This is a genomic window from Paenibacillus sp. RC84 (assembly GCF_041260495.1).
In the GTDB taxonomy this organism is placed as follows: Bacteria; Bacillota; Bacilli; order Paenibacillales; family NBRC-103111; genus Paenibacillus_F.
The window spans coordinates 288358-332140 of sequence record NZ_JBGBYL010000010.1 but is presented as its reverse complement, the minus strand read 5'-3'; the positions used below and the strand labels follow the sequence as shown (position 1 = coordinate 332140).

Genomic DNA, 43783 nt, shown 5'->3' with positions numbered 1-43783 from the left:
AACCACGCGTACCCATCCCGAACACGACCGTTAAGCCTTCCAGCGCCGATGGTACTTGGACCGAAGGGTCCTGGGAGAGTAGGACGTTGCCAAGCGATATTCCCTGATAGCTCAGTTGGTAGAGCACTCGACTGTTAATCGAGTTGTCACAGGTTCGAGTCCTGTTCGGGGAGCCACGCTTCCATAGCTCAGTAGGTAGAGTGCTTCCATGGTAAGGAAGAGGTCACCGGTTCGAATCCGGTTGGAAGCTTATTAAGGCCCGTTGGTCAAGGGGTTAAGACACCTCCCTTTCACGGAGGTAACAGGGGTTCGAATCCCCTACGGGTCATTACTGGGCGGACGCTTAGCTCAGCTGGGAGAGCATCTGCCTTACAAGCAGAGGGTCGGCGGTTCGATCCCGTCAGCGTCCACCATCATGCCGTTGTAGCTCAATTGGTAGAGCAACTGACTTGTAATCAGTAGGTTGGGGGTTCAAGTCCTCTCGACGGCACCATGTTTTATTGGGGGTTAGCCAAGCGGTAAGGCAACGGACTTTGACTCCGTCATGCATAGGTTCAAATCCTATACCCCCAGCCATTTTTAGTACGAGCCATTAGCTCAGTTGGTAGAGCACCTGACTTTTAATCAGGGTGTCGAAGGTTCGAGTCCTTCATGGCTCACCATTTTTCCAACTTGCGCGTGTGGCGGAATTGGCAGACGCACTAGACTTAGGATCTAGCGTCTTTGACGTGGGGGTTCAAGTCCCTCCACGCGCATCAGTTTTATGCGGAAGTGGCTCAGCGGTAGAGCATCGCCTTGCCAAGGCGAGGGTCGCGGGTTCGATTCCCGTCTTCCGCTCCATAATTTCATATGTGCCCTTAGCTCAGCTGGATAGAGCGTTTGACTACGAATCAAAAGGCCGGGAGTTCGAATCTCTCAGGGCACGCCATTCATATTTCGGGACGTAGCTCAGCTTGGTAGAGCACCTGGTTTGGGACCAGGGGGTCGCATGTTCAAATCGTGTCGTCCCGACCATATGTATGCGGGTGTAGTTCAATGGTAGAACTCCAGCCTTCCAAGCTGGTAGCGTGGGTTCGATTCCCATCACCCGCTCCATACATAACCAACAAAGATCTCATAGAGATCTTTTTTTTATTTATCCGGAACCGGGCTTGAGTTAAATCTTACTCGGCTTTCCTGTAATTCTCAGGCATGTTTCGTCAAAAATAGCTATAATGCAACGCGTGAATGTGGTAAAATATTCTGAAATGAGTATGAAATCAGATGAAATTTGGTGTGATTATCAGTAGAGAGAAGAGGCGAGGACATGTCGGATAACGAAACAATCGTTCAGAAAAATTCTACTAACAACTTGCTTCGCAGAGATGTGCGGTTTCTTGGGCATATACTTGGGGAAGTACTGGTCCATCAGGGAGGCAATGAGCTTCTGGCAGTCGTAGAGAAGATCCGCGAACTGAGTAAATCCCTTCGGGCTCAATATGACCCAGCCATCTATGCGGAGTTTAAAGCGACGATTGACGGGCTGCAGCCTGAAATTCGTCACCAGGTTATTCGTGCTTTTGCGATTTACTTTCAACTCGTTAATATTGCCGAGCAAACCCACCGTATTCGCAGAAAACGCGATTATGAGCGTTCCTCGGGAGAAACGGTTCAGCCTGGCTCAATCGAAAGCATCGTTCAGCAGTTGAAGCAGAATCAGATCTCCTATCGTGAGGTTCAGGAAATTTTGCAGACGATCTCGCTTGAACTCGTTATGACTGCCCATCCTACAGAAGCTACACGCCGTGCGGTTCTGGATATTCACCAGCGTATTTCCCAGGACGTGATGTACCTCGACAATCCGACGCTAACCTACCGGGAGAGAGAGCAGCTTAGAGAAAAGCTTCTGGCTGAGGTTATGACGCTTTGGCAAACCGATGAACTACGCAACCGGAAACCGACTGTTATCGACGAAGTTCAGAATGGCCTTTATTATTTTGATGAAACCTTATTCGATGTTCTTCCTGAGGTTTATCAAGAATTGGAACGTTGTTTGGATAAATACTACCCGAATGAGACTTGGCACGTACCTAGTTTCCTTAAATTCGGTTCCTGGATCGGCGGAGACCGTGACGGCAACCCTTCGGTTACCTCTCATGTCACGTGGGAGACGCTGGAGCTGCACCGCGGCCTTGCTTTAAAGAAGTATGAAACAATTCTCGTGGATGTCATGTATCACTTAAGCTTCAGCAAGAATCTTGCTGAGATCAGTGATGAGCTGCAGAAATCTATTGAGGCCGATCATGAAGTTTTTGGTCCCCACAATGATTTCTGGAGCAATGACGACGAGCCGTACCGCACGAAGCTTGCCTACATGATCGAGAAAGTCAGAAACGCGGGGAACTCCCAAGTAGCGAGTTTCCAGAAGTATACCTCGCCGGACGAAATGATTGCGGATCTCTATGTGATCGAAAGAAGCTTGCGGAGCCATTTCGCCGATTATGCGGCGGACCGGTATATTAAGAAGCTGATTCGTCAGGTAGAATTATTCGGGTTTCATCTGGCTACCCTCGACATTCGTCAACATAGCCGCGAACATGAGCTGGCCATGACGGAAATCCTAAACCGGATCGGTATCGTGGAGGATTACAGCACACTCCAGGAAAATGAGAAGATTGAGCTGTTGAGCAAGCTTCTCGATGAGCCGCGTCCGATTACATCCCCATACATGAAATACTCCGAGTCTACTCAGGAATGTCTGGATGTATATAGAAATATTTATAAGGCCCAGCATGAGTTCGGACGCTACTGCTTGAACAGCTATCTGATTAGTATGACTCAGGGCGCGAGCGACATGCTGGAGGTTATGGTTTTTGCCAAAGAAGTAGGACTTTATCGTAAGGAAGCCGACGGTACGGTTGTGAGCAACATTCAGTCGGTGCCGCTTTTTGAAACGATCGACGATCTGCATGCGGCTCCGGAAATTATGGATACTCTTTTTAAAATTCCGGCTTACCGTGCAAGCTTGAATTCTGCGGCGCCTATGCACGAAATCATGCTGGGTTATTCCGACAGCAACAAAGACGGCGGCGTTATTACCGCTAACTGGGAGCTGCGCGTCGCGCTGCGTGCCTTGACGGATACCGGAAACAGAAACGGCGTGAAGCTGAAGTTCTTCCATGGACGGGGCGGTTCGCTCGGACGCGGCGGAATGCCGCTGAACCGGAGTATTCTGGCCCAACCTGTGGATACGATCGGCGGCGGTATCAAGATTACGGAGCAGGGCGAGGTGCTTTCATCCCGCTATTCGCTTCAAGGTATCGCGTACCGCAGCCTTGAGCAGGCAACGTTTGCTTTGATTAAAGGAGCGGTGCTGGCACGCAACCCGCAAAAACACCCGCTTGAAACCGAATGGGAAAGCATTATGAAAGGAATTTCGGAAAAAGCGCAGAATAAGTATCAGGACCTTATTTTCCGCGATCCGGATTTCATGACTTTCTTCAAGCAGTCGACGCCTCTTCCGGAGGTCGGAGAGCTGAATATCGGTTCGCGTCCTTCCAAGCGGAACAACAGCGACCGCTTTGAAGATCTGCGCGCGATTCCGTGGGTATTCGCCTGGACGCAGAGCCGTTATCTGCTGCCGGCATGGTACGCTGCGGGTACGGCGCTTCAGGACTTTTATCAGAATAAGGCCGAAAATATGTCGGTTCTTAAGAACATGTATGAGAACTGGCCGTTCTTTAAATCCATGATCGACGGTTTGCAGATGGCACTAGCCAAAGCGGACCTTCTCATCGCCAAAGAGTATGGCAGCCTGCTTAAGGAAGACAGCATCGCAAAGCGCATTTACGAGCTGATCAGCGCGGAATACGACCTGACTTCCAAACTGATTCTGGATATTACCGGGCAGCAGGAGATTCTCGACAACGTGCCGGTTATTCAAGAATCGATCCGGCTTCGCAATCCGTACGTCGATCCGCTGAGCTACCTGCAAGTGGATTTGCTCAAAGAACTGCGCGGGGCACGCGAGAATAACGAAGACGATAGCTTCCTGCTGCGTGAAGTTCTTCTTACGATCAACGGCATTGCAGCCGGACTCCGCAATACAGGCTGATAACGGACAACATCGCATAGGCACTGAAACAAAGAGTCAAGCCGTCCTTCCGGGCGGCTCGACTTTGTGTGTTTTACCGAACATAAGTGAAAAGAAGCCCCGTACTTCCTAGGGTTGGAGGAGTTATCTTGAATTTAGTAGAAACACGATTAGCCAAGCTTGCAAGGAATGGAGATCGTGGTGCTTTTGAGGAACTGGTGAATTTGTATAAAGATAAAATATTTCACCTGGCCTACAGAATGCTCGGTAACAAGCAGGAAGCCGAAGATGCTGTGCAGGATACTTTCCTGCGCGTATACAACAACTTAGACCGTTACGACGAGAACCAGAAGTTTTCTACCTGGATCTTCCGTATCGGAACCAACTTATGCATAGACCGGCTGCGCAAACGCAAACCGACCTATTCCCTCGACGCCGAAATGCCGGACAGTGAAGGAAACGATTTTTACGCCATGCTTGCGAGCAAAGATGAGCTGCCCGAGGACCAGATTGTTCTCTCGGAAACACAGCAGGTAATTCGCAGAGCCATTCAAACCTTGCCTGAAAAATACAAATCCGTCGTGATCCTGCGCTATCTCCACGATATGTCGCTTCAGGAAATCGGGGATGTACTCGGCATGCCCGTTACGACCGTCAAGACACGTGTTCACCGCGGCCGGGAGTATTTACGAAAGAAATTAGACACGGACGCAAATTTTTCTCTGTAAGTCCGATTTTTTTGAAACATCTTCTCCTGCCATACGTATGGTATTACACTATCGGCCAAGAACGAGAAAGGAGTGGCTTCGATGAATTGCAAACAGGCCCTCCCTTTGATGCACGAATATTTGGATGGGGACTTGCAGGGGGCCCAGGCGCTGGAGCTAAAGCAGCACCTTTTGTCATGTCCGGAATGCAACTCGCTGTTCCGGCAGATGGAAACGACGGATGCGCTCGTTCGTTCCATCCCTGCACCTACCGTGTCAAGTGATCTCACGAACCGTATTATGGGCAGTCTCCCTCCCGTTAAGAAGCGGAAGCCGTGGACGCAGTGGATCCGCAGACATCCTGCGGTTTCGGTAGCGGCTGTTTTTCTGTTAACGATGGCGGGCAGCTTTATGACCCTGTGGAATAACAACACCGAGTTAATGGTACGGGGTGCAGACCTGGAACGGGTAATCATCCAAGGCGATAAAGTGATCGTGCCCAGAGGAGAGACGGTAAAAGGCAATCTGGTGGTCGAGAACGGCCAACTGGTTGTAGAAGACGACGCCAATGTGGAAGGAAACCTGGTGGTTATCGACGGAAACATGAATTTGGCATCGACTGCTCACATATCCGGGGATAAAATACGCATTGACGAAGCTTTAAGCTGGATCTGGTTTAAACTGAACGATCTCATGCATTGACCTGCTTAAACAAAACAGCATGCATATCTCATACAGCTAAAGTCCTCGAGGGGTACCCCGGAGGGCTTTTTTCTTTGGAAACCGGGAAATGGGTAGAATAGAAGAATTGTTCGGATTGTGGTATTATCAAGGAATAGACAGATAAAGATAAGAAAAAAATCCGGATTTTTACGCGTTGATTTGGGGGAACTCCAGTGGAATTATTCGCAGATATTTCCATCACAGATATTATAGATATCTCGATTGTAAGCTATGTGGTTTATAAATTAATTATGCTACTGCGCGGGACAAGAGCCGTACAGCTCATGAAAGGGATCATCGTCGTACTGGTCGCTTGGGCGCTCAGTGTTGCTTTCAACCTGAATACGCTGCAGTGGATCATGAACCAGATGTTTACGGTGGGTCTGATCGCCATTATTATTATTTTTCAGCCGGAGCTTAGAAGAGCCCTGGAACAATTGGGTCGCGGCCGGCTTTTCTCACGCAGCTCGATGGACGTGGACCAGGACGTCAACATACGGATCGGCGAAGTGATTAAAGCGATGAATTACTTGTCCCGGCGTAAAATCGGGGCTTTGATCGTCTTTGAAAAGGAAACGGGCCTGACTGATTACATCGAGTCGGGAATAGCCATAGGCGGACGGATCAGTTCCGAGCTGCTTATTAATATTTTTATCCCGAACACGCCTCTGCACGACGGTGCGGTTATTATCCGGAACAACCAGCTGATGGCGGCGGGTTGTTATTTGCCCCTCTCGGAGAATCCTTTTATCAGTAAAGAGCTTGGGACCCGGCACAGGGCGGCTATCGGAATGAGCGAGGTTTCGGATGCCGTTTGCTTGATCGTGTCCGAGGAGACGGGACAAATCTCACTGTCGCTGAACGGGCAGGTCGTTCGGGATATCAAGGAAGAATCTTTGATTTCGAAGCTTTTTGATGAATTGAAGCCTAAGGCCAAAGACCGTCAAAACCCTTTCAAGAAATGGTGGGAGGGACGCAAACGTGGATAGATGGCTGAGAAATACAAATGTCGTCCGGGTGATCGCGGTCATTATCGGAATTCTTCTGTGGGCGGTTGTCCGGATGGAAGGCACTACCGTGACCAATTCGACTACGGGGGGAATTAAAGAGCTGCCGATCAGCAATGTGCAAATTACGCCGAAATACGATTCGGATAAATATTATATATCTTCGATTGAGCCCAGCCGGGTACAGGTGATTTTGAAAGGGAAAGATTCCGCGTTGAAGCGGGTGAGCACGAGTGAGTACAAAGTCGTGCTGGATTTGACCAAGGCCGGCGGTAAAGGCGAGTATGTCCTTCCGTTGGAAGCGGTCGGCTTCCCGTCATCTTTGCAGGTGGACATCGTGCCGCGGAACGTCAAAGTGGTCGTCGAGGAGCAGGAGATGAAGGAAGTCCCTGTGAAGATCAATGTAAAGGGAACTCCGCAGCCCGGGTATAAATCCGGCGACCCTATCGCCAAACCGAGCAAGGTGCATGTATCCGTTCCGGCGAGCAAAGCGGACGAGGTGGCGACGGTTCAAGGGGAAATCTCGGTAGATAAAGCCGATTCGGCGGTAACCAAGCAGGTGAAGCTGAAGGTCTATAACAAAGAAGGCCGCGAGCTGCCTTACGATATAAGGCCGGCCGTAGTGGACGTGGATGTTCCCGTCACGAGTCCGTTTAAAACGGTGCCTCTGCAGATCCAGCTGACCGGCAGTCTGCCTCCCGGTTACAGCATCGGTTCGATCAAGCAGAATCCGGACAAGATCATGGTCTACGGGCCGCAAAACGTGCTGGACGGCATGGACTTCTATTCGGGAGTTACGCTTAAGATCGACGGGCTCAAGGAAACGAAAGAATTTACGCTGGACATTCCTTTGCAAAAAGGGGTGACTCAGATTGAGCCGACGAAGGTGCAGGTAACCGTCGAAATCGTCTCTTCCATCAAAAAGGAATATCCGGGAATCCCCCTGAAAATAGTGGGACAGGCGGAGGGAACGGAAGTGAAGTTCACGGATCCTTCTAACGGCAGCATTACGCTGACCCTGGAAGGAGCGGCGCCTCAAATGGAGGCCGTTAAACCGGAAGACATCCAGGCTATCGTGGATGTGAGCAATTTGCCTCCAGGGACGCACGAATTGCCGATTACCCTCAATCTGCCGCCGTACATCAAAGATGGCGGGACACAGGTCACGAAGGCCAAGGTCGTCATTTCGGCGGCTCAGACGCAAACCGAGTCGAAAAATCCGAGTCCTACACCGATTCCGACTCCAACTCCAACCCAGAAACCGGATGCCGTGGGAGAAACGGTCCCTAAAAAGGAGCCGTAACCCCCTAAACGGGAATTTTCCTTCGTAAGTTATAAGGGATATGTTAAAATCATGACAAGTTACCAGGATTTATAAAGAAGCCGATCTGGCATTCACGTGCCGTTTATGAGAAGAGGGGAAGAGAACGATGGGGAAATATTTTGGAACGGATGGAGTTCGCGGAGTAGCCAATAAGGAGCTGACACCGGAGCTGGCTTTTGAAATCGGACGCTGTGGAGGCTATGTGCTGACACGTCAGGCTCAGCATCCGAAGGTAGTCATCGGCCAGGACACGCGTATTTCGGGTCCTATGCTGGAAGCGGCGCTGGTCGCAGGTCTCCTGTCGATCGGAGCGAACGTGATCCGCCTAGGCGTCGTATCTACGCCTGCCGTCGCGTATTTGACGCGCGTGCTTGGCGCCGACGCCGGCGTGATGATCTCCGCCTCGCATAATCCCGTGGAAGACAACGGGATCAAATTTTTCGGCGGAGACGGGTTTAAGCTGCTCGATGAGACGGAGCTCGAAATCGAGCGCCTCCTCGACGCGGACGACGACGAGCTGCCGCGGCCGGTGGGCGGCGAGATCGGTTCCGTGTCGGATGATCCGAAGGCGAAGTTCCTGTACGCCGACTTCGTCAAGTCGACCGTGCAGCATTCGTTCGGCGGCATGAAGATTGTGATGGACTGCGCGAACGGGGCCGCTTACGAGCTGGCGCCTAAGATTTTCCGCGAGCTGGGAGCGGAAGTGATTACGCTGGGAGCGGAGCCAAACGGGCGCAACATCAATGAAGGCTGCGGTTCGACTCATCCGGAGAATCTGCAGAAAGCCGTCGTGGAGCACGGCGCCAACCTCGGTCTTGCGTTCGACGGGGACGCGGACCGGCTCATCGCGATTGACGAGAACGGGGATGAAGTCGACGGCGACTTCATCTTGAGCATCTGCGGCGATGCGATGAACCGTGCGGGCAAGCTCAATCACAGCACGATTGTAACGACCGTGATGGCTAATATCGGCTTCTTTAAGGGAATCGAGGGCCATGGCCTGAAAGCGACGCAGACGGCCGTAGGAGACCGTTACGTGATGGAAGAGATGCGTAAGGGCGGCTACAACCTGGGCGGCGAACAGTCCGGCCATGTCATTTTCCTCGATTACAATACGACCGGAGACGGTATTCTTACAGGTTTGCAGCTCGCTGACACCCTCGTGGCGGGAGGTCGTCCGCTTAGCGAAGTGAAGCGGATAATGCGGAAGTTCCCGCAGGTGCTCGTCAACGTGCGTGTAGCGGATAAAAGCAAGCTGCAGGACAATGCAGCCATTGCCGGCGCAATCAGTGCCGTAGAAAGCCAACTGGGCGACAACGGCCGTGTGCTGGTGCGTCCGTCCGGGACGGAGTCTCTTATCCGCGTCATGGCGGAAGGGCCGGACAAGGATACGGTGGAAGGCTACGTCAATGACATCGTGGAGGTCGTGAAGCGGGAGCTCGGTTAATTCCGGGCGCGTTTTGCGGGCTTGATTTTGCCTGATCTATAAGGTTATAGACTGCTGTGTTGATCGGTTTGTGCAGGCCGCTTTTCTCTTAAGAGAGGAGCGGCTTTTTTTGCATGCGGGTGGGAGGGACAGAGGGATGAGCGGTATAGGAGAGGGGGAGTAAAATGGAGTAGAGGGTTGTGGGAGGGGAGATAAGAGGAGTGAGTTCAAGGAAGCGGATATAGATGCGCAGAAGGCCTGAGCTAATGGGCGGGCTCGTGATGGTTTTTAGAAGAGTAGAAAGTCCTGTGGAGTTGAACCCCGGTGCGGGAAACAGCGTTTGTTGAAAATCAGAGGCACCGCTAGCCGCTAGCTCCCGGAGCGCGGCGAGGCGTCGCATGACGGGGGGCAACCACACGTATAAAAGAAGAAACGAGCCTGCCGCCATGCAGTCGTACCTAGCCGAAGGGAGGCTCATACCGCGAATTTACACAAGATTTAACCGCCTATTATGGGGCTTGTATCTCATTTTGTATCGTGAGAGTTGCAAAGCGGGGCTAAAATGAATATGATGGGTATATGTTTTTTTACTCATGCAGAGAAAGGTGGATAGTGTTTCAGCAACAACAAGCGCCAGAACTTGCGCGGGAAGCGTCTGAATTGTACATGCGGGTTAATCGACCCGGTATGGCCAAGATAACGTGGAGCCGGCAAGTTGACGAGGTGAAGGTGTTCGAATTTTTCGGCGGGGACCTTCCGGTAGTTCATTCCTACCGACAAGCTGGAGAGCAAACTGTCCGGGTGACCGGGCACACAAGAATCCAGCCGAATGATTCATAGCAAGGAATCAGGGCCGCATGCTTGGATTTTAGAAGCAGCGATGGCTCTGGTTGAGGCTGCAGACGGGTCGTACGGAAACCGCTTAGGCGGACGAACGGAGCAGTCGTTTTTAGACAGGCAGAAAAGATCTTTGCCGAGCGGTGACGTTGGTTTAAGGATCTGTGCAGCATAGGGGCTGTATTGCGGCGCTGTTGGACGGGTGACCTCGGATATAGGGGTCTGTTTCTTCAGTTCTGTTTTTCGCGGCGAAGACGCTGCTTGGGCAGCTTGAATCGTTGCGTGTCAGGCGTCCTTTTATACTCGTTCCGGCTTATACGAGTGAGCCGCATTGTTTGAAAAACGCGAGCTCGGAAGCCTTTTTTAAGTGCGCCTGTTAGAAGATTTCAGGGCATTTAGGAGGAATATGGGTGTTATGTAGACACTTGTAAAAGACAGGTCTTGATACGAAATGTATCAAATGACTTCGCTAGTTAATCTAACCGTACATCAATGCGCTAGTTAACCTAACCGGACATCAAGGTGGAAGAACAGCTGAGGTGGTTTTGGTGTTCCGGTTTTGAAATCATTCTTTTTAGACGAGATAAGGAATCGCAAATATATAAGCAGGGCAGACGGTAGGAGTTTGAATTCTGGAGTGTGGCTCCGTTCAGTGTTCCGCCGATCTTTGACAAATAGCCTATGAACGTTATCCGCGGGATGCGGAGCGGGTCATGGAGCTCAAATAATGGGGGTATTTTTGTATGTGTGGAATCGTTGGATATATCGGTAAACGTGATTCTCAGGAAGTGTTGATCGAGGGATTGAAAAAGCTGGAGTACCGCGGGTATGACTCGGCAGGCGTGGCCGTTTACACGGAGGGCGGGCTTCAAATCAAGAAGTCGAAAGGCCGTCTGGCTGTGCTGGAATCGCAGCTTAGCGATGCGCCTTTGAACGGAACGGTAGGAATCGGTCATACGCGCTGGGCGACTCACGGCAAGCCATCGGATGAGAATTCACACCCGCACACGGACAATTCGATGAAATTCTCGGTTGTTCACAACGGGATTATTGAAAATTACATGACGCTGAAAGATGAGCTGATCGCTAAAGGGCACACGTTCGTTTCGGAGACGGATACGGAAGTGATCTCCCATTTGATTGCCGACCTGTATGAGGGAGATATCGTCAAAGCAGTTCAGCAGGCGGTTAAACAGATGCGGGGCGCTTTTGCTCTCGGCGTGCTGACGGAGTATGAGCCGGACCGGCTGGTGGCTGTACGTTTGGCGAGTCCATTGATCATCGGGGTAGGCGAAGGAGAGAACTTTATCGGCTCGGACATTCCGGCGATTCTGGAATATACGCGCAACGTGTATATCCTGAACGATGGCGAAATGGCGCTGCTTACGCGGGACGGTGTCGAATTGATGACAATCGAGGGGAATTTTATTTCTCGGGAAATGTTCCGCGTGGACTGGGATCTGGTAACGGCTGAAAAAGCGGGCTTCGATCACTTCATGATGAAGGAAATTTATGATCAGCCGAAAGCTTACCGCGATACGATCGGCAGCCGTATTTCCGAAGCGGGCGACCGTGTGATTCTGGATGAAATTTCGATGACGGCCGATCAAATTCGGAATATTCGGAATATCCAGATCATAGCCTGCGGAACCGCGTATCATGCCGGGCTTGTCGGTAAAAGCGTCATCGAAAAGCTGGCGCGCATCCCGGTTGAAACGGATGTGGCTTCGGAGTACCGTTACCGGTCGCCGATCATCACTCCGAAAACGCTGGTCATTGTCGTGAGCCAATCCGGTGAAACGGCGGATACGCTGGCCGCGCTGCGCGAGGCGAAAAGAAACGGAGCGCGCGTGCTGGCGATCACCAACGTAGTCGGCAGCTCCGTATCCCGGGAAGCGGACGACGTGATCGTGACGTGGGCGGGGCCGGAGATTGCCGTGGCTTCGACGAAGGCTTACACGACACAGTTGATGGCGTTCTATCTGCTCGGCCTGTTCCTCGCGCAGACGCTGGAAACCGTGGAGCCGGCGGAAATCCGCCACACTTTGGCGGCTATGCAGAGCCTGCCGGAGCAGGTGGAAAGCATTCTGGCGCGCGGCGAAGAGATCCAAGCTTATGCGGAGCAGATTGCTCCGAAGGAGCATTTGTTCTTCATCGGCCGCGGGATCGACTATGCCGTTGCGCTGGAAGGCTCGCTTAAGCTGAAGGAGATCTCGTACATTCACTCCGAAGCTTATCCGGCGGGCGAACTGAAGCACGGAACCCTCGCGCTGATCGAGGATGATGTGCCGGTGATTGCTTTGGGATTGCAATCCGACCTTCAGGAGAAGACGGTGAGCAACGTCAAGGAAGTCACGGCGCGCGGCGGCAAAGTGCTGGGAATTGCTTACGAGGGAGACGCCGAGTTCGCAAAATCGGTGGACCAGACGTTCAGCATCCCGCGGACGCTGGATGTGCTGTCCCCGGCTCTGACCGTGATTCCGCTTCAGCTGCTTTCGTACTATGCGTCGCTGGCACGCGGGAACGACGTGGATAAACCGCGTAACCTAGCGAAGAGTGTGACGGTGGAGTAAGGCGGAAGCGTGTAGACAGCAATTGAATGTGTTAAATTTAGTATGTAACTGAAAAATTAACATTGTAACTGATAAAAGAAGTATGCAACTGAATAATATTGATTGTAACTTCTTAACTAAGCAACAAAGGAGCTCAGACTTGTCTGAGCTCCTATCTTAATAGACCGTTCTTTAAAGGACAACTTACCAGACGAACAGTACACGCTAATAGATAACTCTTGTTTACTTTACCGAAACGCGTTGCGCTAACGAGGAACGATAGCCCATAAAGAAATGCGAGCAGCCAACCATGATCTGCTCCCCTTACGGTAAACAGGTGAAATAATATAACCTGCTACTGTGAGGGGAGATTTTACATGTCTAGGGGATAATATAATGCTTTTTAAATCTCTGTGCTGGAATGCGGCACTTGCTGAATCCTGCAAACTGTGATATTTTAGTTTCAATGTAAACAATATGGAGTGTGAACCGGAACATGGATTATCCTGAAAGTATCAAGGCGTTAATTTATAAGCAATTGCTTCATTTATTCCATTTGCAAGAACAGCGGCTGGAGCTGGAACTTAAAGAAATCAAAGAGTTGGTGCAGCTTCATCAGCTGAAAGGCGTCCCTGGAAGTTTATCGACCATCCATGTCCTCGATTGCATCGGCAATCACGAACCGATCAATCATTCCGCGATTGTGGATAAATTAAGTTTGTCGAAGGCGAGTATTACAAAGATCAACAAGAAGCTGCTTGCACTTGGCTTCATTAATCGGACCCAGCTCAACGATAACCGCAAAGAGGTGTATTTTCGGCTAACGCCCCTAGGGAAGCAGTTGTTCGAAATGCATCGGGCTTTGCATGAAGCGGAGGAGCAGAGCTTTATCCGGTTTTTGGACAGTTACTCCGATAGTGAGCATCAGACGATTTTGAAGTTTTTTCAAGGCATGACCCGGTATATTGGCGAGAGATAAGCTAAATTTTTTTATTATTTTTGTTTACTCATAAACTATATTCGCGAGGAGGGATTATGTTGGATTTTTCCCAAACGATTAGAGAACGTAGAACCATCCGGAGATTCAACGCAACACCGGTAGCGCCGGAACTGCTCGTATACTTGCTGAACGGAGCGGCAAGCCTGTACGAGGCCGAGGGTACGCCGCGCTGGCGTTGTATTTACGCCGGCACGTCGGAGTCGCGTCAAAGGCTGGTTGAGAGCATGATAGCTAAGATGAAGGAAAGCAAACTCGGGAAGCTCATTCCTGTCAAAATGATCGATTTTCTCACAAAACGAATAACGGATATTCCCGCTCACCTGATCTTCATTGCAGAATCCGCCGCCAATCGGCGGCAGAGCGACGAAAATTACGCAGCAGTTTGCAGTGTCATGCAAAATTTTCAACTGCTGGGCTGGGAGCGCGGGTTGGGCATGCTGTGGGACACGGACCCAATGCTTCAAAGCGAGTCGTTTCTTGCGGAAATCGGTTTGCGGGAAGGTGAAAGGCTTGCAGGGATTTTGCATGCGGGATATTTCGATAAAGCGCCGAGATCCCGGAGAAGAACGCCGGCGAAGCAGAAATGGACCACAATCGGTGGAGGCGGGGAGCCAGATGGGCCGCAGTTGGATAACGTCCGAATTCCCGCGCAAAGCATTCTCGAAATGCTGAATGACGCCGTCTGGGCGCCGAACGATGGACTAAGGGAACCGTGGCGCTTTATCTATGTGACGGGCGGCGAAGCGGCCGGCAAGCTCCGAGTTTCGTATGGGGATGCGTCGCCGGCATCTCTCCTGATCGTGGCGAAGGAAGAAGCGGATCCCCACAAGCAGGAGGAGGATTACGCGGCGGTATGCTGTTTGATCCAAAATTTTCAATTGTTAGCCAAATCCAAGCCTTGGCACGTGCGGCGCACGGTTCCGGAATGGATTTATGACCGGGAATGGTGCAAGCCGTTTGGGATTCGGCCGCAGGAGCGGATCGTAGCGGTGCTGGAGCTCGGAGGAGACGCTCAATCCTCGGAATCCGCTCCGGCTGCTCCCCTATTGCTGAACATCTCACATCTATGACAATACTGCTAGGAGCAGTCATCCATAGGCATAAGGTTAAATTCATTGTACGATAATCCATCTACAGAGTATATTTTAGAGGTTGAGTTCGATCAGTCTATACCAACTGTAGGTTGAGATTGAACTAACGAGGAAGTATGACAAGTTCTTCTATGAGCACCAATCAGTGTGAAAAGCAGGAGATTACGGAGTGTAATCTTAACTTTACAACCGAGGATGGGAATGACGGAACCATGTATCCCGAAACCATCCCGCCAATACTCCTGCGCGCGTCATGACTAACAGGTCATGGGGTGTGAAGTACAGGTAGATTCGACAGAACGAAGGCTGGAGCCAATTTTTTTGAAAAAGGTATGCCAAAGGATATGTCGCGCGGCTGAAAAACTGGATATGGTGAGAATGCTCGCACAGAAGCGAACTGACGAACTTCCGAATGTACAGGTCTAAAGTTAGAGCAAGCGGAAACGTATGTACCATCGGACACGATGGGGTGAGTGGCGTAGAGTAAAACTTTCTTCTATGAAATACGCTATGCCGAACAATGGTGGCATTGGTCTCACAGGCTTAGAGGAAGCACCTAAGTCCAGAACGCATAGATAGGATGTAGGGGACTTGGAAAGCAAGGGACGTTGCAGTAAGGGCTGTTACCCAAAACGGTTGCAATAAGGCACTAGCCGAAATGGATTTATTCTTGTGAGGGTAGGGTCACGACTGATGAAGCCTCTGTAATCGAGGTGGAGGAACAGCCCAAGTCTAATTGAATAGAACGATCATTTTCCATACGTGAATTGCACCGATCAGGTAGGAACGTGGGGACATCGCTTCATTAGGAGGGATGCCACAGTGCAAGCTCTACGAAATTGGGAATATTACGGCATGACGGAATCTTTTACGGATTTGTACGAAAGAGCAGCAAACAAAGAAATCTTCTCTCCTCTCTATGGGACCATTACATCCAGAGAAAACATATTGCTAGCTTATCGCACGATGAAGTCCAACAAAGGATCAAAGACCACCAGGAACCGATGGGTTAACCATCAAAGACATCGAACAATGCTCCGAAAATGAATTAGTTAGTGAAATCCAAAACAGGCTGAAAAACTACCGCCCTAAAAAAGTCAGACGGAAGCTTATTGAAAAAGATAACGGCAAAATGAGACCTCTTGGCATCCCTTGTATTCTAGATCGCATCATTCAACAGTGCTTCAAGCAAGTCCTTGAGCCCATAGCTGAAGCCCAATTTTACAACCATAGTTATGGCTTCAGACCCCTTTGATCGACACATCATGCCATGGCAAGAGTGCAATTTCTCATCAATCAGGCATCAATGCATTTTATAGTAGACATCGACATATTGGGATTCTTCGACAACGTTAACCATACCTTGCTCGTGAAGCAGCTTTGGAACTTGGGCATTCAAGATAGAAAGGTTCTAGCGTGCATCTCTAAAATGCTAAAAGCTGAGATCGAGGGGGAAGGAATACCTTCAAAGGGTGTACCTCAAGGAGGCTTGCTGTCAACACTGCTCTCCAACATTGTACTGAATGACCTTGATCACTGGGTGGATGGTCAATGGGAGCACTTTCCGTTGACGAAACCTTTCAAATCGAGAACCGGCGAGAGGGTTGCGAAGATACGGTCCAGCCTGAAAGAAGGCTACCTGGTGCGCTACGCGGACGATTTTAAAATCATTTGTCGCGATTGGAAATCAGCCCAAAGGTGGTATACGCTGGGATAAGATGCTATGTTTAATTTCTTATTGGGGTGAGTTGTCAAGTTATGGATTGGATAACTATTGCAGCAAAAAAGAACTCAGCTAACTTAGCTGAGTTCTTTTGCGTGTTTTTGAACCATAGAAAAATTATGGAAATTATTAGGGTGCTAGCTTAACAAAAGTCTTAGCAGCGTTTAAAAGATCTCAAGCTGTCATTTCAGAGAAACTAAACAATATAAGTTGTGAAGTGTACATTAAAGATATGAAATTTATATTATAATGAAGGAGTGAAAAAGCCCAATTTCTCTATTAATTTATGGAGAAGTTGGGCTTTTTAGTATTGGAATTGCCTTACCGTCTTAAATCCGCGTTTTCCTGAAAGACACTTCTACGGTTGTTCTGGCAGGGTGATGATCACTGAAATATTGGCTGTACACTTCATGGCCCAAGGCGACAATGCCGCGGGCCTCTAATTAGGCAAGCAAGTCATATAATGTTAAAGTCCGCTCTTGCAGCAGCATTTATTTCACCGGTTCGTACGCTTCATCCAAGAAACCGCGGATGGCTTGAAAAGCCTGAAGTCTATTTTTCTCCAGCAATACCATGTGCGTCCCTTCACCGATTTCAACCCAGCGGCGATATGCTGCTCCTGTCAGGGTAGTGAAGAAGTTCTGGGCCAATTCAAGAGGGACATCGATATCCCACTCGGCATGGACAAGAAGGACGGGAACGGTAATTTCCTTAGGATCATAGAAAGCTTTGCCAGCCGTCCAGTATTCGCGGATATCCAGGATAGGGCCGTTGTTCGCCCGAATATGCTCAGGATGATTGGTTAGGCTCCCTGGGTCGGAAGCAAGTGTGGCTTTGACCCATTGTTCAAACCAGCCATCCGGAATCAAATCGCCGCGTTTATGTTCCGGTGCGGCGCTTAGCCAGCGTTCCTTCGTGCTGCCGACAGCAACAAGGCGATACGAACCAAGCGGACCTCCGGTATCGATAGGAACCGGATTGGAACTCAGCCATTGCGGAGCAACAAGCGTAAGCTTGTTTACTTTATCATTGTTTTGACTGGTATAAGCTCCCGCAACCGTTCCTCCCCAAGACATCCCCAGTACGTTGACCTTCATTAAATTCCGGCGTTTCAGAACATAGTCCACGGCTGCGCCAAAATCTCGGACCCCTGTTTCCGTGCGGACAAGCGGCGGATTAAGGTCGGCAGGCTGCTCCATCTCAGGAGGTCTTGTCGAGCCGCCGTAGCCGCGAACGTCCACGGCGTACACGTCATAGCCATGGCTTGCAAGGTAGTCCAGAAAAGTGAAGCCGTCCAGCTTCACATCGTACAGACTGCCAAATGGATAGGTAGCGCCATGAACCATTACGATCGTTTTTTCGTTAGAGAAGGTATTCATGGGAGCTGGACGTTTATTTCGTACATAAAGCTCGATTCCGGGCGTATCACTCGGGATACGCAGGTCTTCAGTCACGATATTTATATCATTAAGAAAATCATGGGTTGTCATAAGTTCAGCGCCTTTCGTATTGTGTTTGTTGTCAGGTCGTATTAAATAAAGTCCCACTTGTATCCGTCCCCGCTGCGAGTCACGTACCCCGCCGCGCTTTCGGGGAAGTGCGTACTGAAATAAATGACCGGGCGATCCGCTATGAATTCCAGCACCTGGAGCCGTGAAATACGGGCTTGATCGGTAAATTCGCAGTACATGGAATTCCATTGCGGATTATAGACCTGTAACGGATGGTGCATCACATCGGCGCCAAATAAAGCTTCTTCTCCGCCAGATTTAAGACCGATGGACATTTGGCCGATGCTGTGGCCGGGTGTCGGAATGAATTTGAAAATATCAAGAAATTCCCCGCCCTCAGGGCCGATGGTTTGCGTTAAGCCGGCTTCAACAACAGGCAATACGCTTTCTTCGTAAACGTTAAAGTTTACTTCGTTTGCTTTGTTGTGGCTGGCCTCGCTGGAGTAATATTGTTGCTCTGCAAGGGGAAATACGTATTTGGCATTTGGGAAAGTCGGTACCCATTTTCCGTCAACGAGCTTCGTATTCCAACCGACATGGTCCACGTGCAGATGCGTCAGCAGCACGTAGTCCAATTCCTCCGGCGTAACCCCCGCCTCCTTCAGCCGCTCGAGATAAGGGAGCTGGAGATCGGCGAGATCCGGATTTAAAGGCAAGTTTTTATCATTTCCTGTAGCCGTATCGATAAGGATCGTATGCTTCGGGGTTTTCACCACCCATGTTCCAATGCTAACGATAAGCTGAGAATTGCCATCGATCAGGCCAGCCGGAAGAGAGTTCCGATTCTCCTCCAGGAACATGGGGTCCCACGATCCCGGAAAATACACTTCTGGTGGAATACCGTCAAGCATCATCTCCGTAACACGTGTAACGGTAACATCACCTACTTGATAGACCTTGGGAATTTTGGTAGACATTCTTTATGCCCCTTTCGTCCTTCTGACACGTTTTTATGAATCCGAATAACAAGGAAAGGCTTTCCGTTGCAATCAGGTGATTCGTATTTCGTTTCCTTAAAAATTTCGCTGTAAATGAAAATTATTCTGTTGAGAATGAACGATGTGTAATATCCGGGGAAATTCGTCCGTCAACCTTAATAAAATAGTAGTCCACTAAAACAGACAAATCAACGTTTTTACACCGTAATTCCGTCCTAGTAAAAGGGCTTGATATTGCTCAGGTTTACACCTATTATAAAATTATAAATTTCGCTGTCAGCGAAATGATTTCGAAATTTAGGAGGCTGGCACATGAATTCGATCGGTGAAACAATTCGAGGCACGCGAAAAAAACAGAAATTAACGCTCAAGAAGGTAGCCGAAGCAGCCTCTGTATCCTTGTCTTTTCTCAGTGAAATTGAACGCGATAAGGCGAATCCGTCCATCAGTGTTCTGAAGCGCATAGCGAACGCATTAAACGTGAATTTTACGAATTTGTTCGGCGAGGAGAAGCGAAGCATTGTCGTTAGAAAAAACGAGCGTAAACCTTTGGTGCATTCCGAGGGTTCCCGTATTACCTGGTACGCTCTTAGCCAAGGAAGCAGCAACAAAATGGGACCGATATGGGGAGTACTGGAACAAGGAGCAGCTTACGGCGACATCAGCGTCGGCCATAGCGATGGCGAGGAGTTTCTATTTGTTCACTCCGGGCGTTTGGAGTTTGTGCTTGGCAATGAACGTTATACGCTCGAAGAAGGGGACAGCATCTATTATGATGCCAGAATCCCCCATAGTTATAAGAATATCTGGGATGGCGAAACGATGTTAATAGCGGTTTCTACTCCACCTACTTTTTGACTAAGTTAGCAATGCTCCAACTGTGATGAAATCGGAAAAGAAAACATTGGCTGTGCGGACACATCGTTTTACTTGTCTATCAAGTGCCGGGGCAAGCCCAATGAAATCAACAAAATTAGTTCCAAAGTTTGTTTACTCCTGACACAATCAATGGTTGTGCAGCTCTTAACTTGAGTATAAGCCTTGCCAAATGAACAACCTGCTACCTGTATCTTGGGTTGCAGGTTTTTTGTTTTTACGGTATGTAGGAAAATTCGAAGTGGGCGGAAGAACATCTAGGCAAAACGGGGGGGGGGGGGGACATAAAGGTATGAGATTTGGTGCGTTTGTACAATTCCATACAAAAAGGACCCGATCAAAATCGGGTCCTTTTTTGCAACGAGACGCTCGCGCATTTCTATCGTGCATCCGTTACGGAATGTACTGCTGAACGATTTTCACGACCTTATGGTCTTTGATCGTTAAATGGAACGGAAATGTGCTCACATCGAGCAGGTTATTGTTAGGATAAATGGCTAGGAACTTGGTGAGCGGTACTTCTTCGTTCCACTTGACGTCTACGCCTTCGTAAGTGCCGTCATGATCGTAAAGCTGCATGAGGACCTGGGCGTTCGGATCGATTTCGAAGCTTTCGAGCTTCTCTTGATCGTTAACGATATAGTAGCCGTCGGGGGCGTGTGTCATATCGCCGATGTCCGTTTCATGCTCAAGGAATTTTTGATCGGCTTCTGCACCTTCGTACCACTCGATTTGGTCTCCTTGCAGATAGAGAGAGCCGTTTTTATTTTCAAGGGAAGAAATCATAACGGTTACGGTGTCCTCGCTGCGGGGAACGGGCGTATATTCGGAATCGACTGCATTGGCGGAAGTGACGAAAGCCAGCATAGATACCATCAGAGTAGTGAAAAAGACCATCTTTTTCATGTGTGTGTAACCCCTTTGCGGAAAATGATTAGGATGCCTTACAGATTCTTTACCCGGCTGGGCCGGTTTAAAACGCTCTGTCTGGCTTGTTACTCTCATCATAAACCAAAATGCGCATGGAAAGGTCACAATGTAGTTACAAACGGTCCGTAATCAGATAACCTTGTTCCGGTTCAAATTCAACAAAGCCGGCCATGTGGCGGGCTTGGTACGTTAGGGGGCTGCTGCCGCCTGCCAGAAGGATGTTCAACGTATCCCGGGTGCCTTCCGAAGGCAGATAAAAAGCCTTCCTATGAGAAAAAACCTCGCCAAGGGTTGTGTAAATGGCGCTGATATGGTTGTCGTGCATGCTTTTGCCGAACAGATTCATGAGGATGGCACCGTCCGGGTTCAGCTTGCTGCGGCTGAGCTCGAAGAATTGGCGGGAGACGAGGTGCCGGGGGGTTCCTTTCTCGGTAAAGGCATCCAGGATCAAGTAATCGTACGCCTCCGGCGGTTCCCGATCCAGAATCTCACGTCCGTCGCCGAGGATGATATTTTCCTGGTCGCAGCCGAAATAGGTTCTGCTGAGTTCCACGACTTTAGGATCGTGTTCCGCTATGGTGAACCGTTTCTGCGGATAGTGCCCCGCCAGAGTCCCGATTCCGTGACCGATCATAAACACGTTTTCGAAAGCGGGCCGGTTCATCTCCATGAGATGGACGATCGCTCTGGGATATTCGAACAGGATGCGCCCGGGATTGTTCAGATCAAGCGCTCCTTGTATGGCATCATTTGCGAATTGGAGCACGCGAAAGCGGCCTTTCTCGCCGTATAGTTCGTTCGTGTCGTAAACCCGGATCACATGGCCGGGGCCGGTTTCTTCAAAAAGCAGCTGCAAAATGTCCGTTCTCCTTTGCGGTACGCTTGAAGCGCTGGAAATGTCCTAACCAGTATACCATTCCAGAAGGCTTTTCAGGTTTGGCTGGGGACTTCGGGTGCTTCGGCTGCTCCGTGTGCGTTACACTTTCGGAAGATGGGAAATGAGAAAGCCCGGCCGTGACGACAGGATGCACAACCGGAACAAAGCCGCGGGCAGGAGATCCGCGGCTTTGTCTTTTAATCTTCTACGCTCCGGGGAAGGGTAAACTGGGCTTCCGGAATCCAGCGCTGCCGGTAAAAGTCGCGTCCTTTGATGCTGACTTTGTCTTTGTATACTTCGACATACAGGCCTTCGCTTTCGTCCGGACCCGTAAGCATTTCGCCGCCGTTTCCGTTGTCGGTCCAGGGCTGGATGACGGAGGACGAATTCACCATCGTAAACTTGTCTTGGACGAGGGTGCCCGGCAGTTTGAGCTCCCAATGGGTGTGGCCCGAGAAGAAGATCACCTGGGGATAGGTCGAGAGAATTTTTCGTAATTCCTCATGCTGAACGATGGCCCGGTTATTGACGCAGCAGAAAATCGTACCGGATACGGTGTCGGGAAGCGGCTGATGCAGGAAGACGAAGACGGGCTTGCCGCTCGCAGCTCCTTTCCGCAGGGAAGCTTTGAGGAATTCAAGCTGCTCCCCCGAAAGCCAGGCATCCTCCAAGTTGCTCGGATCCGACTGACGGTACTGTTCCGAGCCCAGGAAAATGAAGCGGAAGCCGTTCACGACCTGATCGCCGTAAACTTTTTTCTTGCCGGAGAGTTGAAGAAACCGTCCAATAGACGCTTGCTCCGTCTCGCCGTTCGGAAAAGCGTCCGCATTCCAGGAGCCGTTCCGGTCGATCCAGGCTTTGTAGTATTCATGGTTGCCCATCGTGTAAAACACTTTGCCCGGATGCGGGTTCTGCTCCATCAGCTCGCTCAGCTTAGCGTAGTCTGCCGGCATGCCGTTCGTGAGATCGCCGTTGATGACAAGCGCGTCTGTGTCCGGGTCCAGCGTATGGAGATCGCTCAGGGCCGCTTTGAACTTTTGATGCGATTGCGGGTCCCATGACTGGATGTGAATATCGCTGATAACGGGAAAAGCGAGAAGCGGCTTCTCTTTCCCTGGCTTTGCGCCAACGGCGGAAGGAATCACGGCGGCCGCCAGAAGCGATAACGACAGGGCTGCGGAGAGGAACGTTTTTCGTAACATAGAGCCTCCTCGGTCATCGATTTTTATTTACATTTCTTACCATACCTATTATTTGTCAGAGGGAGATCGTTGTTGTGTAAAGGTTTTATGAATGGGGCTTGGTATTTTACTTAATTTTTAAAAGAGTTTATAGCAGCCGCGGATCGGGAATCTGTTGAACAATCACCGGCAGGCGGGAGAGGGGAACCTTTTCCGTCTTTGTTTTGCCCGGGGAGTTCATATCAAACAAGATAGTCCACCCTTTTGACAATCTTTGGGGTCGTTTTGCAGCTTGTCCATTCTTTATAATACAATTTGTAAGCGATTTCATATTAAGGAGGGAAATGACACATCCTGACCGTGCCTTTTGTTAGGCAGCGCATACGAAAAGCCGCAGCTTAACCGGACTACATAAGACGAAGGATTCAAGGGAATGAGAGAAAAAGGGCGGCCGGCTGCGGCGCGGGGACTCTTGTACTCTCGATAAAATGTTTGATAAAGGAAGGGTGTATGGGATGAGTTGGACGAAAAAAAGCATGAAAAAAGCGGCCCTGCAGCTGCTGGGTTTCATTCTGGTACTGACGACGGTTTTGGGCTGGGGACCGGCCAGGGCCGGTGCTGCCGTTGCCGGTGATTTTCAGGCATCGGTGATGGGACCGCTGACGAAGGTGACGGACTGGAATGCCTTCAAGAACCAGCTTCGCACGCTAAAAAGCAACGGAGTATACGCCGTCACGACCGATGTCTGGTGGGGGATGGTGGAAAGCGCCGGAGATAACCAATTCGACTGGAGCTATTACAAGACGTACGCGGGTGCCGTGCGGGAAGCGGGGCTAAAGTGGGTCCCGATCCTGTCCACGCATAAATGCGGCGGCAATGTGGGGGACGACTGCAACATTCCGCTGCCGAACTGGCTGTGGGCTAAAGGGACGGCGGACCAGATGCAGTTCAAAAGCGAAACCGGTTATGTGAACAACGAAGCCGTGTCGCCTTTCTGGAGTGGACTAGGTACTCAGTACAGTGAGCTTTACGCTTCTTTTGCGGCTAATTTCGCTTCCTACAAGGATATTATTCCGAAGATTTATTTAAGCGGAGGCCCGTCCGGGGAATTGAGATTTCCTTCTTATTATCCGGCTGCCGGATGGAGCTACCCGTCCCGGGGCAAGTTCCAGGCTTACACGGATACCGCGAAGCAGGCGTTTCGCACGGCCATGACGGCCAAATACGGATCGCTCAGCGGAATCAACAGCGCATGGGGCCTGAGCCTGACTTCGGTCGATCAGGTCAGTCCTCCTAATGACGGAGACGGCTTCTACACGAACGGAGGCTACAAGACCGCTTACGGCAAAGATTTTCTGTCCTGGTACCAAAGCGTGCTGGAAAATCATCTGGGCGTAATCGGCAGTGCCGCGCACAAAAATTTCGATTCCGTGTTCGGCGTGCCGATCGGAGCCAAAGTATCCGGCGTCCACTGGCAGATGACGAATCCGTCCATGCCGCACAGCGCGGAGCAGGCTGCCGGTTATTATGATTACAACCGTCTGCTGCAGAAGTTCAAGGACAGCAACCTGGATCTGACGTTCACCTGTCTGGAAATGTCCGACAGCGGAAGCGCGCCGAATTACTCCATGCCTTCCACACTTGTCGATACCGTGGCAGGTATTGCAAACGCCAAAGGCGTCCGCCTCAACGGGGAAAATGCGCTTCCGGCTTCGGGAACGGCCGCGTTCCAGAAAATCGAGGAAAAGCTGACCCGCTTCGGATTCAGCGGCTTTACCCTTCTGCGTCTCGCTAACGTCGTGAATGCGGACGGTTCCGTCACCGGCGAGATGGCGAACTTCAAGAAATACGTCATCAGCCATGCGGGAACGGGTTCCGGGGGCACGAACAATACCGTAACCGTGTACTACAAGAAAGGTTACTCAAGCCCGTACATCCATTACCGTCCCGCAGGAGGGACCTGGACAGCCGTACCGGGCGTAAAAATGGCCGATTCCGAAATTAGCGGCTACGCCAAAATCACGGTCAATATCGGCGCGGCGACTCAATTGGAAGCGGCTTTTAACGACGGGAACAACAATTGGGACAGCAACAGCATGAACAACTATTTCTTCGGCACCGGCACTTCCACCTACACACCCGGCACGGGAGGAGCGGCAGGGACCGTTAAAGCCGGAGGGCCCGCCTAACTTCTTCCCGCCGTACCGCAAGCAGAAACGGGAGGGAACCAACCGCCCGATGGTTTCTTTGAACGGCCGCCAGCCCGAAGCTGACGGCCGTTTTTCTATGGAGGAGCAGGGGGCTGTAAGGCTGTAAAAGTCTATATCGCTTCTTGAAAGGAAGCGCAAAGAAAGCGGTTTATCTTTACAAAAAAATACCACTTCTCCTGACTTATCCATGGTAGAATGAGGTCGAAAGTTCAACTAGCTTCCAGTATAAAGGAGGAAATTCATGAAGAAGAGATTCGCAGGGTGGAAGGCTAAGGTTTTCAAGACTTCACTCGCCCTATCCGCGGCGCTTTCCGTGCAAGTATTGACCGATGGTTGGCAGGTGAAGGCGGAAGGGCCGGCCGATCCGGCTCCCTATATTGAAGCGAAAGTCGTCAATGAGAACGCCGGCAAAAAGGTGCTTTTCGACAACACCCACGCTCAAACGGCGGGAGCCGCGGACTGGGTCATCGACGGCGGGTTCTCGGATTTCGGCAATGCGCTGGCGAGTAACGGCTACTATGTGAAAGAACTCCGCAAAACGACTCCGATCACGCTGGCCGACTTAAGCGGATACGATGTTTTTGTAGTCGCGGAAGCGAATATTCCATACAAGGCAAGCGAGCAGGCGGCCATGGCGGCTTATGTGGAAGGCGGAGGAAGCATCTTCTTCATCGGCGACCACTACAACGCGGACCGCAACAAGAACCGCTGGGACGGTTCGGAAGTATTCAACGGCTACCGCCGCGGCGCCTGGGACAATCCGGCGAAAGGCATGAGCGCGGACGAAGCGGGCTCGGCGGCTATGCAGGACGTGGTCAGCTCCGACTGGCTCGGCTCCCAGTTCGGCGTGCGTTTCCGCTACAATGCGCTCGGAGATATCACCGCGAACAACATTGTAGCTCCGGAACAGGCCTTCGGCATCACGAAGGGCGTATCCTCGGTGGCGATGCACGCCGGCTCCACGCTGGCTATCCTTGATCCGGCCAAGGCGAAGGGCATCGTGTATCTGCCGCAGACGAAAGCGGCATGGCCCAACGCGGTCGATCAAGGCGTCTACAACGGCGGCGGAGTGGCGGAAGGACCGTACGTGGCCGTTGCCAAGAAAGGCGCGGGGAAAGCGGCCTTCATCGGCGATTCCTCCCCGGTCGAGGATGCCACGCCGAAGTATCTGCGCGAGGATACGGGCGCGAAGAAGACGACCTACGACGGCTTTAAAGAGGCGAATGACGGCGTGCTGCTCGTCAACACGATCAACTGGCTGGCGAAGAAAGAAAGCTATACGAGCCTATCCCAGGTAAGCGGACTCCAGCTCGACCAGCCGACGGCTCTGCTGCCTTTCGAGGCCCCGGCGGCTTCGACCGAGCCTCAGCCCGAGCCTTGGGCGGCGCCGAACGCGGGCTACAAGTGGTATGACCGCGGCACGTTCAAGGCCGGCTCCTACGGCAGCGGCGGCGGTACGACGGTGCCTTCCAACCCGGCGTACAGCTTCGTCCGCCAGGCGACTTTGCCGAACGCGGCGGACTTCCAGATCCGCGTCGTGATTGACAATCTGCCTGCGAATACGACCGTTTCGGGCTTCAGCGCAGGCGTGTATCTGGCCACGGGAGGCACGCAGGTGGCGCAGGTCCGGAATGCGGACGGCACATGGCCGGCCTCTTACGGATACAGCGCGGCTTTCAGCCTCACATCCGACAGCAAGGGCCATGCTTACAAGGATCTTACCGTCCGCATTAAGCCGGGCACGACCGGCGCGGCTAACCTCAGGCTCCGCCAGAACGGAACCAACCTGAAGACGGAAGCCGTGTCGATCGCGAACGTGCCGGCCGAGCCGCTGCCGGAAGAGCAGGGGCCGATTCCGGCCAAGATTACCGTTGCCGAAGCGCGCAGCAAAGGCGAAGGAGCTCTGGTGACGCTGGAAGGCGTCGTTACGACAGAGCCGGGCATCTTCGGCGGCCAGTCCTTCTACCTGCAGGACGCAACCGGCGGTATTTATGTGTACCAGAACCTCGGCGGATTTCACGCCGGGGATGTAGTGAAGGTGACGGCCTCTACGGCCGTCTACAATTCGGAACTGGAATTAACCGATCCGGTCGAAGTCGCCAAAACGGGCGCTTCGGCCGTTCCTGCGCCTGTGAAGGCCGATGCCGTAACGGCCGGCAACCAGGGACAGCTCATCGAGCTGAGCGGAGTGACAATCGGCGCTGTCAAAAGCGCGGTGCCGGAAGGTTCTTTCGAGTTTGACGCGGTCAAAGGAAACGTGGTGAACCACATTCGCGTAGACGCGCGCACGGGGCTTACGCTGGCTTCTTTCCCTTATAAAGAAGGACAAACCGTTGACATCCGCGGTGCGGCGGCGATTTTCAAAGGCGCGTTCCAGCTGAAGCCGAGAGGACTGTCCGATTTCAAGGCACAGGCGGATACGACGGCTCCGGTAACGGCTGCGACTCTTTCGGAAACGGCCAACGCGGAGGGCTGGTTTAACAAGAACGTTACCGTTACCTTAACGGCCCGCGATAACGAAGGGGCTGCCGTTCTGACGCAGTACGATATCAACGGCGGAGAGGCGAAAGGCTATTCGGAGCCGTTCACCGTCGAAACCGAAGGAACGAACATCGTCCGCTACTATTCCACGGATGCTGCAGGCAACAAAGAGGAAGCCCAAACCCTTAACATCAAGCTGGACAAAACGGCCCCGGCCGCGTCCCTGACGCTGAACGGACAAGCTGTCTCCGATGTGACGGATAAAGACTCCTTAACCTTCCGTCTGTTGAGTACGGATGCGGGATCGGGAATTGCGGACCGGAAGCTGCTTCTGGACGGGAAGGAAATTGCCGACGGAGAGACGTTGAAAGCGGGCGAGCTGGCTGTCGGTCCGCATAACATCCAGTACCGCGTGACGGATCTTGCCGGCAATACGGCGGAGGATACGCTCAGCTTCAACGTAAAAGCGAGCCTGACGCTTAGCAAGGTAGAGCTCACATCCGGTAAAACCGTTCTGAAGCCCGGTGAAACGACCGATCTCCGTGTGAGCGGCACATGGAGCAACGGCACCGCAGCCGATTTATCCGTGGCGGAAGTCGTTTACCGCAGCAGCAATGAAGCGGCGGTTACGGTAAACGCGCAGGGAAGGCTTACGGCCGTCGGCGAAGGAACTGCGGATCTGACGGCTTCCGTAACGTTGGACGGCGTCACCGTCGTGTCGGGCGCGGTTACCGTTACGTCCGCCAAGCCTCTGGCAACGGGCGTTCCGGGCAAGCCGGTGCTGTCCTCGAACAATGGCTATGACGGCCTCAAAGGCGGCAGTTTTACCGTGACGATGAACATGTGGTGGGGAGCCAACGGCTCCGTGTACAAGCTGTACGAGAACGGCGTGCTGATCGGCACGCAGACGCTGAAGGACGCCTCACCGGTGGCCCAGACGGTCAAAACGGATATCAAAGGCAAAGCGAACGGAACGTATACGTACACGGCCGAGCTGATCAACGCTTACGGAACGACCGTAAGTTCGCCGCTTGTCGTGAACGTGACGGATGCCGCACCGGGCAAGCCGGTTCTTTCCCAGGACAACTGGGACGGCGACGGCACCTACAAGGTGACGATGAACATGTGGTGGGGCACCAACGCTTCCGAATACCGGCTGTTTGAAAACGGTCAGTTGATCGAAACGAAAGCGTTGGAAGAAGCGACTCCGGGCGCTCAGAGCGCAGTAACCAGCCTTACGGGGAGGGCTCCGGGAACGTATGAGTACCGTGCCGAGCTTGTAAATGCCTCGGGCGTTGCCATCAGCGAGAAAATTGTGGTGAAAGTAACCCGCTAGTTTGCACGGATAGGCTGTTTCCTGTCCGGTACTGTACTGTACTGTCAGTGCTGCTGAGAGGCTGTAAAGGATAAGGCCGAAAGCCGTTTGTTTTGGGATAAACCAACTTCATTTGTCGCAAAAGACCTCCATTTCCGCTTAAAACGGAAGTGGAGGTCTTTCTTTTTTGGAAGCTAATTCCTGCCGGAGAAGGAGAGCAAATTCCATCTCGCGTCCGGTGATTACGGAGGAGAGCAGTTATATGATAAAAGTAGCGACAGACAAAGAAAATGTACGGAGGAGCCTGAAAATCGAAGGATGTCGGTAGACGGCAGAAGGCAGGACGACGGACATTTAAGAGAGAGGGCGTCAGACATCTCCAGCGACGAGAAAAAAGCGAATGAGCACTGTTATGTGACACCAAGTACCGCGCACCGGGAGCCTCGTGCGGTGAGGAAGAGACGGCCGACAGCAGCTCCGGCGTAAAACGGACGCTTGTGGAATTCATGCCGAGCGGCTTGAACACCTTTTCCTGCATGTACTTGTCATAACGCAGCCCGCTCACGTTCTGAACGGCATATCCGGCCAGCAGAAAACCGAAGTTATCGTAAGTGTAGGCTTCGCCCGGCTTCCGCACGACCGTCGGCATGTGCTCGGCCAGGAACGGTTTCGTGGGGATATCCCGATCGACGAATTCGGGTCCTACATAAGTCGTAATGTCCGGATAATCCACACCGCTCGTGTAGGTGAGAAGATCGAATAACGTGAGCGGCGTGCCTGTTTTGTTGGGCACCTTCAAGCCATCCAGGTAAGGCTCGATGTCGCCCCTCAGCTCCATTTTCCCCTCGTCCACAAGCTGCAGGGCGGCCAGAGCGGTAAACGTTTTGGTGACGGAGCCGATCTGGAATACCGTGTCTTTGTCGACCGGAATGTTCTTTTCCTTGTCCGCATAGCCGTACCCCTTACTCAGCACGACCTTGCCGTCTTTAACGACCACGAAGCTGGAGCCGTTGACGTTGTATTTTTTCATTTTCTCGGCAAAAACGGGATCGGCAAACGCCTCTACTTCCTTCGCGTCGACAGGTCCTTGGGCGGAACCTTGACCGGGCTGCGCAGCCTCGTGCGGCTTGGCGGCGGGCGTACAGGCCGTAAAGACAGATGAAGACAGGACGAGCAGGGCAAGACTTGCGTGGCGTACGGTTTTTTTCATGGTTCATTCTCCTTTTTCGTATCGTTCTTTGTGTGACCGCTGTGTGTTTGTGTTCAGGCAAGGAGTGCCATTGAAAAACGGCGCCTCCTTTCCTTGATGTCCCCAGCATCCCAGACTTCCCGTCACAGCGGCCAGTGAGCATCCGTCAGGGTCCGTCATTTGTTGTGCCGGGAATGTCATATGACATTTGCTCACTGGCGCAGCTGACAGCAGGGGGGTTAGGATACAAGCAGCCGGAGGAGATACCGGGCACAAACGAAATCACGAGAACGAACAAGAAAGGACCGAGATTCCATGAAAAAAGAGATGATGCAAAGTTTGCAGACGTTTTACTTTTTGCTGCTTACTTTCGTTACAGGAGTGTTTTACTTTTGCTTCTACCTGGTCAGCCTGGTATTCAGCCTGAGCATGGCTTTTACCCTGGTCGGGCTGCCGATGATCACCTATGTCATGCGCAGTACGCGCACGTTTGCCCGATATGAAAGAATTCAAACCAAAATCTACACGGATCTTTCCATTGAGCCTTACGAACGGCCGCAAAAAAGTGAAGGCTCCGTATGGCAGCAGGCGAAAGAAGAGCTTGCGGACCGCCGGAACTGGACAATCATAGGCTGGCTGATGCTGAAATTCCCGCTGGGTCTGCTTGCCCTTCTTTTAGCCGTGCTTTGCTATATTGCGCCCGTCATCTTCATTCTGGTTCCGCTTGCGGTTCCGTACATGGACCTTTACTTTGCGGGGATTCCGGTGGACACCTTCGTAAAATCCCTCTTCGTGATGGCCGGGGGCGTTCTGCTCGCTTTTGCGGGGGCAAAACTGGGCCGGAGCACGGCGCTGCTGATCGGACGCTATATCCGGCATATGTTCAAACGGCTTCACGCATAGACAGCCGAGGCTTGCCGTGGCATAGTAAGGACAAGAACAGCCGGGCGGCAAGCCGGGTGGCCAGACAGAGAGGTGATGGACATGTTCGATGCGGTCAAGCAGTGGATCTGGTACGAATGGGCGCTCTTTATCATCCGTGTATTGATTTTTATTTCCACCATGATCACGACCGTGCAGCTTCAAAATGACTTAAACCTTCCCCTGTGGCTGGTTCTGTGCTGGCAAATCTCCGCTTTCTCGGTTCCATGGATTTTGCTGCAGGTGAATTCGACGGCGTATGTCGTTCTCGAGCTGATTTTGTCCGGAGGAGTCAGCATCTATTTAACTTCGTTATTTCCCGAGGCCTATTTGACCTTTCTCGTGCCCGCCGCCCTGATCGCAGCCAACAGTGCGGACAAAACATACCGTTGGTCGGGACCGGCCGCCGTTCTGGTGGTGCCCCTCGTGATGGTTGAATTATCCGAACAAGCGAAGCCGGTTTGGGAAATGATGTCTCAAATCGGGCTGGCTTATGCGATCGGGTACGCGTTCCATCTGTTGGTGGTGAATTACCGGCAAAATGAAATTATCCGCAGCCAGAACAGCGTTCTGGAGCAGTACATGTCCCAAGTGGAGCGGGTCACCCAGCTTGAAGAGCGGAACCGGCTCGCGAAGGATCTGCACGATACGATGGGGCATTCGTACACTTCGCTCCTTATGGGACTTGAAACGCTGCGACCGGATATCGCGACTGAGGAAGGCGAGAACAAGCTGGAGGCCCTTCTGGCGGTGACGCGCAAAAGCATGGGCGACGTGCGGGAGTTTCTGCACGAGATGGGCGCTTCGCAGAAGCTGTCTTCGCTCCGGCAGGCGCTTGAGCAGTTGGCGCGCGAATTCGAGGCCAGTGCGGGGGTGACCGTAAGCCTGCGGGTGCTCGGGGAGGAAACTGCCCTGCCTCAGCAGGCAAAGATGACCTTCTACCGCTGCTTGCAGGAAGCGCTCACGAATGCGGTGCGGCACGGCAGGGCAACGGAGATTCAGGCGGCGCTGCAGTTCGAGCCCCGGCAGACCCGGCTGGAAGTGCGGGATAACGGCGAGGGCAGCGAGTCTCTATCGGAGGGCTTCGGCCTGAAGGCGATGAAGGAGCGGGCCGCAAGCCTGCAGGGGCAGGTCTCCGTCTATTCGGAGAAGGGCGTGGGAACGACCGTGACGTGCACCCTGCCGCGCCAGGCGGAGCCGGGAGGCGAAGTGATCCGCCTGCTGATTGCCGACGATCAGGCATTCATCCGCGAAAGCCTCCGGACTCTTCTGCAGGGACAGAAGGATATGACCGTTGCGGGGCTTGCCGGAGACGGCGAGCAGGCGGTGGAGCTTTGTGCGGAGCTGGAGCCCCATCTGGTGCTGATGGATCTGGATATGCCGAACATGGACGGCACTGCGGCCACACGGACGATCAAGCAGAAGTGGCCGCATGTCCGGGTCGTCATCCTGACGACTTTCCAGGCGCCGGACAAAGCGCTGGAAGTGCTGCGCAGCGGCGCGGACGGCTATCTGCTCAAATCGATCGAGCCGAAGGAGCTGGCCGAGACAATCCGTCTCGTGCATCAGGGCGGCACGATGATCGCGCAGGATCTCTCGACGAAGCTGTTCGGCGAGCTGGGGGAAGCGGCCAAAGCTTCGGGGCGCAATGGCGTCTCCGGTACATCCGAGCCGGCGGAAACGGCCGGACTGCCGGAGACGGCGGCCCCTGCCGGAGAGAGCTATGAGCTGACTCCGCGCGAAATCGAGATTTTGCGGATGCTGTCCAAAGGGCTCCGCTACAAGTCCATCGCTTCCAAGCTGTACTTGTCGGACGGAACGGTCCGGAACTATGCGTCCACGGTGTACGCCAAGCTTGGCGTGCGCAACCGGGAAGAAGCTGTGGAAAAGGCGGCGGAGGCCGGACTTCTTTGAAGCCGTATCCGGAAAGGCTTTCGGTTCCGTGAGGAACCGGGAGCCTTTTTTTGTCTAGAGGAATAAGGTAAGGCTTGTCCCCCAGGCTCGTCTCAGGATGGAAAATCGCTCCGATTACCCGCCCGTTAGGTGTCCGCTCATACCAACCCGCCTTCGCCCGAATAATGTAACCCTAGAGCGAGGAGGCGATTCTAATGCCCGTTAAAAACGGCAGCGAGTATATAGAACGGATTAACCGGCATCTTCCCGGCGTCTGGATTGCGGGTGAACGGGTGCGGGGATTGATTTCGGAGCATCAAGCTTTCAAGGGACTGATGGCGACTCAAGCTTCCATGTATGATATGCAGCATGCGGAGGAATGGCAAGCGAAAATGACGTATGCTTCCCCTTCGACAGGGGACCCGGTCGGATTGTCCTTCCTGCAGCCGAAGACGAAGAAGGATCTTGCGCTGCGCAGGCAGATGATGCAGGCGTGGGCATCGGTCCATCACGGTTTCCTGGGGCGTGCTCCCGATTATATGAACACGGCGATAATGGCTTTCGGCGCAGCGGCGGGTCTGATCGAGAAGGAAAATCCCGAATACGGGGATAACTTGAGGCGGTATTACGAATACTGCCGGGAAAACGACGTGACGCTCTCACACGTGTTCATTCAGCCGAAAGCGGCGAGAATGTCCACATTTCTGCGGACCTTCGAGGAACACGCCGCCGCCCGGGTGGTCGAGAAGAATAAAGACGGGATCGTGGTCCGGGGCGCGTTCTTGCTGGATACGCAAGGGGCGACGTCGGATGAAATCCTCGTTTTTCCGGCCCCTTTTCCGTATGGAGGCAGCGAGGACAGTCCGCACGCATTCGCTTTTGCGGTGCCGAGCAATCTGGCCGGCGTGAGCTTCGTATGCAGAGAGAGCTTCGTCGGGGGCGAATCGGCTTACAACTACCCCCTAAGCTCCCGGTACGAGGAAATGGATACGCTGGTCCTTTTCGAAGACGCGCTCGTGCCGTGGGACCGTGTGTTTATATGCGGGGATGAAAGGATGGCCTGGCAGCTTGTGGACGAAAGCCGGTTCCATATCCACGCCGGTATGCAGATCATGTGCAAAAACATCGCCAAAACGGAATTCATTCTGGGCACTCTCGAAAGAATGGTCGAAGCAGGAGGCCTCGACAGCCACAGCCATGTAACCGAGAAAGTAACGGAAGTTATCGTGGCTTTGGAGACGCTCAAGGCGCTCCAGGTTGCGGCGGAAAAAGGGGCGTCCCGGGATAAATGGGGAAGTATGCTGCCCGACCCGAAGCCGCTTCTTGCGGCCAACTCCTATTTTCCGAAAGTGTATCCGCGGTTTGTGGAAATCATCCAGTTGATCGGAGCCAGCGGGCTGATCATGATTCCGGACGAAGCGGATTTCGGCACCGAGATCGGCGGGCAGCTGAACCTTTACATGAAAGGGATTGACCTGAGCGCCGAAGAAAACGTGAAATTATCCCGGCTTGCATGGGAGCTTGGCGTCAGTGCGTTCGGCGGCAGGCAGGCGGTTTACGAGCGTTTTTTCTTCGGAAACGCTGCGGTTGTAGACGGACGTTTGTACAACACTTATAAAGAACGGGAAGCGTTAGGACGCCGGGTTCAGGATTTCTTGTCGGGAAAAGACGGAAAGGGATTGGGTTAAGTTTTGCCGGTAAAAGTTGAAAAAGTTTCGGCCCGGGCCGGGGCTTTTTTTGCTTTTCGACCTTTTTTCTTTTATATTATTTATAGATGAATATTTTATTGTTGAAGTAATTAAGAGGGCTAACGTTTGGAAAACATACAAGAGAGCCCCCTGAGGGGAGAGGCTGTCTAACCTAAGAGGAGGATACCCTGTCATGATTATTATTCACGCGGCCATGCGGCTGCAGCCGGGCAAAGACGAGGCGTTTCTGAAAGAGATTCTTCCGCTCGTGGAAGCTTCGAGAGGCGAGAGCGGCAACGTTTCGTATGATCTGTACAAACATGCGGAGAAGGAGCATGCCTACACGATGGTGGAGGTCTGGAAAGATCAGCAGGCTGTGGCCAGCCACAATTCCAGCGCTCCTTTCAAGGCTTTCACCGGCAAAGCCAGCGAATTTCTGGCCGCTCCGCTGGATGTGAAAGTTTATGGGGCCGAGGCGGTAAAGGTTTAGAAGATGGTGCAAAACAAGCTGCCGCCTGCAGGTTACAGACGGCAGCTTGTTCCGTTTACCGGGATAAAACATTGCGGCGATCCTAAAGATGGATTACTATCGGGTTTGTGCACAGCCTGTACACATCCACACATTTCATAAGCAGGCCGCAAAGGAGAATCGCGTCATGTCCGCAAAAGTTATCCACCATATTTGCATTCAGACGAACTGTTATGAACAATCGCTCGCATTTTACCGGGATGCGCTCGGCTTCGAGGTTGTGCAGGAAACGCCTGATTTTCATACACGGACTTATAATTCCTGGTTGCGGCTCGGCGAGTTTTATATCGAGCTGCAAACCGGCAAGGCCGGTGAAGAGCTTCAGCCGGTGAATACGAGTTCGCGGGGAATCGTTCATTTTTGTCTATGGGCCGAGGATCTTGAAGAAGAGGTCCGCCGTTTGAAGGATTCCGGAGCGGAGTTCAGGCTTAAAAACGGCCGGGAAATTTATACGGTAGAGAACGGGAAGCTGTGTAAGCTGACGGCGCCCGAAGGAACGATTATCGAACTGAGGGATACGAAAGGGATCTGACCGGTAAAAAAGAAAGGCCCGCAGAAGGGAAATTCTGCGGGCCTTTCTTTTTTTTTGAGCAAGCCGCTAACCGGTGGGGCAGCGTGCCGCTCTTATTTTACTTCGACGATACGTCCTTCGACCTTCGGATTAACGGTTCCCTGCTTGATCAAGGCTTCTTCCACGACATCGTAAAGCGTGAAGCCGGAGTCGAACACTTTCTTATCCTTCATCATGGCATAGCCGTCACCGCCGGCCGCGATGAAGTCATTCGTAGCCAGCTTGTAGGTCTTGTCCGGATCAACCGGCTCGCCTTTCACTTTCAGCTCCACCACTCTTTCGCCGGCAGGCTTGCTGCGGTTGTAAGTGAACGTCATGCCGCCGATTTGCGGGAAGCGCCCTTCGCCGCTCTCCACTTTGCCGACTCCGTTTTCGAGTGCCGCTCTCAGCTCGCTGCCTGTAAGCTCCAGGACGACCAGAGTGTTCGGGAACGGGAGCACGTCGTACAGATTTTTCTTCGTGATGTCTCCGGCTTTCACCTGGGTCCGGATACCGCCGCCGTTAATAAGCGCAACATCGGATTCCTGTCCGCCGATCGTCTTCGTTTTGGCGAGCATGGCATCGGCGATCAGGTTGCCGAGATTGGTTTCCTTCGCGCGTACGAGGGTGCGTTCCCCGTCAAGCTGAACGTCGGTTTTGGCGATTTTCACATCAAGCTGTCCGTCTACACGGCCGACGATATCTTTAACCAGCTTCGCCATCTCGGCATCGGGCTCTACTTTCTCGTCATACTCGATCAGGCCGCCGGTGAAGCCGACAAGCTCCTTATTGTAATAATACAAGTCCGCGCGGCCCATCGACTTGCCGTATTCCCAGTCCTGTACGATGTACGTGCCGTTTACGAGCTCCGGATTCGTCAGCTGGGTGTGGGAGTGGCCGCCGATGATCAGGTCGATGCCGGGAACCGTCTTCGCCATTTCGCGGTCGACTTCGATGCCGTTGTGGCAGACGACGATGACGTGATCGACTTTCTTTTTCAGCTCGGGCACAAGCTGCTTCGCTACTTCGATCGGGTCCTTGAACTCCAGCGCCTTCACGTTGTCCGGATGAGTCACGATCGGTGTATCCGCGGTCGTAAAGCCGAGGATGGCGAATTTCTTGCCGCCGATTTCGGTATAATGCACCGGCTGGAGCAGCTCCGTGCCGTCTTCTTTTTTGAACACGTTGGAAGAAATGATCGGGTGATCGACCATGCCTTTGAGCTTGAGCAGCTGCTCGTAGCCGAAGTCGAATTCATGGTTGCCCGCCGCCTGCGCGTCGTAATCGAGGTAGTTCAGAAGCGGCACGATGGACTCGCCCTTGAACAGATTGGCGAAGACGGTTCCCTGGAAAGTGTCGCCCGCATCCATCAGCATGAAATTAGGGTTTTCCGCCCGCATTTCTTTCACGAGCGTTGCGATTTTAGCGTAGCCGAACTCTTTCAGCGATTTGTTTTCTTCGATATGTCCGTGAACGTCGTTGGTATGTCCGATCGTAATATGTAAGGTGATGGCTTGGCCGAGGGCCTGCAGAAAATCTTTCCGGGATACGGAGTCGGCACCGGCCGTCAGTTTGATGTCGTACCCGGCTTTCTTGGCGATTTCGGTAACGGCTGCGGCGCTGAGTACGGCGTCCGGCGTTTTTACTTCCGCTTCGCTCAGCAGTCCCTGCTTTTTGGCCCAGGACAGGGAAGCCGAAGCCCAGTGGGAAATCGAAGCGTCCGTCGTCAGAGAAGCTCCCTTGGAACGGGCGAGAATCGTAGCGAGCTCCGCTGTCGAAACACTGCGGTCCAGCGCCAGGCCGCCGCCTTCGTAGCCTTCGATGATCGCTTTCTTTTGCATCCAGTCGGTATGGCTGAGTTGTGGTGCCGTTTGGGCGTAAATCGACGTGGCCAGAATAGAAGATATGATTGCGCTTACAGATAAAGCCGAAACAAATTTGCCTTTGAACAAAAGAATTCCCCCTTAACAAAAGTAGACCCATTGTAACATGAGCCTTTGGGGGCAACAATAGAGGTATAGCGAACATAGTTTGTCAATTTGTGCACGGACGCCGCCGTAAACGCTCTCAAAAATGGTATAATGAAGAGAAGTGCTTATTGAATTCACGCTCATCTTCATTCATTTCCGGCCTGGATTGGATTGATTTTCATAAAAGGATGTTTTATACTCAGGGAATGAAATGATGTCACTTTTATATTGAACATAATTTCATAATGCGAGGCAGGGAAAAGCTCCAATGGAAGATGAAAAGCTCAGAAAGATTATCGAGGTAGCCAAATTATACTACCAGCTGGACTATAATCAGAACCAGATTGCGCAAATGCTCGGCTTATCCCGTCCGACCGTGTCGCGTCTGCTGCAGCAGGCCAAGACAGAGGGAATCGTGAAGATTCACATCGCGGACCCCTCGGAAGATTGCGAGGCTCTTGCGGTTACTTTACGGGAGAAGTTTCATTTGAAAAAAGCGGTGGTCGCTTTCGTACCGACTTATGACGACGAAATCGTCAAGAAATTTATCGGCGAAGCGGCCGCGCAGTACTTGATGACCACGGTAAAAGACAAAGATATTATCGGGGCTTCGTGGGGAACCACGATGTATCAGGTTGCGGCGAACCTTCAGCAGAAGGGGCTGACGGATTCCCGCGTCGTGCAGCTGAACGGAGGCGTGAGCCATGCGGACATTACGATCTCTCCGTCTGAAATCATCTATCTGTTCAGCCGGGCGTTTCACGTTACGCCGTATTTCCTCTATCTCCCGGCTATCGTCGATCACAGTCTGGTTAAGCAGGCGATTCAGTCCGACCGGCATATCCGCCGCGTGCTGGATCTCGGAAAGCTTGCCAATATCGCGATCTTTACGGTCGGGCTGCCGGATGCCGAATCGGTGCTGATCCAGTCCAATTACATGACCGAGGAAGATTTGGAGATTATTCAGAGCAGAGCCGTGGGCGACATATGCTCGCGATATTTCGACGATAAAGGGCAGATCTGCCATACCAGCCTGAACGACCGCACCATCGGCATCGAGCTGGAGGATTTAAAGGAGAAAGAACAGGCGATTCTCGTAGCCGGCGGAATGAGAAAGGTAAACGCCATTTATGGCGCGCTCCGCGGCGGCTATGCGAATACGCTCATCACCGACCAGATGACGGCCAAAGCGCTCATCGCCAAACATGACGGCGGGCAGACGGCAACAGCCTGACGGCGGGCCGGCAGGATACGCGGCGCGCCCCGGCCGGGCTGTCTTGTACCGCACCAAACCAGGGGGACTTCACGAGATGACACAGACTAACCACGTATTGCAGGCGGCTGCCTATATTAAGGACAAGTTATCGTTTACGCCGCAGGTCGGCCTTATTCTCGGTTCTGGCCTCGGCGTTCTCGCCGATGAAATCGAGAATTCGGTCGTTATTCCTTATCACGAGATTCCCGGCTTCCCGGTATCGACGGTTGAGGGACATGCCGGCCGGCTCGTATGCGGAATGCTGCAAGGCAAGCCGGTTGTCGCCATGCAGGGACGCTTTCACTATTACGAAGGATACGCCATGAATAAGGTCGTCTTTCCCGTTTTCGTCATGAGGCAGCTCGGCGTGAAGACGCTTCTCCTGACCAATGCCGCGGGCGGGGTCGACGTAAGCCTGGAGCCGGGGGATCTGATGCTGATCTCCGATCACATCAACCTGATGGCGTCCAATCCGCTGATCGGTCCCAACGACGCGCAGCTCGGTCCGCGCTTTCCCGATATGTCGGAGGCTTACTCGAAAAGACTGCGCGAAGCGGCGCGCGAAACCGCCGGCTCTCTGAACATGAGCCTGAAAGAAGGCGTATACGCGGGCCTTACGGGCCCTTCGTACGAAACGCCGGCCGAAATCCGCATGGTGCGGGCGCTCGGAGGAGACGCGGTAGGCATGTCCACCGTGCCGGAGGCAATCGCCGCGAGCTATGCGGGGCTTGAAGTGCTGGGCATCTCCTGCATTTCCAACATGGCCGCGGGCATCCTGGAGCAGCCGCTTTCCCATGCGGAAGTCATGGAGACGACCGAGATGGTGCGCGCTAACTTCGTGGCGCTGATCAAAGGCATCATCGGCCGCAGCGACCTGTAGCGGCAGTCCGGCCGTCCCGACCGGTACCTTCAAGGAATCCTGGATATTGCCGTCCAGGGTTCTTTTTTGCGCCCGGAAAAGGGAGCGGAACGTTTTGCAAGAAGGCCGGCATAAAAATAAAATAGACAGACATAAAATAAATTTCAAATTAATATTTACATATGTTCATGTCAAACCTATAATAGGTGTAATGTATTCCGGTTTCACAAATACTAGCCCCTGACAGCGGGTTTCATGCCTTACCTTTTTCTACAACTTAGACAAGTCTGGAGAGATGGTTTTGAATACAGCCTATGTGAACGGTCACTTTTTTACGATGGATGAAAGCAGCCGGCAGTACAAAAGCGGAATGATGGCCGTCGGCGGCGACACGATCGATTACATCGGCGATCATTCCGAACAGCGGCTGGCCGCGGCGGACCGGGTCGTAGATCTGGGCGGCAAATGGGTTATGCCCGGCCTCGTCAATGTCCACTCCCATATCGTGATGACCATCCTGCGGGGAATCGGCGACGATATGCTGCTGAAGCCGTGGCTGGAGACGAAGATCTGGCCGATGGAAGCCAAGTTTACGCCGGAGATCGCGTCTGTCAGCGCCCGGCTCGGCATTCTGGAGATGCTGAAGTCGGGTACGACTACTTTCTCGGATATGTTCAATCCGAACGGCATCGACCTGGACGGCATCATGCAGGAAATTGCCGATACGGGCATCCGCGGCGCATTCTCGCATACGATTTTCAGCCTGGGCACGGAGCGGCAGCAGCGGGACAACATCGCCGGCGCGGAGCGGTTCGCGAAACAGTTCCGCACGTTCGCTGACGGACGTCTGACGACGATGGTTGCGCCCCACAGCCCGTATGCGTGCACGCCGGCGGCGCTGGAGGAAAGCGCGCGGATCGCGGCCGAGAACGGCCTGATGGTGCACATCCACGTGTCGGAGACGGATCTGGAGATCCGCGACATCGAGAGCCGCTACGGCGTGCGTCCCGTGGAGCACCTTCGCCGTCTGGGCCTGTTCGACCGGCCGACTGTGATGGCTCACGGAGTCGTTCTTAATGACGAAGAAAGAGCGATTCTTCAACAATATGATGTACGGGTGGCTCATAATCCCATCAGCAACTTGAAGCTGGGATCGGGAGTGGCGGACGTTGCCGCGCTTCTGGAAGCGGGAGTCAAGGTCGGCATCGCCACGGACAGCACCGCGTCCAACAACAACCTCGATATGTTCGAGGAGATGAGGACAGCGGCCCTGCTGCAGAAAGGGATTTACAAAGACGCGAGCAAGCTTCCCGCCGAAACGGTGCTGGCGCTGGCTACACGTGTCGGAGCCGACGTTATCGGCATGGGCCATACGGGATCGCTGGAGCCGGGGAAGAAGGCGGATTTTATCACCATCGATCCGTCCGACAAGCCGCATCTTCAGCCGCTGGAACAGGCGTTTTCGCATCTGCTCTACGCCGCGTGCGGACGTGACGTCTGCGATGTATATGTCGGCGGAGCGGCCGTTGTGCGCGACGGAAGCTGCCTGACGATCGACGAAGAAAAGATCTTGGCGGAAGCCAACCGTCTGCAGGCTGAGCTGCGCTAACTCCGCTGCGCGGACTGCGGTTGACTGATGGGGCAGAGTGGAGGAATAGAAGTGATTCGAGGTCTTAACCGGTATTTTCAAGTGGAAGCCCACGGGACGACGTGGAAAAGAGAGCTGATGGCAGGCCTCACCTCGTTCTTTACGAGTGCGTACATTATGCTCGTCAATCCCCTTATCCTGCAGGATACGGGAATGCCGCTGAGCGCGGGAGTACTTGCCACCATTGCGGCGACCGTTATCGGCTGTCTGATGATGGCCCTATGGGCGAATGCGCCCATTATTGTCATCCCCGGCATGGGGCTGAACGCGTTCTTTACCTACACGATCGTCCAGTCGCTGGGACTTTCCTGGCAGCAGGCGCTTGCCGTTGTCGTCGTGTCGGGTGTCATTTTCCTGCTTGCGAGCGTGTCATCGTTCGGCGGCAAAATTTTATCGGCGGTACCCGCGTCGCTGAAGCACGGGATTACCGCGGGAATCGGCCTCATGCTTACGTTTATCGGCCTTCAGAAAGGCCATATCATTCAGCCCGATTCCGTCAACTACGTGGCACTCGGCAGTTTTACGAGTCCGGTCACGCTGGCGACGCTTATCGGACTGGCAGTTACGTTCATGCTGTTTGTCCGCAACATTAAAGGAAGCCTGCTCATCGGAATCGGGTTTACGAGCTTGCTGACGCTCGGACTCGCAGGTACAGGAGATGCGGCCGATAAAGCGGTCGATCTGAAGGCTTACGGGCAAGTCCTGGGAGCCGCCGATTTCAGCGTCATGCAGATTCCGTTCTGGATCGCGGTCTTTTCCATGACGATGATCGTCCTGTTCGAGAACATGGGTCTGCTCAGCGGCATGCTGCCGGACAAGGAAAAGTTCCCGAAGGCTTACCGGGTCGTGGCGGTGTCCACGATCGTATCGGGCTTCTTCGGGACCAGTCCGACCATCGCCTCGGCCGAAAGCACCTCCGGCATTTCCGAAGGCGGCCGGACAGGCATCCCTCCGCTCGTAACGGCGGTCCTGTTCCTGCTCTCCGCCCTGGCGCTGCCCGTCATCGGGCTGATTCCCGGCAACGCCGTCGCGCCGGTGCTCATGATTATCGGAGCGCTGATGATGATGAGCGTGAAGGATATTCCGTTCAACGATTTCTCGGAATATTTGCCCGCGTTTCTCATCGTGGTGTGCATTCCGCTGACGTCCAGCATCGCGGACGGTCTCGCTTTCGGCTTCATCGCGTATCCTCTGACGAAGGCGGCCATCGGCCAGTGGAGAAAATGCTCGCCTCTGCTGTACGCGATTGCCGCGCTCTTTGTCCTGAACTTCGTGGCTTCTGCCGTGTTCGTACATTAAACAGAGGAGCCGGCATCGCGAAACAGAGAAATCCGTATCACGCTCAGCTCCCGGCTAGGGGGTTGGCCTCCTATGACTTGTAGCCAACCACGGAGTACGGCCGCTTCACGCTTACGGACCCGGCTCCCTTCTGTCCGGGAAGCGCTGCGTCGACAGCAGCGGCAACCAAAAAAAGCCTGACGATACTTGATATCGTCAGGCTTTTTTGCATGCGAAGAAGCCTCCGGGCACGGACCGGAACGGCCTAAGAAGTCCAGCGTCTCGGCCCTGGCGTCGGCGGGATGGTTGCGGAGTGGCAGAACTGGCACTGGCTTCGTTTTTTTGCGGCCGCATAAGAAGATGGAACGGCTTGTTGGAATGTCTGTCCCACACAAGCTCTTACATTTGGTACAATAAGGAAGAAAGGGCAGGTTCCCTTGAAAACAGGCCCTGCCTGCCTCGGTTAAGCCGACAACATCGATTATTGGGGATATGAGATGGACATTTATGCGATAAACATACGTTTCGACGAAGAAGAGATTATACAACATGCGGACCGGCTGATGGTTCATCTGTCGGAGGAGAAGCGGGCCAAGGCCCAAAGGTTCCACCGGATGGAGGACCGCGTGAGGGCGGTTGCCGCGGATGCCCTCGCGAGATGGTGCCTGTGCCGGAAACTGGCCGCCGCTAACCCGGAGCTGCGCTTCGGGACGAATGCCTACGGCAAGCCGCATGTGACCGCGCCCCGTACCGGCGTCCATTACAACGTGACGCATTCGGGCTGCTGGGTCGCGGCGGCCGTTTCCGAAACGGAAGTCGGCATTGACGTGGAGCAGATCCAGCAGGTGGATCTGGATATTGCCGAACGCTTTTTTTCTGCCGCGGAAAAAGCCGACCTCTTCAGCCTCCCTCCGGAGGAGCGGCTGGATTATTTCTTCGATCTGTGGACGCTGAAGGAGAGCTACATCAAAGCGGTCGGCAAAGGCTTGTCGATTCCGCTGGACTCTTTTGCCATCCGCAGGAGGGAAAGCGGCGTGTTCGAGCTGGAGCCGCAGCCGACCCATGTTTTCAAGCAGTATGAGCTTGACGGGCCTTACAAATTGTCCGTTTGCTCGACTTTGGACAATTTTCCGGATGAAGTTACCTTGCTTCGTCTGGAAGATCTGGTGTTTGAATAGCAAGAGAACCCTCCGGCAGGAGGCTTCTCCACAAATAAAACACC

At 53.0% G+C, this 43783-nt stretch carries 29 protein-coding genes, 12 tRNA genes, 1 rRNA gene and 2 pseudogenes (1 of these 44 cut by a window edge); 36 read left to right on the top strand and 8 right to left on the bottom strand.

Annotation, left to right across the window (positions count from 1 at the left end; genetic code table 11):
* From rrf to ABH899_RS22940, 23 genes and pseudogenes are all read left to right on the top strand, one after another.
* Positions 1-95 (top strand): 5S ribosomal RNA (gene rrf / locus ABH899_RS23050); the annotation flags it as partial.
* A 5-nt stretch (positions 96-100) separates the two neighbouring features.
* Positions 101-176 (top strand) — tRNA-Asn (locus ABH899_RS23045).
* A 1-nt stretch (position 177) separates the two neighbouring features.
* Positions 178-250, top strand: a tRNA-Thr gene (locus ABH899_RS23040).
* 6 nt (positions 251-256) lie between these two features.
* Positions 257-328, top strand: a tRNA-Glu gene (locus tag ABH899_RS23035).
* A 9-nt stretch (positions 329-337) separates the two neighbouring features.
* Positions 338-413: transfer RNA gene (locus ABH899_RS23030), tRNA-Val, on the top strand.
* A gap of 4 nt (positions 414-417) precedes the next feature.
* Positions 418-493, top strand: a tRNA-Thr gene (locus tag ABH899_RS23025).
* Positions 494-501: 8 nt separating this feature from the next.
* Positions 502-576: transfer RNA gene (locus ABH899_RS23020), tRNA-Gln, on the top strand.
* Positions 577-586: 10 nt separating this feature from the next.
* Positions 587-662 (top strand) — tRNA-Lys (locus ABH899_RS23015).
* Positions 663-674: 12 nt separating this feature from the next.
* Positions 675-755 (top strand) — tRNA-Leu (locus ABH899_RS23010).
* Between the two features lie 10 nt (positions 756-765).
* Positions 766-840, top strand: a tRNA-Gly gene (locus tag ABH899_RS23005).
* An 11-nt stretch (positions 841-851) separates the two neighbouring features.
* Positions 852-928 (top strand) — tRNA-Arg (locus ABH899_RS23000).
* A gap of 9 nt (positions 929-937) precedes the next feature.
* Positions 938-1014: transfer RNA gene (locus ABH899_RS22995), tRNA-Pro, on the top strand.
* 7 nt (positions 1015-1021) lie between these two features.
* Positions 1022-1095, top strand: a tRNA-Gly gene (locus tag ABH899_RS22990).
* 211 nt (positions 1096-1306) lie between these two features.
* Positions 1307-4093 carry a phosphoenolpyruvate carboxylase gene (gene ppc, locus ABH899_RS22985; RefSeq protein WP_370000866.1) on the top strand — a complete coding sequence of 929 codons (2787 nt, stop codon included), beginning with the start codon at positions 1307-1309 and terminating at the stop codon, positions 4091-4093.
* 128 nt (positions 4094-4221) lie between these two features.
* Entirely contained in the window at positions 4222-4800 is a 579-nt protein-coding gene (gene sigW, locus ABH899_RS22980; protein WP_009675029.1) for an RNA polymerase sigma factor SigW, read from the top strand.
* An 81-nt stretch (positions 4801-4881) separates the two neighbouring features.
* The gene (locus tag ABH899_RS22975; protein WP_009675028.1) at positions 4882-5481 is read left to right on the top strand and encodes a zf-HC2 domain-containing protein; all 600 of its coding nucleotides are present in this window, start codon (positions 4882-4884) and stop codon (positions 5479-5481) included.
* A 194-nt stretch (positions 5482-5675) separates the two neighbouring features.
* The gene (gene cdaA / locus ABH899_RS22970) at positions 5676-6491 is read left to right on the top strand and encodes a diadenylate cyclase CdaA (protein WP_009675030.1); all 816 of its coding nucleotides are present in this window, start codon (positions 5676-5678) and stop codon (positions 6489-6491) included.
* A complete protein-coding gene (locus ABH899_RS22965; RefSeq protein ID WP_370000863.1) occupies positions 6484-7812 on the top strand; it encodes a CdaR family protein in 1329 nt (442 codons plus the stop codon). Before cdaA ends, ABH899_RS22965 begins: the two co-directional genes overlap by 8 nt.
* A 127-nt stretch (positions 7813-7939) precedes the next feature.
* Positions 7940-9280, top strand: coding sequence for a phosphoglucosamine mutase (glmM, locus tag ABH899_RS22960; protein WP_370000861.1), 1341 nt, complete (start codon positions 7940-7942; stop codon positions 9278-9280).
* Positions 9281-10839: 1559 nt separating this feature from the next.
* On the top strand, positions 10840-12669 hold the full coding sequence (gene glmS / locus ABH899_RS22955) for a glutamine--fructose-6-phosphate transaminase (isomerizing) (protein ID WP_370000859.1): 1830 nt from the start codon (positions 10840-10842) through the stop codon (positions 12667-12669).
* Between the two features lie 475 nt (positions 12670-13144).
* On the top strand, positions 13145-13627 hold the full coding sequence (locus tag ABH899_RS22950; RefSeq protein ID WP_370000857.1) for a MarR family transcriptional regulator: 483 nt from the start codon (positions 13145-13147) through the stop codon (positions 13625-13627).
* A gap of 56 nt (positions 13628-13683) precedes the next feature.
* Positions 13684-14718, top strand: coding sequence for a nitroreductase family protein (locus tag ABH899_RS22945; RefSeq protein WP_370000855.1), 1035 nt, complete (start codon positions 13684-13686; stop codon positions 14716-14718).
* Positions 14719-15561: 843 nt separating this feature from the next.
* Positions 15562-16444, top strand: a pseudogene (locus tag ABH899_RS22940) (reverse transcriptase domain-containing protein); the annotation flags it as partial.
* 509 nt (positions 16445-16953) lie between these two features.
* On the opposite strand, the gene ABH899_RS22935 reads toward ABH899_RS22940, so the two are convergent.
* Both ABH899_RS22935 and ABH899_RS22930 read right to left on the bottom strand, forming a co-directional pair.
* Positions 16954-17952 (bottom strand): alpha/beta hydrolase, encoded by a 999-nt coding sequence (locus tag ABH899_RS22935; protein WP_218231172.1) that lies wholly within the window; start codon positions 17950-17952, stop codon positions 16954-16956.
* Positions 17953-17993: 41 nt separating this feature from the next.
* Entirely contained in the window at positions 17994-18890 is an 897-nt protein-coding gene (locus ABH899_RS22930) for an MBL fold metallo-hydrolase (protein ID WP_370000852.1), read from the bottom strand.
* A gap of 333 nt (positions 18891-19223) precedes the next feature.
* Here ABH899_RS22930 and ABH899_RS22925 point away from each other — a divergent pair, with 333 nt between their 5' ends.
* Entirely contained in the window at positions 19224-19769 is a 546-nt protein-coding gene (locus ABH899_RS22925) for a helix-turn-helix domain-containing protein (RefSeq protein WP_218231174.1), read from the top strand.
* 411 nt (positions 19770-20180) lie between these two features.
* Here the strand turns inward: ABH899_RS22925 and ABH899_RS22920 are convergent, their stop codons facing one another.
* The 3 genes from ABH899_RS22920 to ABH899_RS22910 form a co-directional block, all read right to left on the bottom strand.
* Positions 20181-20693: a hypothetical protein gene (locus tag ABH899_RS22920; RefSeq protein WP_218231175.1), complete on the bottom strand. Its 513-nt coding sequence runs from the start codon at positions 20691-20693 to the stop codon at positions 20181-20183.
* Between the two features lie 136 nt (positions 20694-20829).
* On the bottom strand, positions 20830-21573 hold the full coding sequence (locus ABH899_RS22915) for a spermidine synthase (protein ID WP_370000849.1): 744 nt from the start codon (positions 21571-21573) through the stop codon (positions 20830-20832).
* 218 nt (positions 21574-21791) lie between these two features.
* Positions 21792-22796 (bottom strand): metallophosphoesterase family protein, encoded by a 1005-nt coding sequence (locus ABH899_RS22910; protein WP_370000847.1) that lies wholly within the window; start codon positions 22794-22796, stop codon positions 21792-21794.
* Positions 22797-23290: 494 nt separating this feature from the next.
* On the opposite strand from ABH899_RS22910, the gene ABH899_RS22905 reads away from it, so the two are divergent.
* On the top strand, positions 23291-24964 hold the full coding sequence (locus ABH899_RS22905; RefSeq protein ID WP_370000845.1) for a family 14 glycosylhydrolase: 1674 nt from the start codon (positions 23291-23293) through the stop codon (positions 24962-24964).
* A 262-nt stretch (positions 24965-25226) separates the two neighbouring features.
* Positions 25227-28802 carry an OmpL47-type beta-barrel domain-containing protein gene (locus tag ABH899_RS22900; RefSeq protein ID WP_370000843.1) on the top strand — a complete coding sequence of 1192 codons (3576 nt, stop codon included), beginning with the start codon at positions 25227-25229 and terminating at the stop codon, positions 28800-28802.
* Between the two features lie 430 nt (positions 28803-29232).
* Here ABH899_RS22900 and ABH899_RS22895 read toward each other — a convergent pair.
* A pseudogene (locus tag ABH899_RS22895) lies at positions 29233-29991 on the bottom strand (serine hydrolase domain-containing protein); the annotation flags it as partial.
* A 294-nt stretch (positions 29992-30285) separates the two neighbouring features.
* Here ABH899_RS22895 and ABH899_RS22890 point away from each other — a divergent pair.
* From ABH899_RS22890 to ABH899_RS22870, 5 genes are all read left to right on the top strand, one after another.
* The gene (locus ABH899_RS22890; protein WP_370000841.1) at positions 30286-30873 is read left to right on the top strand and encodes a sensor domain-containing protein; all 588 of its coding nucleotides are present in this window, start codon (positions 30286-30288) and stop codon (positions 30871-30873) included.
* An 81-nt stretch (positions 30874-30954) separates the two neighbouring features.
* On the top strand, positions 30955-32805 hold the full coding sequence (locus tag ABH899_RS22885; RefSeq protein WP_370000839.1) for a response regulator: 1851 nt from the start codon (positions 30955-30957) through the stop codon (positions 32803-32805).
* A 194-nt stretch (positions 32806-32999) separates the two neighbouring features.
* On the top strand, positions 33000-34472 hold the full coding sequence (hpaB, locus tag ABH899_RS22880; protein WP_370000837.1) for a 4-hydroxyphenylacetate 3-monooxygenase, oxygenase component: 1473 nt from the start codon (positions 33000-33002) through the stop codon (positions 34470-34472).
* Between the two features lie 193 nt (positions 34473-34665).
* Positions 34666-34962 carry a putative quinol monooxygenase gene (locus ABH899_RS22875; RefSeq protein WP_370000835.1) on the top strand — a complete coding sequence of 99 codons (297 nt, stop codon included), beginning with the start codon at positions 34666-34668 and terminating at the stop codon, positions 34960-34962.
* Positions 34963-35128: 166 nt separating this feature from the next.
* Entirely contained in the window at positions 35129-35533 is a 405-nt protein-coding gene (locus ABH899_RS22870) for a VOC family protein (protein WP_370000833.1), read from the top strand.
* Positions 35534-35625: 92 nt separating this feature from the next.
* On the opposite strand, the gene ABH899_RS22865 is transcribed toward ABH899_RS22870, so the two are convergent.
* Positions 35626-37503 (bottom strand): bifunctional metallophosphatase/5'-nucleotidase, encoded by a 1878-nt coding sequence (locus ABH899_RS22865; RefSeq protein WP_370000831.1) that lies wholly within the window; start codon positions 37501-37503, stop codon positions 35626-35628.
* Between the two features lie 286 nt (positions 37504-37789).
* Between ABH899_RS22865 and ABH899_RS22860 the strand changes: the two genes are divergently transcribed.
* The 5 genes from ABH899_RS22860 (at position 37790) to ABH899_RS22840 (ending at position 43739) form a co-directional block, all read left to right on the top strand.
* Entirely contained in the window at positions 37790-38755 is a 966-nt protein-coding gene (locus ABH899_RS22860) for a DNA-binding transcriptional repressor DeoR (RefSeq protein ID WP_009671421.1), read from the top strand.
* 76 nt (positions 38756-38831) lie between these two features.
* Positions 38832-39656, top strand: a complete 825-nt coding sequence (locus ABH899_RS22855; RefSeq protein ID WP_370000828.1) for a purine-nucleoside phosphorylase — start codon at positions 38832-38834, stop codon at positions 39654-39656.
* A gap of 274 nt (positions 39657-39930) precedes the next feature.
* A complete protein-coding gene (locus ABH899_RS22850) occupies positions 39931-41244 on the top strand; it encodes an amidohydrolase family protein (RefSeq protein ID WP_370000826.1) in 1314 nt (437 codons plus the stop codon).
* Positions 41245-41361: 117 nt separating this feature from the next.
* Positions 41362-42582 (top strand): NCS2 family permease, encoded by a 1221-nt coding sequence (locus ABH899_RS22845; RefSeq protein ID WP_370000887.1) that lies wholly within the window; start codon positions 41362-41364, stop codon positions 42580-42582.
* A 476-nt stretch (positions 42583-43058) separates the two neighbouring features.
* A complete protein-coding gene (locus ABH899_RS22840; protein WP_370000824.1) occupies positions 43059-43739 on the top strand; it encodes a 4'-phosphopantetheinyl transferase family protein in 681 nt (226 codons plus the stop codon).
* Here the strand turns inward: ABH899_RS22840 and ABH899_RS22835 are convergent.
* Positions 43702-43783, bottom strand: the 3' end of a protein-coding gene (locus tag ABH899_RS22835) for a DNA-3-methyladenine glycosylase family protein (RefSeq protein ID WP_370000822.1). 911 nt of this gene lie beyond the right edge of the window; the window shows 82 of its 993 coding nt (coding positions 912-993); its start codon lies off the right edge, out of view; the stop codon is at positions 43702-43704. The two genes, ABH899_RS22840 and ABH899_RS22835, sit on opposite strands and share 38 nt — an antisense overlap.

Coding starts and splice junctions, on each gene's coding strand:
- ABH899_RS22935 (WP_218231172.1), bottom strand. CDS start 17,952: ATGACAACCCATGATTTTCTTAATGATATAAATATCGTGACTGAAGAC.
- ABH899_RS22925 (WP_218231174.1), top strand. CDS start 19,224: ATGAATTCGATCGGTGAAACAATTCGAGGCACGCGAAAAAAACAGAAA.
- hpaB (WP_370000837.1), top strand. CDS start 33,000: ATGCCCGTTAAAAACGGCAGCGAGTATATAGAACGGATTAACCGGCAT.
- ABH899_RS22920 (WP_218231175.1), bottom strand. CDS start 20,693: ATGAAAAAGATGGTCTTTTTCACTACTCTGATGGTATCTATGCTGGCT.
- ABH899_RS22930 (WP_370000852.1), bottom strand. CDS start 18,890: ATGTCTACCAAAATTCCCAAGGTCTATCAAGTAGGTGATGTTACCGTT.
- ABH899_RS22900 (WP_370000843.1), top strand. CDS start 25,227: ATGAAGAAGAGATTCGCAGGGTGGAAGGCTAAGGTTTTCAAGACTTCA.
- glmS (WP_370000859.1), top strand. CDS start 10,840: ATGTGTGGAATCGTTGGATATATCGGTAAACGTGATTCTCAGGAAGTG.
- ABH899_RS22860 (WP_009671421.1), top strand. CDS start 37,790: ATGGAAGATGAAAAGCTCAGAAAGATTATCGAGGTAGCCAAATTATAC.
- glmM (WP_370000861.1), top strand. CDS start 7,940: ATGGGGAAATATTTTGGAACGGATGGAGTTCGCGGAGTAGCCAATAAG.
- ABH899_RS22885 (WP_370000839.1), top strand. CDS start 30,955: ATGTTCGATGCGGTCAAGCAGTGGATCTGGTACGAATGGGCGCTCTTT.
- ABH899_RS22840 (WP_370000824.1), top strand. CDS start 43,059: ATGGACATTTATGCGATAAACATACGTTTCGACGAAGAAGAGATTATA.
- ppc (WP_370000866.1), top strand. CDS start 1,307: ATGTCGGATAACGAAACAATCGTTCAGAAAAATTCTACTAACAACTTG.
- ABH899_RS22845 (WP_370000887.1), top strand. CDS start 41,362: ATGGCAGGCCTCACCTCGTTCTTTACGAGTGCGTACATTATGCTCGTC.
- ABH899_RS22850 (WP_370000826.1), top strand. CDS start 39,931: ATGGTTTTGAATACAGCCTATGTGAACGGTCACTTTTTTACGATGGAT.
- ABH899_RS22875 (WP_370000835.1), top strand. CDS start 34,666: ATGATTATTATTCACGCGGCCATGCGGCTGCAGCCGGGCAAAGACGAG.
- ABH899_RS22950 (WP_370000857.1), top strand. CDS start 13,145: ATGGATTATCCTGAAAGTATCAAGGCGTTAATTTATAAGCAATTGCTT.
- ABH899_RS22945 (WP_370000855.1), top strand. CDS start 13,684: ATGTTGGATTTTTCCCAAACGATTAGAGAACGTAGAACCATCCGGAGA.
- ABH899_RS22905 (WP_370000845.1), top strand. CDS start 23,291: ATGAGTTGGACGAAAAAAAGCATGAAAAAAGCGGCCCTGCAGCTGCTG.
- ABH899_RS22870 (WP_370000833.1), top strand. CDS start 35,129: ATGTCCGCAAAAGTTATCCACCATATTTGCATTCAGACGAACTGTTAT.
- ABH899_RS22910 (WP_370000847.1), bottom strand. CDS start 22,796: ATGTTACGAAAAACGTTCCTCTCCGCAGCCCTGTCGTTATCGCTTCTG.
- ABH899_RS22855 (WP_370000828.1), top strand. CDS start 38,832: ATGACACAGACTAACCACGTATTGCAGGCGGCTGCCTATATTAAGGAC.
- ABH899_RS22975 (WP_009675028.1), top strand. CDS start 4,882: ATGAATTGCAAACAGGCCCTCCCTTTGATGCACGAATATTTGGATGGG.
- ABH899_RS22890 (WP_370000841.1), top strand. CDS start 30,286: ATGAAAAAAGAGATGATGCAAAGTTTGCAGACGTTTTACTTTTTGCTG.